Consider the following 44,999-nt stretch of genomic DNA (forward strand, 5'->3'; position numbering starts at 1 on the left):
CAACCCTCCCCCGCCCCCCCGCACCCGTACGGGGGGGGGGGGGGGGGTCTCGTATGTGATCCGCGCCCCACCCCACACGCCGGTAACAACCGAACCGGCTACTGGTCCCTGTACATCTCCGCGACGAGGAAGGCCAGGTCGAGCGACTGGCTGCGGTTGAGCCGCGGGTCGCAGGCCGTCTCGTAGCGCTGGTGCAGATCGTCGACGAAGATCTCGTCGCCGCCGCCCACGCACTCGGTGACGTCGTCGCCGGTGAGCTCCACGTGGATGCCGCCCGGGTGGGTGCCCAGGGCCTTGTGGACCTCGAAGAAGCCCTTGACCTCGTCGAGCACGTCGTCGAAACGGCGGGTCTTGTGACCGGAGGCCGCCTCGAAGGTGTTGCCGTGCATCGGGTCGGTCACCCAGGCCACGGTCGCGCCCGAGGCGGTGACCTTCTCGACCAGCTCGGGGAGCTTGTCGCGGACCTTGTCGGCGCCCATGCGGACGATGAAGGTCAGCCGGCCCGGCTCACGGTCGGGGTCCAGGCGCTCGATGTACTGCAGCGCCTCCTCGGCCGTGGTGGTCGGGCCGAGCTTGATGCCGATCGGGTTGCGGATCTTCGACGCGAACTCGATGTGCGCGTGGTCCAGCTGCCGGGTGCGCTCACCGATCCACACCATGTGCGCCGAGACGTCGTACAGCTGCCCGGTGCGCGAGTCGACCCTGGTCAGGGCGGACTCGTAGTCGAGCAGCAGCGCCTCGTGCGAGGAGTAGAACTCGACGGTCTTGAACTCCTCCGGGTCGGCCCCGCAGGCGTGCATGAAGTTCAGCGCCTGGTCGATCTCGCGCGCGAGCTGCTCGTAGCGCTGGCCGGACGGGGACGACTTCACGAAGTCCTGGTTCCAGGCGTGCACCTGGCGCAGGTCGGCGTAGCCGCCGGTGGTGAAGGCGCGCACCAGGTTGAGCGTCGAGGCGGACGCGTTGTACATCCGCTTCAGGCGCTCGGGGTCCGGGACGCGGGCGGCCTCGTTGAAGTCGAAGCCGTTGACGGAGTCACCGCGGTACGTCGGTAGGGTCACGCCGTCGCGGGTCTCGGTGCCCTTGGAGCGCGGCTTGGAGTACTGGCCGGCGATACGGCCGACCTTCACGACCGGCACCGAGGCGGCGTACGTCAGCACGGCGCCCATCTGGAGGAGGGTCTTGAGCTTGTTGCGGATGTGGTCGGCGGACACCGCGTCGAAGGCCTCGGCGCAGTCGCCACCCTGGAGAAGGAACGCCTCTCCCTTGGCGACGGCCGCCATCCGGGCGCGCAGCTGGTCGCACTCGCCCGCGAAGACGAGCGGCGGATACGACTCGAGGTCCGCGATCACTGCGCGCAGAGCCTCGGTGTCGGGGTACTCGGGCTGCTGCGCCGCGGGCAGGTCTCGCCAGGTGTTGCCAGCACTCGCGCTGGTCTTAGCGTTCACGGTCACGACCTCAACATTACGGGGTCGTGTCGGGCGTCCTGCCCCATGCCCAGCAATTGAGACACCGGGTACACGACTCGGACATGGGGTAGGGTGCCTGGCATGTTCGCGCACTCGACCCAGAACTGGTGGTGGACCGCTCATCCGGCGGCCCACTGACTGCGCGTACGCAAGACTTCGCGAAGGCCGCCCGAGGGGCGGCCTTCGGTGTTTCCCGGGGTCGTTCCTCTCCTACTGAATCCACGGATCCCACCGAATCCACGGAGAAGGAGCACGGACCCATGAACCTGCTCGGCTTGCTGGACGATCCCCGCCCGTTCGCCCTGCTGCGCCGCCGCACCCCGGGCCACGATCACGAGACCGTGGAGGTCCTGATCGGCCCGGTCACTACCTACGACCGCCTGGCCGACCTCCCCGACGAGGGCCTGGCGCTCGTCCCCTTCCGGCAGATCCGCGAGCGCGGCTTCGACGTCCGCGACGACGGCACGCCACTGACGGTGCTGACGCCCGAGGAGTCGTACGACGTCCCGCTGCCCGAGGCTCTCGCACAGCTTCCGGCGCACGACGTGGCCGTCGAGGGCGGCGGCTTCGATGTCGCCGACGAGGAGTACGGCGAGATCGTCGGGCGCGTGCTGCGCGAGGAGATCGGGCGGGGCGAGGGCGCCAACTTCGTGATCCGGCGGACGTACGAGGGCGAGATCCCGGGGTTCGGACGGGCTGACGCGCTCGCGCTGTTCCGGCGGCTGCTCGAAGGCGAGCGGGGCGCGTACTGGACCTTCGTCGTGCACACCGGGGAGCGGACGCTGGTCGGGGCGAGCCCCGAGGTGCACGTGCGGATGTCCGGCGGGACGGTCGTCATGAACCCGATCAGCGGGACGTACCGCTATCCCGACGAGGGGCCGACGCCCGAGCATCTGCTCGGCTTCCTCGCCGACGGCAAGGAGATCGAGGAGCTGTCGATGGTCGTCGACGAGGAGCTCAAGATGATGTGCACCGTCGGCGACATGGGCGGGGTGGTCGTCGGGCCCCGGCTGAAGGAGATGGCGCACCTCGCGCACACCGAGTACGAGCTGCGCGGTAAGTCCTCGCTGGATGTGCGGGAGGTCCTGAAGGAGACCATGTTCGCGGCCACCGTCACCGGCTCGCCGGTGCAGAACGCCTGCCGGGTCATCGAGCGGCACGAGGTCGGTGGCCGTGGGTACTACGCCGGTGCGCTGGCCCTGATCGGCCGGGACTCCGGCGGGGCGCAGACCCTCGACTCCCCCATCCTCATCCGCACCGCCGACATCGACGCGAACGGACGGCTGCGGGTGCCGGTCGGCGCCACGCTCGTGCGCGGCTCGGACCCGGCGAGCGAGGTCGCGGAGACGCACGCGAAGGCGGCGGGAGTGCTGGCGGCTTTGGGGGTGCGGCCGTCGCGGCCGCGTGCGGAGCACACGCGCCCCGGGCTCGCCGACGACCCACGCGTGCGTGCCGCGCTCGACGGGCGCCGGGCCTCGCTGGCGCCCTTCTGGCTGCGGATGCAGGAGCGTTCCGAGGAGCTGACCGGTCACGCCCTGGTCGTCGACGGGGAGGACACCTTCACGGCGATGCTCGCGCACGTGCTGCGGTCGAGCGGGCTCGAGGTGACGGTCCGACGGTACGACGAGCCGGGGCTGCGGGAGGCGGTGGTCGTACACGAGGGCCCGGTGGTGCTGGGGCCCGGTCCCGGCGACCCGTCCGATCTGGAAGACCCCAAGATGCGGTTCCTGCGCGACCTCACCGCCGAGGTCGTCCGCAGCCATCGGCACGGTGTGCTCGGCGTCTGCCTCGGGCACGAGCTGATCGCGGCCGAGCTGGGGCTGGAGATCGTGCGCAAGGAGGTGCCGTACCAGGGGGCGCAGACGACGATCGACCTGTTCGGACGCTCGGAGACGGTCGGTTTCTACAACAGCTTCGTGGCGCGCTGCGACGACGAGGCCCTGCAGGAGCTCACCGCGCACGGCATCGAGGTCAGCCGGGCCGACAACCGGGAGGTGCATGCGATGCGCGGGCCGGGGTTCGCCGGCGTGCAGTTCCACCCCGAGTCGATCCTGACGCTGAACGGCGCCGCCGTCGTACGGGAGCTGGTGGCTCAGCTGCGCGGGACCAGCACGTTCTCGGAGCCGGGGCCTGCCCTGTAGTCGAGGAAGTTGTGCGCTGAGGGCGCCGCCGGCCGGCGGCGCCCTCAGCGGGTCGGTCGGGTCAGCCGAAGAAGACCCCGACCTCCTCGTACAGCTTCGGATCCACCGTCTTCAGCTTGGCCGTGGCGTCCGCGATCGGGACGCGGACGATGTCCGTGCCGCGCAGGGCGACCATCTTGCCGAAGTCGCCGTCGCGGACCGCCTCGATGGCGTGCAGTCCGAAGCGGGTGGCGAGCCAGCGGTCGAAGGCGCTGGGGGTGCCGCCGCGCTGGATGTGCCCGAGGACCGTCGTACGGGCTTCCTTGCCCGTCCGCCTCTCGATCTCCTTGGCCAGCCATTCGCCGACGCCGGACAGCCGGACGTGCCCGAAGGAGTCGAGCGACTCGTCCTTGAGGACCATGTCGCCGTCCTTGGGCATGGCACCCTCGGCGACGACCACGATCGGGGCGTACGACGCCTTGAAGCGTGAGGTGATCCAGGCGCAGACCTTGTCGACGTCGAAGCGCTGTTCGGGGATGAGGATGACGTTGGCGCCGCCGGCCAGCCCGGAGTGGATGGCGATCCAGCCGGCGTGACGGCCCATCACCTCGCAGACCAGGACGCGCATATGGGACTCGGCGGTGGTGTGCAGCCGGTCGATGGCCTCCGTCGCGATGCCGACGGCGGTGTCGAAGCCGAAGGTGTAGTCGGTGGCGGACAGGTCGTTGTCGATGGTCTTCGGGACGCCGACGCAGGGCACCCCGTACTCGTCGGAGAGGCGGGTGGCGACGCCGAGGGTGTCCTCGCCGCCGATGGCGATGAGCGCCTCGACCTCCTGCTTGGCGAGGTTCTCCTTGATGCGGCGGATGCCGTCCTCCTGCTTCAGCGGGTTGGTGCGCGAGGAGCCGAGGATGGTGCCGCCGCGGGGCAGGATGCCGCGTACGGCGGGGATGTCGAGACGGATCGTGTCGTTCTCGAGCGGACCTCGCCAGCCGTCCCGGAAGCCGACGAAGTCATAGCCGTACTCCTGCACGCCCTTACGGACGACGGCCCGGATGACGGCGTTGAGACCGGGGCAGTCGCCGCCTCCGGTCAGTACTCCGACCCGCATGGAAATGTCCCTTCGCCGCGGTTGCCTGGTGAGGCCACGCTAATGGTGAGCCAGGTCACAACGGGATGGGTCGGAACGGCAATTCCGGTGAAGTGCGGGGTGTTTGGTTTACGTGCCGTCAAACAGACGGCGTAAGGATCACTCGTCGTCGAGGCCGCGCTCTATCGCGTACCTCACCAGCTCCACCCGGTTGTGCAGCTGGAGCTTGCCGAGGGTGTTCTGTACGTGGTTCTGGACCGTGCGGTGGGAGATGACCAGGCGTTCGGCGATCTGCTTGTAGCTCAGGCCCTTGGCGACGAGCCGCAGCACCTCGGTCTCGCGCTCGGTGAGCTGCGGGGCCCCCGGCTGGTCGGCGTCCTGCGTGGCGGGTGCCGGTTCCGAGGCGAGGCGGCGGTACTCGCCGAGGACCAGGCCGGCCAGGCCCGGCGTGAACACCGGGTCGCCCACGGCGGTACGGCGCACCGCGTCGAGGAGTTCCTCCGTCGAGGCCGACTTCAGCAGATAGCCGGTGGCGCCCGACTTCACGGCCTCCAGGACGTCGGCGTGCTCGCCGCTCGCGGACAGGACGAGGACGCGCAGGGCCGGGTTGTGCCCGACGAGTTCCTTGCACACCTGGACGCCGGGCTTGGCGGGCAGGTTGAGGTCGAGCACGAGGACGTCGGGGGCGGCGGCCTTGGCGCGGCGTACGGCCTGGTCGCCGTCGCCCGCCGTGGCGACCACGTCGAAGCCGGACTCGGCCAGGTCGCGGGCGACCGCGTCGCGCCACATGGGGTGGTCGTCGACCACCATGACCTTGATCGTGCCCTGCTGCCCGCTCGCGGTGTCCGTCATCGCTGCTCCGCCTTCCCCCGTGAAGCGCTGCTGTCCTTCGGTACCTTCAGTTCCACTTCGGTGCCCTGCCCCGGCACCGAGATCAGCTCGGCGCTGCCGCCGAGGTCGCGCAGCCGCCCCCGGATCGACAGAGCGACTCCGAGCCGCCCCTCGCCCTCGGCCTGCGCGAGCCGGCCCTCGGGGATGCCGGGTCCGTCGTCCCGTACGGTGACGATCACCGCGTCGGGTTCGTCCTCGACCAGGATCCACGCGCGCGCGTGCTCCCCCGCGTGCTTACGGACGTTGTCCAGGGCGGCCCCGACGGCCGCGGCCAGTTCCCGCGCGGCGGCCGGGGCCAGCGGCACGGGCGCGCCGGGCTCGGCCAGGCTCACCATGGCGCCGGCGTACGGGGCGAGCAGCGCACGGAGATCGACGGGACCGCCGGCGTCGTCCGGCTCGTCCACGGCCAGTACGACGGCCCCCTCGGCGGCGTCCTCCGACACCCGCGAGACGGGTACGAGGCCGCCCGAGACCAGCGTGCGCAGCGCCACCTCCTGCTCGCCGGCCATCCGGCCCAGCTCGGCCGCCTCCCCGCCGATGACGGCGCCGCGCCGCTGCACCATCGCGAGCACCTGGAGCACGCCGTCGTGGATGTCCCGGGCGAGGCGCTCCCGCTCACGGGTGGCCGCCTCGATCTCCAGGGCCCGGGCGAGGGTGCGCTCGGAGGCGCGGGCGACCTCGACGACGTAGCCGATGGCGATGGAGGCGATCCAGACGAGCAGCACCATGTGGATGGTGTCGCGGGTGGGCACGCCGGAGCGTTCGACCAGGTTGGCGGCGGCAACCAGGGTGGAGGCGAAGGCGGCCCAGCGCCAGCCGCCCTTGATGGCGAACGCCAGCACGGCGCCCGCGGTCCATATCGACGGCAGGGTCGGGGCGCCGGCGTCGATCCGCTCGGGTGCCTCGGCGAGCCGGGTGAGCAGGATGCCGACCAGGGCGATGGTGAGGTCCACGGCGAGGAAGCGCTTGGTGCAGCTCGCGGCGTTCGCGACCCTGGGCAGGGTGGCCAGGGTCCAGACGGCCAGTACGGCGAAGTAGGCGATGGCCACCCAGGGGTGGGCGACCTCGTCGTGGGCGCTGATGAAGAGCCCGATCGCGTACACCATGGTCAGCACCCGGTAGCCGGCGAGCGCACGCCACAACGGCTGCTCGACGGACATCTTCATGACCCGCTCACGCTTGGCCATGCCCCCACCCCCCTTGTTTTCGGATCGCCCGCCCAGACTGCCCTGCCTAGGCCCCGGACCGCTCCTCGTCCGCCTTCTTCGTCTTCGTCGCCTGTTCCTTCTTCGCCTGTTCCTTCTTCGCCTGTTCCTTCTCGGCCTTCGCCGCCTCCGCGATCTGCCGCTTGGCGGCGGTCGCGTACATGTCGACGTACTCCTGGCCGGAGAGCTTCATGATCTCGTACATGACCTCGTCGGTCAGCGCGCGGAGCACGAAACGGTCGTGCTCCATGCCCTGGTACCGGCTGAAGTCCAGGGGCTTGCCGATCCGGATGCCCGGCCGCATGAGCTTGGGCATGACCTGGCCCGGCGGCTGGATCTTCTCCGTGTCGATCATGGCGACGGGAATGACCGGCGCCCCGGAGGCGAGCGCCACGCGCGCGAGGCCGCCGGGCTTGCCCCGGTAGAGCCGGCCGTCGGGCGAGCGCGTGCCCTCCGGATAGATGCCGAACAGCTCACCGCGCTCGAGGACCTCTATGCCGCTCTTGATGGCCGCCTCGCCCGCCCCGCGCGCACCGGAGCGGTCCACGGGCAGCTGGCCGACGCCCTTGAAGAACGCGGCCGTCATCCGGCCCTTGACGCCCGGGGTGGTGAAGTACTCGGCCTTCGCGATGAAGGTCACCTTGCGGTCGAGGACCGCGGGCAGGAAGAACGAGTCGGAGAAGGAGAGGTGGTTGCTCGCGAGGATCGCGGCGCCCTCGGTGGGAACGTTCTCCAGGCCTTCCACCCAGGGCCTGAAGGCGACCTTCAACGGTCCCCCGATGGCCACCTTCATCGCGCCGTACAACAACCGAGTGCCTCCTGTGTGTGTCGATCAGACCTTAACCCGGAGCACTGTCAAAGAGTCCGACGACCCTGGTCGGTGTCAGTGCGGTCGCGTACGGTGAAGGACACCTGGCTGTATTGATATGCGTCTGCGCCGCGCGGGTTCATGTCGTTCCTCTCTTCCATGTCCGTCATGTCCGTCCTTCTCATGAACAGGAGGCCGTAAGGTGCCGGTCCTTCCTGGAGCCGAGCCGTACCGCCACGAGGGCGGGGAGGTCGGGGTTCTGCTCTGCCACGGCTTCACCGGCTCCCCCCAGTCACTGCGCCCCTGGGCGGAGTATCTCGCCGAGCGCGGGCTCACCGTCTCGCTGCCGCTGCTGCCGGGCCACGGCACCCGCTGGGAGGACATGCAGCTCACCGGCTGGCAGGACTGGTACGCCGAGGTGGACCGCGAGCTGCGCCACCTCCGCGACCGCTGCGGGCGGATCTTCGTCGCCGGCCTGTCCATGGGCGGCGCCCTCGCGCTGCGGCTCGCCGCGAAGCACGGGGACGACGTCGCGGGCGTGCTGGTCGTCAACCCCGCGAACAAGGTGCACGGGCTGTCCGCGTACACCCTTCCGGTGTCCCGGCACTTCGTCCGTACGACGCGGGGCATCGCCAGTGACATCGCGAAAGAGGGCGGCGTCGAGCTCGCGTACGACCGGGTGCCGCTGCACGCGGCCCACTCCCTGCGGAGCTTCTTCCGTCTGGTCGACGGCGAGCTGCCGCAGGTCACCCAGCCGCTGCTGCTCCTGCGCAGCGCACAGGACCACACCGTGCCGTCGGCGGACTCGGCCCGTGTACTGAGTCGGGTCTCCTCGACGGACGTAACGGAGATCGTGCTGGAACAGAGCTATCACGTGGCGACGTTGGACCATGACGCGGACCGGATCTTCGAGGAGAGCCTCGGCTTCATCGACCGGCTCGCAACCGGCGTGGGCAAAGAAGGGACGACCGCACGTGGCTGAGCACGACTCCGACCGCGAGAGGCGCGAGGACCGCGACGATCGCGAGCCGGAAGAGCAGCACGTCCCGTTCGACGAGGACGCCGCCTGGGCCGCGATCGTCGCCGGGTACGGCGAGGAGCCGAAGGATCCGCCGGGCGCGAAGCCGTTCAAGTCGATCGAGGACCTGGCGCTGCTGGAGTCCGACACGAACGACGAGGCGAGCGGCGGGACGGACGGGGAGCCGAAGGGCGACAAGGGCGGCAAGGGCGAGAAGGCCAAGCAGGCCGACGAGCCCAGGGACGACCGGGAGGACAAGCCGGTCAAGTCGCTGGGTAGCTCCGTCTCCTTCGCCCCCGGCGTCGGCCCGCGCGACTACAGCGTGCCCGAGCCTTCCGAGGACGACTTCGACGGCGACGACGAGGGCCACTTCGTCCCGCCGGAGCCGCCGCCGCTGCCCGCCGCCGACGCGACCGCGAAGTTCGCCTGGCTCGCGGTGATCGGCGGGCCGATCCTGCTGCTGCTCGCCGTGCTGCTCAGCTGGGACATGACGTGGTGGCTGGCGACGCTCGGTATCGGCGGGTTCCTCGGTGGGTTCGCCACGCTGGTGATGCGGATGAAGACGGATGACGAGGACGGCGACGATCCGGGGCGGGGTGCCGTCGTCTAGGACGTAGGGATCTTGAGGGCGGCCAGGACCGGAAGGTGGTCCGTGGCCGCCCTCAGGTCTGTCTCCGTCACGCCGGCATGACCCAGGGGGACACCGCAGCCGAGTACCTCGATGCCCTTGGTGGCGAAGATCGCGTCGATACGCTGGTGCGGGTCGGCGGGGGTCGAGGTGTACTCGCTGCCCCAGGGGGTGGTGGCCCAGCAGTCCTGGAGGCCGGCGGCCATGCGCTGGAAGCTGCGGCCGCCGGGGCGCTCGTTCAGGTCGCCGCCCGCGATCGCGTGCTGCACCCCCATGCCGGCCAGCCGGTCGAGGAGCATGCCGCTCTGCTCGTACCGCTCGTCCTTCTGGAGGCTGAGGTGGCAGCTCAGCACGCCGAGCCGGGCGCCGCCGAAACGGACGACGGCCGTCGCGAACCCGCGGCGGTGCAGGCCCGGCGTCAGCGGCAGGAGTACGTCCTCCGTGTGCTCGACGGTGGCACGGAAGTTGCACAGGATCGCGGGGCCGGCCGCCGTGGCTCCACCGGTGAGGATGACGAGGTTCGCGGCGCGGGCCAGGCGGGCGAGTTTCTTGCGCCAGCGGAAGAAGCGGGGGGCTTCCTGGATGAGGACCAGGTCGGGATCGCAGGCGCTGATGACGCGGGCGAGGGCCGCTGTGTCGTCGCGCATGGAGCGGATGTTGTAGCTCAGGACCCTGATGACCGCGGAACCGTCGGGCTCCGTGCGGGAATTGGGGAGCGGCGCCATGTGGATCAATTTACGCCCAAAAGCTCGGGGCGCGAGGTTCGTTGGCGACTGCCGACTCGTCGTGGCTTGTCGCGCAGTTCCTCGCGCCCCTGGGTAGGCACAGTGGCCGCACCTCGAAAAGCAAGACCTCACATGATGGGGTCGGGCTCCCTTGCCAGGTCCGCCGCGCCGACCAAGCCCGCCTTGTTGCCCAGCTGGGCGGCGATGACGTCGGCCACCGGGCGCCAGTTGCCGCCCACCAGCCAGCGCTTGTAGGACTTGCGGATCGGGTCGAGGACCAGTTCGCCCTCGTCGGAGAGGCCGCCGCCGACGATGAAGGCGGACGGGTCGAAGAGGGAGGCCAGGTCGGCGAGGCCGGCGCCGGCCCAGCGCGCCAGCTCGCGGTAGGAGTCGACGGCGACCGGGTCGCCCTGGCGGGCGGCCATGGAGATGTGCTTGCCCTCGATGCCCTCGGGGCTGCCGTCACCCATGCCGAGCAGGATCTCGGCGTTCTCGGGGGTGGCGTTGGCGCGCTGCTTGGCGTATCTGACGAGGGCGCGCCCGGAGGCGTACTGCTCCCAGCAGCCCTGCGAGCCGCAGCCGCACATCAGGCCGTCGGGCACCATCCGGATGTGGCCGAACTCGGCGGCCACGCCGTAGTGCCCGCGGCGCAGCTTGTTGCCGATGATGATGCCGCCGCCGAGGCCGGTGCCGAGCGTGATGCAGATGACGTTGCGGTGGCCCTTGCCCGCGCCGAACTTGTACTCGCCCCACGCGGCCGCGTTGGCGTCGTTCTCGACGACGACCGGGAGGCCCACGCGGGCCTCGACCTTCGTCTTCAGCGGCTCGTTGCGCCAGTCGATGTTGGGAGCGAAGTAGACCTCGGAACGCTGACGGTTGACGTATCCGGCGGCACCGATGCCCACGCCGACGATCTCGTGCCCGGCGCGTGCGCCCTCCACCGCGGAGGCGATGGCGTCCACGATGCCCTCGGGCGTGCCCGGGGTCGGCACCTTGTGGGTCGAGAGGATGTTGCCTTCCTCATCGACCACGCCGGCCGCGATCTTCGTGCCGCCGATGTCGACGCCGATGGTGAGTCCCATGAATCCCTCAGTTTCGGTCGAGCCCCGCTACGGCCAACGGTACCCGAGGCCCTGCCGTCAGGGTCCCGTCGTCCGACCGGTGGGCAGCCCGGCTGAGGGGCGGTCGCGGGCCTCAGTCCAGGTCGATGCGTTCGCCGGGGCCGGAGTCGTCGCCCCGGTCGCGGCGCTCGTCGAGATCCTGGTCCCCGGTCGTCCAGCGCCGTTCCTGGGCCTGGACCGCGGAGCGGTAGGCGGCGAGGAGTTCGGTGCCCGCCGCGGCCAGGTGGTCGAAGACGTCCGGGTTGCGCTCGATGACGGGCTCGACGGCGGCCTTGGCCTGCTCCACGACCTGCTTGACCACCTGCTGGGCGGCGGGTCCGGCGACCGCGCCGAGCAGCGGGGACTGGAGGGTCGACAGCTTGTCCGCGACCGCGTCGACGAGCTTGCGCAGCTCCTCGGCGGCCGAGCCCGGCGGCGGGCCGTACTCGGCGCGGCGGCGGGCCTTCTCCGCGGCGAGGTCCTCGGCGCACGCCGTCGACCAGGCGTCGGCGTCGGTCGCCCGTACCTCGTCGACAGCCTCATCCTCACCGGCGTCGGACGGGGGGAGCTCTTCGCTCATGACGGACTCCTGACTACGGTTCGTCTCTACGACGTTACCCGAACGGGCGTACCTGCTTCACCGGGTCCGCGGCCAGAGATCCGGATCCGGCGCGAACCGGATCCGCAGCTCACCGTCGCGCAGCGCGGCCCCGTCCACACCGCACCGGCGCAGTGCGGACGGCAGGGGCACGATACGCCGGAACTGTCCCGCGCTGACGACGAGTTCGTCGCCGCGCCGGATGAGGTCGAGCTCGTCGCGTGCGGCGCCGGGCAGCGGGAGGGCCCAGACGAGGACGCCGTCCTCGGCGAGCCGGTCGGTGACGGGCCACTCGACGGTGGACGACGAGCCGTTGACGACGGACACGGCGAGCGCGTCGAGATCGTCGACGCCGCGAGGGTCCCGCCCGAGGTGCGCGACGCGACGGACGTCGTACTCCTCCCCCCACTCCTCCAGAACCTTGCGCTGCTGGGCGACGGGCCCGGCGAGCCAGCTGTCCGCCGGCGCCGCCGCCTCCGGCAGGACCCGGTTGGCGACCAGCAGGTCGGGCCGCAGGCCACGCAGGGCGAGGGCGAGGGTGGCATCCCGCACGGCGTCGGCACCGCCGGGACCGGGCTCGGCGACCAGCCGTACGACGGTGTCGCGGTCGGCGACGACGGCCTCGACGGCGGCGAGCTCGACGTCCCAGCGGGCCGCGGTCTCGTACAGCCACTCCGCCGGCATCGGAACGCCGGCCAGCCGCCCCAGGACCGGCCGCAACGCCCGGGCCGCCTGCCGCTCGGACGGGAGCAGCCGGCGCAGGTAGCGGCGCAGTTCCTCGGGGAGCGCCAGCAGGGCGAGGGCGTGCGCGGTGGCGGGCAGGTCGACGACGAGAAGGTCGTGCGCCTCGGCGAGCGCGGCGTCCCGCAGCGCACGGAGCAGCGCGAGCTCCTCGGCGCCGGGGAGGGGGGTGACCTCTTCGGGGTCGAGCCGGGAGGCGCCGAGGAGGTCGAGGGCGGCGGTGGCCCGCTCCTGGAAGGCGGCGAGATCGTCCCGGAACCCGGTGGCGGCGTCGGGGCGCCAGGCGGTGAGGTTGGGGGCGACCTCGGTCGGGGCCGCTCCGGTGGCCACGCCGAGTGCCGCGCCCAGGGTGTCGGTGCGGTCGGCGCTGAGGACCAGGGTTCTGGTGCCGTCGGTCGCCGCCGCCAGCGCGGTGGCGGCGGCGACGGTTGTACGGCCGCTGCCGCCCGGGCCTGTGATCAGGATGGTGCGCATGGGGGTGAACCGTAACGGACGTCGGGGTTCAGCCCTGTTGTGAGGTGCCCGGCGTGGGTGCTGACCATGGGGCGTCGCGCAACCCGGCGCCCACGGGGTGCCGCTTCTTTGGGTCGGGAGCCGCCCCAGCGGCACGACTGCCCGCAGGCTGCGTGGATCGGGCCGGTCACGGGTTGACGTGGGCGCCCGACGAGCGCCGGTCCGCATATCTCAGCCCTTCCGGGGGTGCCCCCTCTGGGAGAGTTTGAGGACGAGGCCCGTCCGCCGCGGGCCTACTTGCCCGACTCCACCCGCTTCTTCAGCCCCGCCAGCGCCCGGTCGATGATGACCTTCTCGGCCTTGCGCTTGATCATGCCGAGCATCGGGATCTTGACGTCGACGGTCAGCTGGTACGTGACCTCGGTCGAGCCCGCCCCCGCCGGCTTCAAGATGTACGAGCCGTCGAGCGACCGCAGCATCTGGGACTTCACCAGAGTCCAGGACACCTCGTACTCACCGGTCCAGGTGTACCCCAGCACCTGGTCGTCCTTGATCGCGCCGGCGTCCATGACGAGGCGGACCTGCTCGGCGCGGCCCTGGCCGTCGGTCTTGAGGACCTCCGCCTCCTTCACCTCGCCGGTCCAGTCCGGGTAGCGGGCGAAGTCGGCGATCACCCCCATGACATCGGCCGGTGCCGCCTCGATCGTGATGCTCGAGCTGGTGTGTTCCGCCATCGCCGTGGCTCCTCCAGATGCGGGCCGGTATGAAGTCGTGGTGCGCATGCGTGTGCAGCGTGAAGGCTACCGCGCGCCCGACCAGCCGACTTCACCCCCACCTGCGCCGGTGCTCACCACTGCCGCTCACCATTCCAGCGCCCAAGGCTTCCCCGACCCGGCGAAGTGCCCCACGTTCACGCACTCCGTCGCGCCGATCCGCATGCGGCGGACCAGCGGCTGGTGGACATGTCCGAAGAGTGAGTAACGGGGACGCGTGCGGCGAATCGCCTCCAGCAGCGCCTTGCTCCCCCGCTCGAAACGCCGCGCCACCGTGTCGTACACCAACTCCGGGACCTCCGGCGGAATGTGCGTGCACAGCACGTCCACCTCCCCCACGGCCTCGATCTTCGCGGCGTACTCCTCGTCGCTGATCTCGTAGGGGGTCCGCATCGGCGTCCGCAGTCCCCCGCCCACGAAGCCGAAGACCCACCCCCCGATCTCCACCCGCTCCCCGTCCAGCACCGTCGTGCCCGGCCCGGCGTACTCCGGCCACAGGGGCGGCATGTCGACGTTGCCGTAGGTGGCGTACGTCGGCGTGGGGAACGCCGCGAACATCTCGGCGTACTGCTTGCGCACCGCCTTCTCGATCACCGCACCCCGGTCCGAGCCGATCCCGGCCCACAGCCGCGTTCCGAACTCCCGGGCCTCCTCGAAGCGCCGGGCGGTGCGCAGTTCCACGATGCGGTCGGCGGCGGCCACGCCGAAGAGGTCGGGGAAGATGCCACGCGAGTGGTCGGCGTAGTCCAGGAACAGCACCAGGTCGCCGAGGCAGATCAGGGCATCGGCACCCTCGCCGGCCCTGGCCAGGTCACGGGCATTGCCGTGCACATCGCTGACCACATGTACGCGTGTCCTGCGGTTTCCCGTCGGTGTGGGTGCCATGACGATCAAGGGTAGGCCTGTGCGGCATACGTGAACAGTGGCGGCCCGACCCACGGTTACTGGCCAGTCGTCAGATCGCTCGACTACTGTGCGCGCAGAAACACCAATCCGTGTGACGCAGCGAACATCTCGCCGGGACCCCCTGTCGAAGAAGCCATACCGGCGGGTAACGTCCGGTCGGTCCAGTCGTGCTCAGGATTTCAACATGTGAATTCCCGAGCACTTGCCCGAGCCTTGGACCGCACCGTCGCATCACACAACGTCGTGGCGCCGGCGCCCTATGAGGAGCAGCAGTCTTGCGCGAGTTCAGCCTTCCGGCTTTGTACGAGGTCCCTGCGGACGGCAATCTGACCGACATCGTCCGCAGAAACGCCGCGCAGCATCCGGATGTCGCCGTGATCGCCCGCAAGGTGGGCGGTGCCTGGCAGGACGTGACGGCCACCGCCTTCCTCGCCGAGGTGCGCGCGGCTGCGAAGGGGTTCATCGCCGCCGGGGTCCGGCCGGGCGACCGGGTCGGCCCGATGTCCCGCACTCGCTACGAGTGGACCCTGCTCGACTTCGCGATCTGGTCGGCGGGCGCGGTCACCGTGCCGGTGTACGAGACCAGCTCGCCGGAGCAGATCCAGTGGATCCTCTCCGACTCGGGCGCCACCGCCTGCGTCGTCGAGCTGGACAACCACACGGCCGCCGTGGAGTCGGTGCGCGACCGGCTGCCCGCGCTCAAGCACGTCTGGCAGATCGAGGCCGGCGGCGTCGAGGAGCTGGGCCGCCTGGGGCAGGACATCAGCGACGCGACGGTCGAGGAGCGCAGCTCGCTGGCGAAGGCCGACGACCCGGCGACCATCGTGTACACGTCCGGGACGACCGGCCGGCCCAAGGGCTGTGTCCTCACCCACCGCAGCTTCTTCGCCGAGTGCGGGAACATCGTGGAGCGCCTGCGGCCCCTGTTCCGCACCGGTGAGTGCTCGGTCCTGCTCTTCCTCCCCCTCGCGCACGTCTTCGGGCGGCTCGTGCAGGTCGCGCCCATGATGGCGCCGATCAAGCTGGGCAACGTCCCGGACATCAAGAACCTCACCGACGAGCTGGCCTCGTTCCGTCCGACGCTGATCCTGGGCGTCCCGCGCGTCTTCGAGAAGGTCTACAACTCGGCGCGCGCCAAGGCCCAGGCCGACGGCAAGGGCAAGATCTTCGACAAGGCGGCGGACACGGCCATCGCCTACAGCAAGGCGCTGGACACCCCGTCCGGCCCGGCCGTCGGCCTGAAGATCAAGCACAAGGTCTTCGACAAGCTCGTCTACAGCAAGCTGCGCGCGGTCCTCGGCGGCCGTGGCGAGTACGCCATCTCCGGCGGCGCCCCGCTGGGCGAGCGGCTCGGACACTTCTTCCGAGGCATCGGCTTCACGGTCCTGGAGGGCTACGGCCTGACCGAGTCCTGCGCCGCGACCGCGTTCAACCCCTGGGACCGGCAGAAGATCGGCACGGTCGGTCAGCCGCTGCCGGGTTCCGTGGTGCGGATCGCGGACGACGGGGAGGTGCTGCTGCACGGCGAGCACCTGTTCCGGGAGTACTGGAACAACCCGGGCGCGACCGAGGAGGCGCTGGCCGACGGCTGGTTCCACACCGGTGACATCGGCACCCTCGACGAGGACGGCTACCTCAGGATCACCGGCCGCAAGAAGGAGATCATCGTCACCGCGGGCGGCAAGAACGTCGCCCCGGCCGTGATAGAGGACCGTATCCGGGCGCACGCGCTGGTCGCGGAATGCATGGTGGTCGGTGACGGGCGGCCGTTCGTGGGCGCGCTGGTCACCATCGACGAGGAGTTCCTGGGCCGCTGGGCCGCCGAGCACGGCAAGCCGGAGGGCTCCACCGCGGCGTCGCTGCACGAGGACTCGGACCTGCTGGCCGCGATCCAGTCGGCGGTCGACGACGGCAACGCCGCGGTGTCGAAGGCGGAATCGGTGCGGAAGTTCCGCATTCTCTCCTCCCAGTTCACGGAGGACTCGGGCCATCTGACGCCGTCGCTGAAGCTCAAGCGCAACGTCGTGGCGAAGGACTTCGCGGACGAGATCGAGGCGATCTACCAGAAGTAGTCACCCCGCACAGGTGCTCATGGCGCGGTGTCCTCCACGAGGACCCGCGCCATCGTGCGTTCGGCGAGCGCGGTGATGGTGACGAACGGGTTCACCCCGATCGACCCCGGCACGAGCGAGCCGTCGGTGACGTACAGCCGCGAATACCCCTTCACCCGGCCGTAGTTGTCGGTCGCCTTGCCGAGCACGCAGCCGCCCAGCGGGTGGTACGTGAAGTCGTCGGCGAAGACCTTGCTGGAGGAGCCGAACAGGTCGTACCGGTAGATCGTGGAGTTCGCCGCGTTGATCCGGTCGAACAGCTTCTTGGCCATGCTCACCGACACCGCGCTCTGGGCGGCACTCCACCCGAGTTTCACGGCCCCCGTACCGCTGTCGTACGAGAACGACGCCCGCGACGGATTCTTGGTGATCGCCAGATACAGGCTGACCCAGTGCTCCAGTCCCGTCGGTAAAGGCGCGATCTCGGCGAAGACGGGGTTGGCGGCGTTGGCCCAGTCGTCGATGCCCATGACCGGCATGGTCGACTGGTTCTCCCCGACCGTGTCCCACAGGTGGTTGGCCCGGCCGAGCATCACGTTGCCGTTGGTTCCCCACCCGGTGCCGACGCTCGCGTCCAGGGCGGGCAGGGTGCCCGACTCCCGGGCGCGGACGAGGAGTTCGGTGGTCCCGATGCTGCCGCCGCCGAGGAAGAGGTACGTACAGCCGTACTCCTTGGTCTCGACGACCGTGCCGGTGTTGTCGATCCGGTCGACGGTCAGGACGTACGTCCCGTCGGCGGCCCTGCTGATCGACCGCACCCTCTCCAGGGTGTGGATGGTGACGTTCCCGGTGCCGAGCGCGGCGGCCAGGTACGTCTTGTCGAGGGTGCGCTTGCCGTGGTTGTTGCCGTAGATGACCTCGCCTGCGAGTGCGGACTTGGTCGCCGTGCCGGCCGCCTCGCGCTGCATGTGGCCGAAGTCGTAGACGCTGGGCACGAAGGTGGTCTTCAGGCCGGTGTTGGTCGCGTGTTTGCGGGAGATCCTGGTGAAGCGGTACCACTCCGTGGACTCGAACCACGCGGGGTCGATGGTGTTGACGCCGAGCATGGAGCGGGCGCGTGGGAAGTACGTGCCGTACATCTCCACGGTGTCCACGGTCGGGAACTGCTCGGCGAAGTAGGACTGGAGCGGGGTGACCGCCATGCCGCCGTTGACGAGGGAACCGCCGCCGACGCCTCGGCCGACGTACACGGACATGTGGTCGTAGTGCAGGCGCTCCAGTACTCCCGGGTAAGGGCTGATGTCCTTGTTGACCACGTCCAGCCACAGGAAGGTGGCGAGCGGGGCCTCGGTGCGGGTGCGGAACCACATGGAGCGCTGGTCGGGGGCGCTGGTGGTGCAGAAGACCTTGCCGTCGGGGCCGGGGGTGTTCCAGAGGCGGCCCATTTCGAGGACGAGGGTGCGGATGCCGGCCTGTCCTAGGCGGAGGGCGGCTACGGCGGCGCCGTATCCGGAGCCGACCACGATCGCCGGGGCGGATTCGACTGCGTCGGGCTGGGCGGCTTGGGCGGACTGGAGGGCGATGCGGGTGAAGCCGAGGGTGGCCGCGGTTTGGAGGGCGGCCATTCCGAGGATTTGACGTCTTGTCAGCTGACGCTGCATCAGGTTTGATGTCATGTGCGCAGCATGTGCGGATTATTGGGTTCCGCCTAGTGGGGTGCCGCGTATTCGTTGTGGGCGGGTGCGGGTTGGGTGTGGCTTGTCGCGCCCACGCGGCGGAGCCGCATATCGATACAGCCCCGCGCCCCTAAAAGAAGGGCGTTGCTCTACAGCAGCGTTTGCAGGTTCTCCGCGAGCAGGTCCCAGCGCCACCTCTCCTCGACCCACTCCCTGCCCCGCTCGCCCATCCGCCGGCGCAGTTCGGCGTCTGCCAGGAGTGTGGCGATGCGGTCGGCGGCCTCCTCGGGGGAGCCGCCCCTGACGACCCAGCCGGTCTCGCCATCGAGTACGGCATCCGGTGCGCCGCCCGAGTCCCCGGCGACCACCGGCAGTCCCGTCGCCGACGCCTCCAGGTAGACGATCCCGAGGCCCTCCACATCGAGCCCCCGCCGCCTCGTCCGGCACGGCATCGCGAAGACGTCGCCGGCGCCGTAGTGGGCGGGCAGCTCGGACCAGGGCACGGGTCCGGTGAACCTGACCGAGTCGGCGACGCCTGTCTCGCGCGCCATCCGCCGCAGGTCCTTCTCGTACGGGCCGCCCCCGACGATCAGCAGCACCGCGTCCGGCTCGGCGGCCAGGATGCGGGGCATGGCCTGGATCAGGGTGTCCTGCCCCTTGCGCCGGACCAGACGGGAGACGCAGACGACCACCGGCCGGTCCGTCAGGCCCAGCCGGGCCCGGATCTCGTCGCCGCCCGACCCGGGGTGGAAGGTCTTCTCGTCGACCCCGGGTGGCAGCTGCACCATCCGCGAGGCCGCCTGCGGCGTCAGGGCGACGGCGATCCTCGAGCGCGTGTACTCGCCGAGGTAGGTGATCGTGTCCGTCGACTCCCCGATCCGGCGCAGCAGCTGCCGGGCCGCGGGCAGCTGGGCCCAGCCCGCCTCGTGGCCGTGGGTCGTGGCGACCAGCCGTTCGGCGCCCGCCCTGCGCAGGGCCGGTGCCATCAGGCCGAGCGGCGCCGCCGCGCCGAACCACACCGAGGTGCAGCCGTGCTCGCGCAGCAGGCCGACCGCCCGCCGGGTCGCCGCGGGCGTCGGCAGCAGCATCGTCGTACGGTCCCGTACGACCGTGAAGGGCTGCTCCGCGTCGAAGGCGGCCGTGGCCTCGGCGCCCTCGCGACCGCGCTTCCAGGTGGAGGCGTAGACGACCAGCCGCTCCGGGTCGAGCCGCAGCGCCATGTTGTGCAGGAATGCCTGGATGCCGCCGGGGCGGGGCGGGAAGTCGTTGGTCACGATGAGCGTCTTGTGCATTGCCGCAGACCTTACCGAAGCCGCTGTTCACAGCCGGGCCACGGCCACGTGTGTGGCCCGCACACAGCTGGACAGGACATCATGTTCCCGCACGGCGGGAGCGAACGGCAGGGGATCTGGTGGAGACGACGGGCACGCGGCGGTCCCTGGCGTGGCTTGCGGGGATCTGGGCCCTGACCAGGCTGCTCCTCCTGCTCTTCGTGTTCAAGGTGTACGTCTTTCCCGGGCCGGACGTCACCAGTGACGTGTCGGTGATCTACCAGGGCTGGTACGAGGTGCTGCGCACCGGAACGTTCCCGCTCGACGACGTCACCTGGCAGTACCCGCCCGCCGCCGCGCTCGCGATCCTCTCCCCCGCGCTGGTGTTCTGGCTGGACTACCCGTCGGCGTTCTTCGTCCTCGCCTTCTCCGCCGACCTGGCCGTGCTGCTGCTCCTGCTGTACGCCGGTGTGCGCCCGGGCCGGACGCTGCGCGGGGCCTGGGTGTGGGTGGTGGGCGTACCGCTGCTCGGACCCACCGTGTACGCGCGCTACGACGTGATGGTCACCGCCGTCGCCGTGGCCGCGCTGCTCGCGGGCGCCCGGCATCCGAAGGTGATGGGCGCGCTGACGGCCTTCGGGGCGATGCTGAAGGTGTGGCCGGTGCTGCTGCTGGTCGCGGCCCGCAGACGCGCCGCCTGGGGCTGGGCCGCGCTGACCGCCGGCGCCCTCTCCGCGCTGTTCGCCCTCGCCATGCCCGGCGCCTTCGCCTTCCTGACCTTCCAGCGGGACCGCGGCACCGAGGTGGAGTCGCTGGGGGCGCTGGTCTTCCATGTGGCCCGGCACTTCGGCTGGGACGGCGAGGTGCTGCTCAACTACGGCTCGGTGGAGTTCCTCGGCCCGTACGTCGACGTCGTCAGCATGGCCGCCCTGGCCCTGAGCGGGCTCGCCTTCGGCTGGCTGCTGCTGTGGCGGCTGAGGGCGAAACGGTTCCTGTCGCACACCCTCGCGGACGCGGCCTTCGTGGCGGTGCTGATGTTCGTGACGACCAGCCGGGTGATCAGCCCGCAGTACCTGGTGTGGCTGGTGGGCCTCGCGGCCGTGTGCCTGTGCTTCCGCGGCAGCCGGATGAGGCTGCCGGTCGGGCTGGTCCTGGCGGCATCCTTCGTGACGGTCCTGGAATTCCCCGTCTGGTTCTCGCACGTCGTCGCCAGCGACGCCCTCGGCAACACCCTCCTGTTCCTCCGCAACGGTCTGCTGGTCCTCGCCACGCTCCTCGCCGCCCGCGAGCTCTGGCGCTCGACGGTGACCCGCCCCGCCCCGCTCCCCGTACCGGCTCAGGCGACCCGCACCAAGGAAACGTCACTGCCCTCCTGACGCCGGGCCCGCCGGAACAGCACCAGGACCGCGCCGCACTGCACCGCCATGGCCAGCGCCAGGGCCAGGCACACACCGGGCAGCCCGAGGCCGGACAGCCCGTACGCGAGCGCCAGCTGTACGGCCGTACCGAGCACGGTCACCCGCAGCAGCGCCGGCGCTCCCCCGCTCCCCTCGAAGACCCCGCCGAGCGCGATGAAGCAGGCCATCAGCAGGAGGTAGGGGCCGATGCAGCGCAGGAAGAGCACCCCGGCGTGGGCGACGTCCGGGCCGGCGCCGAAGGCGGCCATGATCCAGGGCGCGGTCACGCCCAGCAGGACGGCCGCCGCCAGCGCGAAGGCCCCCGCGAGCAGCACCGCCTGCCGCCCGATCAGGCGCCGCTCGTCCTGCCCGGCGCCGAGCAGGTGCGCGGTGTGGATGGAGGCGGCCTGGCGCACGGCGTAGAAGCCCATGGTGGCGACGTACATGACCTTGTAAGCGATCGAGTACGCCGCCACCGCCGTCACCCCGAGCCGCGCCACGAGCGCGACCAGCACCAGCGCGCCCGCCTGCCGCACGGTGAAGTCGGCCGACATCGGCAGCCCGGTCCGCAGCGTCCGCCGCGCCGCACCGGAGAGCGACTGCGCGGGCCGCGCCTCGGCGGCTGTCCGCAGCAGCCGGTTCCGGCGCAGGGCGATCAGCCCCACCCCGAGGGCCACGCTCCGGCACAGCACGGTCGAGGCGGCGGCGCCCTGGACGCCGTAGGCCTGGATGAGGAACGGGTCGCACACCAGGATCAGCCCGTTCGCGAGCAGCGCGAGCCGCATCGGAGTCCTGGCGTCGCCGGCCCCTTTGAGGATGCCGTCGACCAGCGTCTGCGCGAAGAACACCGCCGTCCCCGGCAGCGAGATCGCGAAGTAGCCCACCGCGAGCGGCTGAGCCGAACCCCCGTCGAGCACCAGCCGCGCCAGCGGTTCCCGCAGCAGGAACCCGCCCACGACGACCACCGGCGTGAGCAGCGCCCACACCGCCCATCCCCCGCGGACGGCGGCCCGCACAGCGCCCGCGTCCCCCGCGCCCCTGGCATGCGCGACCAGCACGGTCGTACCGGAGCCGAAGACCAGCGCCACGCCGAGCAGGACGTTCTCGGCGTTGGTCGCGACCGCCACGGCGGCCACGGCCGGGCCGCCGAGCCGGGACACCCAGACGGTGTTGATGATCCCGGCGGCGACGGAGGCGAGGAGCGAGAAGTAGACGGGGTGGGCGAGCGAGATGAGCTGCTTGCGGTGCGCGTTCACGATCCGGCCCTCCTCGACACCTTCGACCGTACCTCGATTAGAGGTAGCTCGATAAGAGGTACCATGGCCTCATCACGTCCGCAAGGAGGACCATGCTGGAGCTGTCGATCCTGGGCTTCCTGGCCGAAGGGCCCCTGCACGGCTACGAGTTGAAGGCGCGCATCACAGCGCTGAGCGGCCATGTCCGCCCCGTCAGCGACGGCGCGCTCTATCCGGCGATCACCCGCCTGATCAAGGCGGGCAAGCTCGACGAACATGCGGAACCGGGCGCGAGCGCCGCCCCGCGCCGGATCCTCTCCCTCACCGGCAAGGGCCGCGAGGACCTGCTGGAACGCCTGCGCCATCCGAAGCCGGTCGAGATCACGGACCAGGTGCGCTTCAACACGGTCCTGTCCTTCCTGCGGCACCTGCCGGACCGCCGGGAACAGGCCGAAGTGCTGCGCCGCCGACTGGAGTTCCTGACCGCGCCCACGAGCTTCTTCTACAAGGGCGGGAAGCCTGTACGGGCGGAGGAAGCCGACGACCTGTTCCGGCAGGGCATGCTGCGGGTGGCCCGGGCGACCGGCGAGGCGGAACGGGCGTGGCTGACGGAGGCCATCGCCACGCTGGATCAGCCGAGCTGAGCCCGCAGGTACTCCCGCCACCGCGCGGTGAAGTCCGCCTGCGACGTCCCGAGTACGTCCTTCAGCGCGCCCTCGACCGCCCCCTCCCGCCGCTCGTGCGCGCCCACGGCGCGGTAGAACTCGCCGAGCCTGACCTCCCCCCAGTGGTCGGCGATCATCCGGCAGGCCATCCACCCGCTCTCATAGGCCCGCGCCAGCTTGTTCGCGTCGCCGGTGAAGCCGAAGTCCGCGTCGGCCGGGAGCTCCCGCGGCCCGGACCCCTCGGACACGGCACGCCACAGCTCGGGGGCGGCCTGGGACGGGGAGCGGCCGCTGCCGAGGTAGCCGACCCAGTCGGCGTAGCCCTCGGAGAGCCACAGCGGGGTGGCGGCGGTGGTGTCGGCGCGGGTGGCGACATGGGTGGTCTCGTGGGTGAGGACGACCTGCTTGCCCACCTTCCCCAGGACGCCGTACGCGTCGGGGTTGACGATGATCCGGTCGGCGGGCGCGTTCGCCGGGGCGCCGGTCTCGCCGGTGGTGACGGCGGCGATCCCGCGATAGGAGGAGGCGGGCGAGCCGAGCAGCCCGGCCATGTCGTTCAGGGACTCCGGTACGAGGACCACGACGTGCCGGGCCCAGTCCGTGCCCCACGCCTGCGACACGGCCGGCACCGCGTCATCCGCCAGCTCCGCGTACGACCGCAGCACCGCCTCGGACTGCCCGACGCCGAGGACGAGACTGTCGTCGCCCCGTACGACGCTCACCTTGCCCTGGTCCCACAGCTGCTCGGCGGATCCGCCGGCGGGCCGCTCGGCTTCGACGTACCACTCGCCCCGCGCATCCAGGCCGAGGCTCAGTGTGCGGCCGGCGCTGACCGGGGCCCGGTCGTAGCCCTCGACGCGATAGCGGAGTTCGGCCTCGGCGGTGGCGGTGTCGCCGGTGCGGTGCAGGCCGGTCAGACGGTAGGACCACCCGGCGAGGGGCACCGCGCGCAGGTTGTCGAACCCGGCCGACGCGCCCGTCCTGCGATACGCCGCCTCGTCGCGGTCGAGCAGCGCTGCCGCCCGCCGGTCGAGGACGCGCTGCACCTCGGCCTTGGCGCTGTCGGTGTCGGACCGCCCGCCGCAGCCCACCAGACAGACGAGCAGCAGACAGAGCGCGAGGACCACCCGCGCTCCCGAAGCCCGCCTTCGACCAGCCATTTCCCGATCGTACGGCGGCGAGGGCGCGGCGGTCAGACCCGTGTCACACCCACGTCAGACCCGGGTGACCGTCGCCCCCGGCATCATGCCCACCGGGTCGTAGCGCACGGGTGCGCCGGGGTAGGGCGCGTGGATCACCTGACCGTTGCCCACGTACATCCCGACATGGCTGGCGTCGCCGCGATAGGTGACCACGTCGCCGGGCTGGGCCTCGGAGAGCGGGACCTGCTGTCCGGCGTACCGCTGCCCCTGCGAGGTACGCGGCAGGGAGACGCCGGCCTGGGCGTACGACCACTGGATCAGGCCCGAACAGTCGAAGCCGGAGGGGCCGTTGGCGCCCCAGATGTACGGCTTGCCCAACGCGGAGTGGGCAGCGGCGACGGCGGCTGCCGCGCGGCCCGACGGTGCGGCGAGGCTCCCGAAGTCGGGCATGACGTCACGGCCGGAGCGGGAGGCGCGGTCGTAGGCGGCGCGGTCGGCCTGGGTGAGGGAGTTCAGGAGCCTGCGCGCCTGGGCGAGTTTGCGCTCGACGGTCCGCTTGTGGGAGGCGACGACCTTGCGGCTCTTCTCCAGTTCGACGAGTTTGCCGGCCGCCTCGGCACGCTCCTGGGCGAGTGCGCGCATCGCGTCCTGGAGGTCCTCGAGCTCACCGGCCTGGTGGGCGCTGATCCGGGCGATCCGGGCGGCCCTGTCGAGGTAGTCGGCCGGGTCGTCGGAGAGCAGCAGCGCGAGGGAGGGGTCGATGCCGCCGGACCGGTACTGGGCGCCGGCCAGCGAACCGAGGGCGTCCCGCATGGAGTTGATGCTCTCCTGCTGCCGGGCGATCCGGTCCTGGGCGTCGCCCACCTGCTTGCGGAGCTTGTCGGCGCGCTCGTCGGCCTTGTTGTAGGCCTCGGTTGCCTTCTCGGCCTCTTCGTAGAGGCGGTCCACCTTGGCTCGGGTGTCGTCGTGCGGCGTGGCCGTGGCCGGTACGACCCCGAGGGCCGTGGCGGCGGCTGACATGACGCAGAGCGCTGCACCGGCGCCCCGGTCGAACCCGGACGGTGCAAGGCGGCGATGGGACCCCACGGGAAGCCGCTCTCCTTCCGCTGGCGGACAAGGACTCGTCCCCCTGCAGCGGGGGAAACGCGGCAGACAGTAGCTCCGTGCGGGCGTGACGACCAACGACCGCCGTGGGCACACAAAGTGACGCCCCGCCTCTGACGCAGGTCATGGGCGGGGCGTGGGGTCAGTCGGCGGTGCCGCAATTCGCTCGTTCGGGCGGCACGTGGTGTTGATCTTGCAGGCGTTGGGGCCGGGATCAGCTCGGGATCAGATCCGGACGCCGAACTGGAACGGCATGTTGTTGATCGACTCGTAGCGGACGACCGTGCCGGTGCGCGGGGCGTGGATGATCTGGCCGTTGCCCGCGTAGAGGCCGACGTGGTGCAGGTCGTTGTAGAAGATGACGAGGTCGCCGACCTTGAGTTCGCTCATCGACAGGCGCACACCGGCGTTGGCCTGGGCCTGCGAGGTGCGCGGGATGGAGACGCCGGCCTGGGCGTAGGCCCAGGAGGTCAGGCCCGAGCAGTCGTAGGAGGCGGTGCCGGTGGCGCCGTAGACGTACGGCTTGCCGAGCTGGCTCTGGGCGGCCTGGAAGGCGGCCATGGCCCGGCCGGAGGCGGAGCCGACGTTGCCGAGGTCCACGCGGTCGGCGGCGGACCGGCTGGCGCGGGCGTCCGCGGCGGCGAGGGCGGCCTTCTCCGCGGCGGTCAGGGTGTTGAGCAGCTTCTGCGCCTCGGCGAGCTTGGCCTGGACCTGCTTCTTCTTCTTGCCCAGCTCGGTGCGGGTGGAGGCGAGGTCCTTGAGCTTCTCGGCGGCCTCGGCGCGCTCCTGCGCGAGTTCGCGCTGCTTCTCCTGGATCTTCTTCAGCGACTCGACCTGCTGGGCGCTGAGCTGGTCGGCGGTGGACGCCTTGTCCAGGTAGTCGTCCGGGTTCGACGACAGGAACAGCTGGAGGGAGGAGTCGATGCTGCCCGTGCGGTACTGGGCGGCGGCGGCCAGGCCCATCGCGTCGCGCAGCTCGTTCAGGTCTTCCTGACCGCGGGCGACGTTGTCCTGGATGGTGGAGATCTCCTTCTGGAGCTTCTCCTGCTTCTCCTTGGCGCCGTTGTACTTCTCGGTGGCCTGCTCGGCCTCCTCGTAGAGCTTGTCGACCTTGGCCTTGACCTCGTCCTTGCTCGGCTTCTCGCTGGGTGCCGCGTTGGCGGCCTGCGAACTGATGGCCACGGCAGCAGCGGCAGCGGTGGTCAGCACGGTCACACGTGCTCGGCTCGGCTGCTTGGGTCGACGGTGGGACGCCACGGAGGTGAACTCCTTCTTCTGAGTGATCACCCGCTCGGAGGTTCGACGCCAGACCCTAGTGACCCAGTTGTGATCAGATCAAATCCTCACACGAAAATTCTCGTCACACCTGTCATTCTTTACACACAACTCACATGGGGTGACGCGAGCTTGACACTGGGTTGCGTGTCTGCTCCGCCAATTCGGGCATTGCGCCTGTACGTTGGCGTTTTCAGGACAGCCGCTTGAGAAGCACCGCAGAAGCCACCGGCCGCGCCCCGGCCCGGGCCACCCCGTCGGCGACCTCACGGTCGGTGGAGGCGACGATGACCGGGCGGCCCGGCGGCTCGGCACGCACCAGCTGGCGGATCAGCTCGTCGGCGGTCACACCCGGCTTGGAGAACAGCACCCGCACGCCGCGCGGCGGCGCCAGCAGCACCGGCGCGGCCAGCTCGGCCCCGTCGAAGACACAGGTCACCTCGGCGCCGGTCTGCGCGGCGAGCTGCGAGAGCTGGCCGAGCAGGCGCAAGCGCTGCTTCTCCAGCGGCATCTGGGGATAGCCGGTCTTGGTGACGTTGTAGCCGTCGACCACCAGATGGGCCTGCGGCAGGGCGAGGAGTTGGTCGAGGATCGCCGGGTCGTTTTCGGACAACGCCCTTGCGGCGATGTCCTTCGGGGTCATTCGTCCTGGTTCGACCGCGTCCACGGTCTCGGCGGGCCGCACGGAGACCGGCGGCAACGCCAGCTCCCGGCGCAGCCCTTGAGCGGAGTCCAAGAGGGTGTCCAGGAGCAGCCGTACGCGCATGTCCTCGACGCTGCGCCCCTCGCGTGCCGCTCTGCGCGTGGCCTCCAGGGCGGCCTCGGCCTCCCCGAGCCGCGCCTTGAGCCGCCGGGTCTCGCTCTCGGCCGCGGATACCTGGGCGTGGCCCTCGGCGCGTACGGCCTCGATCTCGCCCTGGATCTTGCGCAGGGCGGCCTCGCCGCGCTTGACGTCACTGAGGGCCGACCGAAGCTTGCGGTGAAGCGATTCGGCTTCCTTCTTCGCCGCGTCCAGCTCGGTACGCAGCCGCTCGGTCTCGGCCCGGGTGTGTTCATGGGCGTGCGCGAGCTCCTCGCGCAGCCGCTCCAGCTCGGCGCGGCTCTCCTCGTCGGCGCGCTCGGCGTCGGCCCGCTGGGCCTCCTCGCCGGCCGCGGTGACCAGCTTGACCCAGCCGGTGGGCCGCAGAACATAGGCCGCGGCCGCCACGTCGAGCGGGTCCGCGGCCGGAGGCGCCGAGCCTGAGTCGAGGGCGCCGGAGAGTTCCGGCTGGGCTTCTCTGAACTTCTCCCCGATGCGCTGCCGGAACAGCGGATCGGTCTCCAGCGCCGCCGCCATGGCATTGCCGGCGAACTTGGCCCGCCGGTTCGGCGCGAACCGGGCGTACTGCCGCAGCTGTGCGGGCAGTTCGCCGACGGTCAGCCCGCCGAACCCGTCGGACACGATCTGTACGACCTTGCGCCGAACTCCGTCGGGCAGCGGACGGTCGAGCACCTCGGCGGCGCCGTCGCCCGGCCCCCCGCCTTGTGTCTCCACCATCCGTCACACCCCAATGCCTGTGCGGGGCCGGCTCCCGTCAGGAGTCGGCGCCCGGCCTGTCCACGAGTTCCACCTTGTCCACGGCGTTGCACCAGCGGCAGCGCACCGACTCGATGGTCTCATTGAGCACCTCGCGCTCCTCGACCTTCGGCTCACCGGCCAGATCGAGGTGGACGTACTCCACGACCTTGGACGAGCGCGTCACGTCGAAGCGCGTGAGGTTGCCGCAGAGGGTGCAGCGCCACCGCGTCGTGTCGGTCGGCAGGGGAACCGTCATCGTGACTGTGCTCTTTCCTTCTAGGCCTTCTATTGTCAGCCACACGCCCCCGAGCTCCCCGGTGCGTGTGGCTCGTAACCCTACGGCCTGGCGGGTACTCGCCGCTCGGCCGTCCACGGCGGCGAGGCGGTCTGTGCGCGTGCGTCCCGTTACGCCATGCTCTGTATCCATGATCAGCGACTGGAGCGTGGCGCGTTTCGGAGCTCGGTTCGGCAGGATGGGCCGATCGGCCTTCCGGTCGTCGGCGCCGGTGACGTACGGGCTGATCGCCCTGTGCTGTCTGCTGTTCCTGATGGGCCCGGCTGCGGGACTGAATCCGGCCTACGGCACCGGCGACGGGCTGCTCGCCGCGCAGCGGGCCTACTTCCACCGCTGGGGTGTGGTGCCCGCCGAGCTGTTCGAGGGCTCGCCCCGCGCCGCCCTGACCCCGGCCACGGCCCTCTTCGTGCACGGCAGCTGGGTGCATCTGCTCGGCAACATGCTCTTCCTCTACGTCTTCGGGGTGATGACCGAGGAGCGGATGGGCCGCGTCCAGTTCACGCTGTTCTACCTCGGCTGCGGCTACCTCGCCCTGCTGGGCTACGCGGCCGCCAACGACGACTCCACCCAGTCCCTGGTCGGCGCGTCCGGGGCGATCTCGGCCGTCCTCGGCGCGTTCCTTTTCGTCTTCCCCGGCGCGCGGGTGACAAGCCTGCTGCCGTTCCTGCTCTTCCTGCCGCTGCGCTTCCCGGCGTGGGTCGTGCTGCCCTTCTGGGTGGCCCTGCAGTGGGTGGCGGCGGGGCGGGCGGACCAGGGGCCGGGGGTGGCCTATCTGGCGCACCTGGTGGGCTTCGGGCTGGGCTTCGGCTACGCGTGGGCCCGCTTCAGACCTGCGACTAGAGTGAAGGCCGCCCCAGCTCCGGCCTCCGAGGGAGAGAACCAGCCGTGATCACCGCGATCGTCCTCATCAAGACCAGCGTGGACCGGATTCCCGAGATCGCGGAGCGGATCGCTTCGCTGGAGAGCGTCACCGAGGTCTTCTCGGTCACCGGGACGTACGACCTGATCGCCATGGTGCGGGTCAAGCAGCACGAGGATCTCGCCGAGGTCATCCCGGCCCGGATCAGCAAGATCCCCGGCGTGGAGGCGACGGACACGCATGTGGCGTTCCGTACGTACTCGCAGCACGACATCGAGGCCGCGTTCGCCATCGGCCTGGACAGCTGACGCCCGCGGTCCAGGATGAAGAGTTCTTCATCCTGGGCTCATCATCGCCGCCGGGTGTCGGGGGCAGGATCGGCCGCATGGTCTTCTCGCACCGGATCGCGGCCCTGGCCGCCGTAGTGGCGATTCCGCTCGGGATCGCCGCGACCAGCTTCGCCCTCACCGACGACCCGGAGTCCCCCGAGGTCCCGGCCAAGGTGGAGCTGGACAGCGGCTCCCCCACCCCGACGCCCACCCGGCCCACACCGACGCCGAGCGACGAGGTCGTCTCCCGGCCTCCGGTGACCGACAGCCCCGCGAGTGACGACGATGACGACGCCCCCGGCCGGGAAACCTCGGACGACGACCGGGGCGAGCTCGGGGACGACGGCTGACCCGGTGCGCCGGCGGATCTCCGCGCGGGTCCGCATCCTGCTCTGGCTGCTGTTCGTCATGGCCGTAGGGCTCGTGTCGGTGGCGACGACCACGCGCTCGATCCTGTTGCGGGACGTCGACCACCGGGTGAACGGGCTGCTCGCCCAGGAGGCGGGTGAGTTCGCCAACTTCGAGGAGCGGGGCGTCGACCCGGAGACCGGCCGTCCGTTCACCGATCCGTCGCGGCTGCTGGTCGAGTTCCTGGTACGGCAGTACGCCGATCCGGACGAGGAGCTGATCGGCCTGGTGGGCCGCCCGGGAACGTCCCCGGCGCAGTTCCGCCAGCCGCGTGACATCCCCGTCGCCGTTCCCCTGCACAAGGACGCCGACGCCCGCCGCCGTATCTTCGACTCGCCCGACTCCACGGGAACGCTGCACCGGGCGTCGGGCGAGATCCGCTGGGCGAAGGTGGCCGTCGCCCGGGCGGGCGGCGAGACGGAGGCCGCGTTCGTCGTCGCCTTCCACCCGGGGCGTGAACAGGCCGCGGTGAACGCGGAGTTCCGTATCCTGCTCGCCATCTCCGGGGTCGCCCTGCTGATGACGACCGGCATCGGCTGGGCGGTCGCGGGGCGGATCCTCAAGCCCGTGCGGCTGGTGCGCACCGCGGCGGCACAGCTCACCGAGCAGGACCTCACCCGCCGTATCCCGGTGCACGGGCGCGACGACATCGCCGCGCTCGCCGAGACGTTCAACGCGATGCTCGACCGGCTGGAGCGAGCCTTCGCCGCCCAGCGGGAGTTCGTCGACGACGCCGGCCACGAGCTGCGCACGCCGATCACCATCGTGCGCGGGCATCTGGAGCTCATGGGCGACGACCCGATGGAGCGCGAGGAGACGATACGGCTGGTCACCGACGAGCTGGACCGGATGAGCCGCATCGTGGAGGACCTGCTGCTGCTCGCCAAGGCCGAGCGCCCCGACTTCGTCACCCCGGAGCCGGTGCAGCTCGCCGAACTCACCGCCGACGTCTACGTCAAGGCCCGCACCCTGGGCGAGCGGGACTGGCAGCTCGCCGAAGTGGCCGATGTCGAGGCCGAGTTGGACCCGCAGCGGATCACACAGGCGATGGTCCAGCTCGCCCAGAACGCCGTGCAGCACACCGCGCCGCGGCAGACCGTCCGGATCGGCTCCCGCGTCGACGGCCAGGGCGTCGAGCTGTACGTCGCCGACTCCGGGCCCGGCGTCCAGCCGCAGGACGCCGAGGTCATCTTCGAACGCTTCCGGCGCGGCACCGCCCGCCGCGGCACCCAGGGCTCGGGAGCCGGGCTCGGCCTGTCGATCGTCCGGGCGATCGCGGAGGCGCACGGCGGCCGGGTGCGGCTGCGTGACACGGAGGGCGGCGGCGCCACCTTCGTCCTGCTACTGGGAGAGGCACAGACGTGAACCGCATTCTCATCGTCGAGGACGAGGACAGGATCGCCTCCTTCGTCGAGAAGGGCCTGCGCTCCAACGGCTTCACCACGACCGTCGTCGGCGACGGTGACGCGGCCCACGAATACGCGTTGACCGGCAATTTCGATCTGGTGGTCCTGGACATCGGCCTGCCCGGCCGGGACGGCTTCACGGTGCTGCGCGAACTGCGCGAGGCCCGGGTGACGGTCCCGGTGATCGTGCTGACCGCCCGGGACTCCGTACGCGACACGGTGGCCGGTCTGGAGGGCGGCGCCGACGACTGGATGACCAAGCCGTTCCGCTTCGAGGAACTGCTCGCCCGGGTACGGCTGCGCCTGCGTACGGCGGCCCGGGCGCCCGAGGTGACGGTCCTGCGGTCCGGCTCGCTGACGCTGGACCTGCGTACGCGGCGGGCGCGGGCCGGGGAGCGGACCGTGGATCTGACGGCACGTGAGTTCGTGCTGCTGGAGCTGTTCCTGCGGCATCCGGGGCAGGTACTGTCCCGCGAGCAGATCCTGTCGCACGTGTGGGGCTACGACTTCGACCCGGGCTCCAACATCGTGGACGTGTATGTGCGGGCGCTGCGCAAGAAGCTGGGGGCCGAGCGGTTCGAGACGGTGCGCGGCGTGGGGTACCGCCTCTCCGCGTGAAGTCTCCTGTCCGTGTGAAGTCTCCTTCATGTACGGCTCATCGAGGGCTCACGGCTGAGGTGAACCCTCGATGACGTGACCCTGAGCCTCCGTCTGAGCGCCGCCCTGTGCGTGACCCTCTCCCTGTGCGCGCTGCTCGCCGTCCCCGGCAACTTCCCCGGACTCGGCGCCGACGCCCGCCTCACCCTCGCCGTGTTCGCCCTGGCGACGTGCGCCTGGATCGCCACGCCGGTCGACGACACGTACATCGCGCTGGGCGCGGGGCTCGCCCTGACGGTGACCGGGGTGATCACCAGCGACACGCTCTTCGGCACCCTGGGCGACTCGACGGTGTGGCTGCTGATCTGCGCCTTCGTGCTGGCGGCCGCGGTGACCCGGACGGGGCTCGCGGGCCGGGCGGCGGCGTTCCTGGTGGGCGGGGCGCGCACCGTACGGCAGCTCGTGCACCTGACCACGGCCGCCCTGGTCGTCACGGCGTTCGCGGTGCCGGCCACCTCGGGCCGGGCCGCCCTCGCGCTGCCGGTGTTCCTGGCCCTGGCCAAGGCGCTCGCCGACCGCAGGCGACTGGTCGTGATGCTGGCGCTGCTGTTCCCGACCGTGATCCTGCTGTCGGCGGTAGCGACCCTGATCGGAGCCGGCGCCCATCTGATCACCGTGTCGGTGCTGTGGCAGGAGACGGGTGACCGGATCGGCTTCACGGAATGGCTGCTGCTGGGCCTGCCGCTGGCCGTGGCCTCCTCCCACCTGGCCGCCGAGGCCGTACTCCTGACCACCACCCGGCGCACGGACCGCAAGGGCGCCGTGCACATCACCCCCGAGCAGATCCAGGAGCACAGCGACCACCCGGTCACCGGCCCCTGGTCGCAGGCCGAGAAGCGGTGTGCGCTGCTGCTCGGCACGGTCGTGCTGCTGTGGTGCAGCGAGCCGCTGCACCGGGTGCCGCCCGCGGTCGTCGCGCTGATCGGCGCGGTGGTGGCGGCCTCTCCGGCCCTCGGCACCGTGCATCTGAAGGACGCGCTGAAGACGGTGCCGTGGTCGCTGCTGCTGTTCATGGCGGCGACGATGGCGATGGGCGTCGCGCTCGCCGACTCGGGAGCGGCGAAGTGGCTGGTGGACGGGCTGCCCGGTGGAGTCAGCCCGGTGGTGTTCCTGATCGTCGTGATCGCGATCAGTACGGCGGCCCACCTGGTCCTGCAGTCCCGCTCGGCCCGTTCGTCGGTGCTGGTGCCGCTCGTGGTCGCGGCGGCGGTGGGGGCCGGCGTCAATCCGGTGGCCGCCGCGCTCGCGTCCACCGCCGCGGCCGGCTTCTGCCACACGCTCCCGGCATCCGCGAAGCCGGTCACGCTCTTCTCCGACATCCCCGGAACGCCCACCTACACCCCGCGTGACCTGCTGCGCCTGTCCGCCGTCCTGGCCCCGCTGACGGCTGCCCTCGTCCTGCTGTTCGTCGTCGCGGTGTGGCCGCTGCTCGGCGTGCCCGTGACCCGCTAGGCGCTCCGCTGTGAGTGCCGCGTTATGTCGTCGATTGTCTGCGGCGCCATTGTGGCTGGTCGCGCAGTTCCCCGCGCCCCTTGGGGCGTTGCCGCAGTGCGGCGACTTCATCCGACCTGTCTAGGAGAGCTAATGCTGACCCGAGTCGTCGTAGCCCCCAGTGGCTTCAAGGAGTCCCTGTCCGCCCAGGCAGCCGCCGACGCCATCGCCGACGGTGTCCGCCGGGTCCTGCCGGACGCCGAACTGGACCTGATCCCCCTGGTGGACGGCGGTGAGGGCACGGCCGCCACGCTGGCCGCCGCCACCAGTGGCCGGCTCGTCGCGCTGCCCGCGACCGGCCCCGTCGGCGAACCGATCGGCACGCACTTCGCGTTGCTCGGCTCCCGGGACACGGCGGTCGTGGAGATGGCGGCGGTCGCGGGGCTCTCCCTCGTCCCCCGCGCCCTGCGCGACCCGGGCGCGACGACGACGTACGGCGTCGGCGAGCTGATCCGGGCCGCGCTCGACACCGGCGTGCGGCGCGTCCTGATCGGCTGTGGCGACTCGGGGACGTCCGACGGGGGCGCGGGCGCGCTGCAGGCGCTCGGGGCCCGTCTCCTGGACGCCGACGGCTTCGAACTCCCCCGTGGCGGACGTGAGTTGACGCGGCTCGCCCGGATCGACCCGTCCGGCCTGGACCCGCGGCTGCGGGACGTCGAGCTGCTCGTCGCCTGCAACCCGTACAACGTGCTGTGCGGCGAGCGCGGCGTGGCCCGTGTCTTCGGCCCGCAGAAGGGGGCGACGCCCGCCCAGGTCGAGCATCTGTCGGCGGGGCTGGAGAACTGGGCGTACGTCCTCACCCGTGACCTGGGGGCCGTGGGCACCGACCTGCACCACGGCCCCGGCACCGGTGCGTCCGGCGGTCTGGGCGCGGGCCTGGCCGCGCTGGGCGCCCGTCTCCTCCCCCGCTTCGAGGTGCTGCTGGACCACCTCGACCTGGACGCCCGCCTCGCCTCCGCCGACCTGGTCGTCACCGCCGAGGGCGCCATGGACCGCCAGACGCCCCGCGGGAAGGTCCCGGCCGAGGTGGCCCGCCGGGCCAAGCTGTCCGGCCGCCCGGTGCTCGCGCTGGCGGGCACGCTCGGCGAGGGTGCGCACGACGTGCCCGGCGTGGATGCCTTCAGCGGGATCCTGCCGGCGCCGATGGCCTTGGCGGAGGCCCTCGTCCGGGCCTCCGAACTCCTCACGGACGCGACCGAACGCGCCCTGCGGATGATCCTGTTGGGCTCCCGGCTACCGGCTCACGCAGAGGTGTCCGGCACGCAACGGCCGTCCTCCGTGCGGTAGTTCCACCGGGCACCGTCCGTCACGAGCTCCCGCACGGCGTTCACGAACCGCTCGACGTGCTCGTCCGGCGTACCGGCCCCGAAGCTCACGCGGATGGCGTTGAGGGACTTCTCGCCGGGAGCCGCCTCCGGGGCACCGCACTCGCCCTGCGTCTGCGGGTCGCTGCCCAGCAGCGTCCGGACCAGCGGGTGGGCGCAGAACAGTCCGTCACGCACCCCGATGCCGTACTCGGCGGAGAGGGCGGCCGCGAAGTGGGAGCTGTTCCAGCCCTCGACGACGAAGGAGATGACGCCGACGCGCGGGGCGTCGTCGCCGAAGAGGGAGAGGATGCGGACCTCGGGCACCTGGGCGAGACCCGCGCGCACCTTCTCGATCAGGTACTGCTCACGGGCGACCAGCGTGTCGAAGCCCGCCTCCGTCAGGGCCTTGCAGGCGGAGGCGATGGAGTAGGCGCCGATGACGTTCGGGGAGCCGGCCTCGTGCCGGGCGGCGCTCTCGTGCCACTCGACGTCCACTCCCCCGTCCTCACGCCGGCTGACCTTGCGGCTGGCGCCGCCGCCCGCGAGGTACGGCTCGGCGTCGCGCAGCCAGTCGGCGCGGCCGGCGAGGACGCCGGAGCCGAAGGGGGCGTACAGCTTGTGGCCGGAGAAGGCGACCCAGTCGACGTCGAGGTCCTGGACGCTCACGGGGTGGTGCGGGGCCAGCTGGGCGGCGTCGAGCACGATACGGGCGCCGTGGGCGTGCGCGGCCGCCGCCAGTTCCCGTACGGGCCACAGCTCACCGGTGACGTTCGAGGCGCCGGTGACGCAGACCAGGGCCGGGCCGTAGCCCCCTTCAATCGACACAGTGCGGTCGGCGAGGGCGCGCTCCAGGGTCTCGACGGCCTCGCGGGGGGTGCGGGGCGCGTTGAGGTAGGTGACGCGGGCGTCGCGCCAGGGCAGCAGGGAGGCGTGGTGCTCGGTCTCGAAGACGAAGACCTGGCAGTCGGCCGGGAGGGCGGCGGCGAGGAGGTTGAGGGAGTCGGTCGTGGACCGGGTGAAGACGACCTGGTCGCCGTCCCGGCAGTCGAGGAACTCGGCGACCGTCCGGCGGGCGTTCTCGAACAGGTCGGTGGAGAGCTGGGAGAGGTAGCCGGCACCGCGGTGGACGCTGCCGTAGTACGGGGCGTAGGCGGCGACGTCGTCCCAGACGCGCTGGAGGGCCGGGGCGCTGGCGGCGTAGTCGAGCGCGGCGTAGGTGACCTCACCGCCGGTGACGAGCGGGACGGTGACATCACTGCCCAGAACGGGCAGCGGGGTGCAAATGGTCTGGTCGACGGCAGCGGTGAAGACAGACATGGCGAACTCCCGTGAGGGGCATGCGAGTTGAGGGCATGCGGAGAAGAGGAAAAGGGTGCGCGGAGGCGGGGCTCGGCGGCCCTATCGCATTCGCTTGCTCACGGAAGACTCCCTCGAACGACCAGGACCCCTGGTTTCGAGAGGGGCCCGCGCTTGCCGTAGACCTCGCTGCCTACGGCCTGGTCTTCACCCGGGGCACCCCGCCACGGACGGAGGGTTGCCGGACAGTCGGCCGGGGCCTCATGACTGTCACTCATGACCTGGTCCAACATCCTGCCATACGATCTTCGATACGCAAGGGCGCAGTCCGGATCCTGGACTGCGCCCTGCGTCACATGGTGCCGGCTCAGGCGTTGCTGGCCGCCACCCACCGCTCCAGCGTCCGCTTGGCCGCGCCCGAGTCGATCGACTCCGCCGCCTTGGCCATACCGAGCCTGATCTGCTCCGCGAGCGGAGCATCCGTCTGCTCCAACGCCACCAGCGCCGCCGCCGAGTTGAGCAGTACGGCGTCCCGCACCGGCCCTGTCTCCCCGTCCAGCAGGCGCCGGGCGACCTCAGCGTTGTACGACGCGTCGGCGCCCCGCAGCGCCTCCACGGGCACCAGGGCGAGGCCGACGTCACGCGGGTCGAAGGCCTCCTCGGTCACCTTGCCGTCGCGCACGATCCACACCCGCGAGGTGGCCGTCGTCGTCAGCTCGTCGAGACCGTCGTCGCCACGGAACACCAGCGCCGACGAGCCGCGCTCGGCCAGTACGCCGGCGATGAGCCCCGCCATCCGGGTGTCGAAGCAGCCGACGGCCGAGGCGGTGACCCGGGCCGGGTTGGTCAGCGGGCCGAGGAGGTTGAACGAGGTCGGAATCCCCAGGTCCCGTCGGACGCCACCGACGAACCGCATCGAGGGGTGGAACTTGGCGGCGAAGCAGAAGGTGATCCCTGCCTCGTCCACCACCCGCGCCACGCCCTCCGGCGACAGGTCCAGGTTGATGCCGAGCTTCTCCAGCACGTCGGACGAGCCGCTCGCCGAGGACGACGCCCGGTTGCCGTGCTTGACGACCTTCGCCCCGGCGCCCGCGATCACGATGGCGGACATCGTCGAGATGTTGACCGTCTTGGCACGGTCACCACCTGTGCCGACGATGTCGACGGCCGGGCCGGGGATGTCCAGCGGCTGCGCGTGGGCGTACATCGCCTCGACGAGACCGTTGATCTCCTCGACCGTCTCGCCCTTGGCCCGCAGAGCCACCATGAAGCCCGCGATCTGCGCGTCCGAGGCCTCACCGCTCATGAAGCGGTCCATCGCCCATGCCGTGTCGCCGGCGCTCAGGTCCTGTCCGCCGAGCAGCGCGCTCAGTACCTCGGGCCAGGAACGGCCCGCCGCGATGTCGCCTCCAGCGGGGGTCACAGCGCTCATAAGCCGCTCCTGGGTCAGTTGTGGCGTCCCGCACTACGGGACACGAGTCTCAACGGGTCCACCCTATCCAGCCCCGGGGCATGGAGAAGCGTCCAGTCCGAACAGCGGACGACTCCTCGTCTCCACGCACGGCGAAGGGCCCCGTCCGCGATCGGACGGGGCCCTTCAACCGTGGCGTGGCTGGCGCAGCGATCAGTGGTGGCCGTGGCCGCTCGTGATCTCCTTGTACTCCTCGACGGTCGGCTTCGGAATCTGGCCGTCCTCGTCGAAGTAGGACTTGCTGAGCTTGGCGCGCAGCTTCTCGGAGCCCTTCACCTTGCGCTCGACGCCGTTCTCGTCGACCGTCGGGCCGATCTCCAGCGGCTTGTACTGCTCGTGCGCGGTGAGGGTGTACAGCGCGTCCTGGCTGAGCGGCTCGTGCACCTCGATGAACTCACCGTGCGGCAGGCGCTTGATGATGCCCGACTCGCGGCCGTGCAGCACCTTGTCCTTGTCCCGGCGCTGCAGGCCGAGGCAGATCCGCTTGGTGATGATGAAGGCGAGCACCGGTCCGGCAAAGAAGCCGATCCGGACGAACCAGGTGACCGCGTTGATCGACAGGTGGAAGTGGGTGGCCCACAGGTCGTTGCCACCGCCGACCAGGCCGATCATGTACACCGTGACCCAGGCGACGCCGAACGCGGTACGCGTCGGGGCGTTGCGCGGACGGTCCAGGATGTGGTGCTCGCGCTTGTCGCCGGTGACCCAGGACTCGATGAACGGGTAGACCGCGATGGCCATCAGCACCAGGCCGAAGAGCACCAGCGGGATGAACACACCCAGGACGAGCGTGTGACCCCAGAGGTTGATCTCCCAGCCCGGCATGTAGCGGACCAGACCCTCGGCGAAGCCCATGTACCAGTCGGGCTGGGCGCCCGTGGACACCTGGTCCGGCCGGTAGGGGCCCATGGCCCAGATCGGGTTGATCTGCGCGACCGCCGCGATGACCGCGATGACACCGAAGACCAGGAAGAAGAAGCCTCCGGCCTTGGCCATGTAGACCGGCAGCAGCGGCATGCCGACGACGTTCTTGTTGGTCTTTCCGGGGCCCGCGAACTGCGTGTGCTTGTGGTAGAAGACCAGGATCAGGTGGCCGACCACGAGGCCGAGCATGATGCCCGGCAGCAGCAGGATGTGGATCGAGTAGAACCGGGCCACGAAGTCGACGCCCGGGAACTCGCCGCCGAAGAGGAAGAACGAGATGTACGTGCCGACGATCGGCATGGACAGGATCGCGCCCTCGGTGAAGCGGACACCGGTGCCGGAGAGCAGGTCGTCCGGGAGCGAGTAGCCGGTGAAACCGGTGAACATGCCCAGGACGAACAGCAGGAAGCCGAACAGCCAGTTGATCTCACGCGGCTTACGGAACGCGCCCGTGAAGAACACGCGCATCATGTGCACGAACATGCCGGCGAGGAAGATCAGCGCCGCCCAGTGGTGGATCTGCCGGATGAGCAGACCACCGCGCACGTCGAAGGAGATGTGCAGCGTCGAGCTGAACGCCTCCGACATGAGCTGTCCCTGCAGCGGGACGTAACTGCCGTGGTACTCCACCTCGTTCATCGACGGGTGGAAGAACAGCGTCAGGTACACACCCGTGAGGATGATGATGATGAAGCTGTAGAGGCAGACCTCACCCAACATGAACGACCAGTGGTCGGGGAAGATCTTGCGCATGTTGGCCTTGGCCAAGGAGTAGATCCCGAGCCGGCCGTCCGCCCAGTCGGCGACGCGCTCGCCGGCCGGTGCCTTCCCGCGAGAGCGGGACTCTGTCGTCTCTGTGGTGCTCATCCGCGCTCCCAGAATGCAGGACCGACGGGCTCATCGAAGTCGCCGAGCGCCTCGAGGTAGCCCTCGTCGTTCACGCCGATGCGCAGCTGCGGCAGGGCGTGACCGGCCGGGCCGAAGATCACTCGGGCACCGTCGGAGAGGTCGAAGGTGGACTGGTGGCAGGGGCAGAGCACGTGGTGCGTCTGCTGCTCGTACAGGGAGATCGGGCAACCGACGTGGGTGCAGATCTTCGAGTACGCGACGATGCCCTCGTGCGACCACTCGAGCTCGCGCTTGTCCTTGATGTCGTCGGGCTGGAGCCGGACGATCATCAGGGCGGCCTTGGCGATCTCGTTCTGGAAGTCGTGGTCGTGCTCCTCCAGGCCCTCCGGCTTGGCGAAGGTGAGGGAGCCGACCGCGACGTCCGAGGGACGCAGCGGCTCGTTGGTGTTCATGTTGACGAGCAGCTTGCCCTTGGACCACAGGGTGTGACGCAGCTTGGTGCCGGGCAGCGGGCCGAGGTCACGCAGCAGGACGACACCGGAGAGCGGCACCAGGGTGAGCGCGCCGAGCATCGTGTTGCGGATCAGCTTGCGGCGGCCGATCGCGGACTCCTTGGCGCCCTGCCGGAAGTCGGCCATGACCTTGGCCTTGACCTCGGGCTCCGCCGCGATCGCGTGCCGGTCGTCGGCGACCTCCACGTCGGACATCAGGGTGCGGGCCCAGTGGACCGCGCCCGCGCCGATGCAGAACAGCGCCGTACCGAGGGTCAGACCCAGCGCGAAGTTCAGCGCGTTGAGGTGCCCGATCGGGAAGACGAAGACCGACTTGTCGTGCGGGATCGCGACGTACGAGGCGATGAAGCCGACGGTGGCCAGCATCGACACCGTGAACAGCAGGGCGACCGTGCGCTCGGACCGCCTGGCGGCCCGCTCGTCGATGTCCTGGATCCGGTGCTCGTGGGGCGGCAGGCCGGGGTCGGCGAAGGGGTTCTTCTCGTCCGCTACCGCGACGTGGGCGTCCTGCTCAGCGGGCAGGTTCTCTTCTGGAATCTCTTGGCTACTCATGACTTCTTGGCCTTTGCGGTCCGAGCGGCGACCCAGACGGCGACCGCGATCAATCCACCGAGACCGAAGATCCAGGCGAAGAGGCCCTCACTGACCGGGCCGAGGCCGCCCAGCTCCAGACCACCCGGGTTGACCGTCTCGTCGCTGTTGACCGCGTGCAGGTACGCGATGATGTCCTTCTTGTTCTGCTCCGACAGCGTGGTGTCGGGGAACGACGGCATGTTCTGCGGGCCGGTCTGCATGGCCTCGTAGATGTGCTTCGGGTCGACGTCCTCGAGGCTCGGGGCGTACTTGCCCTTCGTCAGCGCGCCGCCCTTGCCGGTGAAGTTGTGGCACTGGGCGCAGTTGTTGCGGAAGAGCTCGCCGCCCTTGGCGATGTCCGCTCCCTCGGGGCCGTACTGCTCCTCGGTCGGGACGGACGGGCCGGCGCCCAGCGAGGCGATGAACGCCGCGAGCTGGTCGATCTCGGCCTGCGAGTAGATGTTCTTCTTCTTCGGGACCTGGGCGCCCTGGGAGGTGGCAGCCGGCATACGCCCCGTCGAGACCTGGAAGTCGACGGCTGCGGCGCCGACGCCCACCAGGCTCGGACCGTCGGAGGTGCCCTGACCGCCGGTTCCGTGGCAGCTGGCGCAGCCGACGGCGTAGAGCTTCTTGCCCTCCTCGATGGTGAGGGACTGGGCGGATTCCTCTGCCTGCGCCTTGTCCGCGGGCGCGAACACGGCGTACAGCCCCCCCGTGCACGCCAGCGCGAGGAGTAGGACGACGACCGCCGCCAGCGGATGGCGTCGTCGTGCGGAGAGCTTTTTCACGGATTACCCCGGTGTCAGGATCTTCTGCGTCGATGCTTGCGGTGTGTGCGTTTGTGGAACGCGCGCGGGATTGGCCCGGCTACTTGATCATGTAGATCGTGGCGAAGAGGCCGATCCAGACGACATCGACGAAGTGCCAGTAGTAGGACACGACGATCGCGGCGGTCGCCTGCTCGTGCGTGAACCTCTTCGCCGCGTAGGTGCGGCCGAGGACCAGCAGGAAGGCGATCAGACCGCCCGTCACGTGCAGGCCGTGGAAGCCGGTGGTCAGGTAGAAGACCGAGCCGTACGGGTCGGACGAGAGCGAGAGGCCCTCGTGCTTGACCAGCTCGGTGTACTCGTACACCTGACCGCCGATGAAGATCGCACCCATGATGAAGGTGAGGATGAACCAGCCCCGGAGCTTCTTGACGTCACCGCGCTCGGCGGCGAAGACGCCCAGCTGGCAGGTGAGAGAGGAGAGCACCAGGATCGTGGTGTTCGTAGCCGAGAACGGGAAGTTCAGGGCCTCCGCCTTCTCGTGCCAGAAGTCCGGACCGGTCACCGATCGCAGGGTGAAGTACATCGCGAAGAGGGCCGCGAAGAACATCAGCTCGGAACTCAACCAGATGATGGTTCCGACGCTGGTGAGGTTCGGTCGATTGACCGACGGGTGCGCGTGACCCTTGTCTACTGTCGTTGCTGTCGCCACGACCGACATTATGTCGGTCGCTTATCCCGCCCTCACTCCGGGGGGTGCCGTTCGGAGTGTCTTCCCCGTTCATACCGGTGTTGACGTGGTGTTCAAGGGAGTAGCATCCGGCCCAACGGGCCTGTCCTTAAGACGCTGACGTCACGGAGGAACAATGCAGCCGACCGCCACGGTGCTGGTCTACAGCGACGACTCCAACACCCGCGAGCAGGTACGGCTCGCCACCGGGCGACGGCCCGCTCCGGACGTGCCTGTAGTGGAGTTCGTGGAATGTGCGACTCCGGCGGCGGTGCTGCGCGAGCTGGACAAGGGCGGCATCGACGTCTGTGTGCTGGACGGGGAGGCCGTGCCCATGGGGGGCATGGGGGTCTGCCGGCAGATCAAGGACGAGGTGTTCAACGCGCCGCCGGTGCTGCTGCTGATCGGGCGGCCGCAGGATGCGTGGCTGGCCACGTGGAGTCGGGCCGAGGCGGCGGTGACGTTGCCTGTGGAGCCGGTGGAGTTCGCAGCCGCTCTGGCTTCTTTGCTGCGGACGAAGAGGCTTCTGAGCGCCTGAGAGCTCGAGGCTTGAGGTTTGCGGGCGACTGCGGGTCCGGTTGTGGCTGGTCGCGCAGTTCCCCGCGCCCCTGAAGGGGCGCTGCCCCTGGGGGCGTTCACACGCTCTGGGGCCTCAGTCTTGCCCGTTCCGCCGGGCTCGGGCCGTCCGGGGTGCCGCCCACCAACGCGCTGCCGCCCCGCCACTTCTTCCAGTCCAGGTTCCAGTCGCCGAAGCCGTTGCCGAACGGTTCCATCGTGTTGCCGTACGAGTTGATGACCTTGACGATGTCGCCCTCGCGGACGTTGTCGAAGAACCACTCGGCGTTGGCGGTGCTCATGCCGGTGCAGCCGTGGCTGACGTTGGCGTAGCCCTGGGAGCCGACCGACCAGGGGGCGGCGTGGACGTACTCGCCGCTCCAGGTCACGCGGGTGGCGTAGTAGACCGGTAGGTCGTACGAGTCCGCGGAGCCCTCGGCTATGCCGATGCTGGTGCCGCGCATACGTACGAAGTACTCCTTGCCCAGGATGACCTTGACGCCGTTGCGGGTCTCGAAGCCGGGCTTGCCGGTGGTGACCGGTATCGACCTGACCTCCTCGCCGTTGCGGTAGAGCGTCAGCTGGTGGGACGCGGCGTCCGTGACGGCGATGACCTGGTCGCCGATGGTGATGGTCAGGGGTTTGACCTTGCCGCCCCAGAGGCGGTCGCTGACCTTGATGCCTTCGAGGTTGCTGCGGGCGCGGATCGTGGCGTTGGTGGGCCAGTACTCCTTGGGGCGGTAGTGGAGTTCCTTGTCGTCCACCCAGTGCCAGGTGCCCTCCACGGCGGGCGTGGAGTCGACCTTGAGGGCCCGCTCGACTATCTGCCGCTGCTTCTTGTCCTTGACGGGCTGGTTCAGTTCGGCCGTGACGGGCTGGCCCACGCCGTAGGTGCCCGCCTTGGGGCCGAACTCCACCGTCAGGTGCTTCTTGGTGGTCGGCTTGCTGGTGTCGAAGGTTAGGACCTTGCGGCCGGGGGCGCCGTCCTCGTCCTCGGTGCTCACCCGCACCGTGTAGCGGGCGTTGGCGGCCAGCGGGGAGGTGCTGTGCCAGCGGGTGCCGTCGGCGGAGAGTTCGCCCGCGACGTAGCGTCCTGCGGCGTCCCTGGCGGTGACGTCCGTGATGCGGCCGTCGGAGTCCTCCGCGGTTATCTCCAGGGGCTTGTCGGGGTCGGCCTTCTTGCCGTCGCCCGTGGGGCCGTTGAAGGCGATCTGGTCCGCGGCGTCGTACGGCTCGGCGGACAGCGGGTTGCCGTCGCTGCTGCAGCTGACGGCGCTCGCGCCGAGTGCTGTCAGCAGGAGCGTGCAGCCTATGACGGTGCTCGTGCGCGGTGGTCTGTTGCTCATGGCTTCACGCTAGGAAGCCGCGTCAGCCGTGGCGCGCCGGATAGCGCGTACGGGTGATGCCCGTTGCTGCAAAAGCGGGAACCCGGACCTCCTGACGGAGTGTCCGGGCTCCCGATGAGCTCAGCTCGTGTTACTGGGTGCGGTTCTCACCGCGGTAGTACTCGAAGACCCAGCCCCAGATGCCGATCAGGATCAGCGGCGCCGAGAAGTACATCAGCCACCAGCCGATCGCGATCGACAGGAAGGCGAACGCGCCGCCGATCGCGAGGGAGAGCGGCTGCCAGCTGTGCGGGCTGAAGAACCCGACCTCGCCGGCGTCGTCCGCGACGTCCGCCTCCTTGTTGTCCTGGGCGCCCGTGTCGACCCGCCGGGCCGTGAAGCCCAGGTAGAAGCCGATCATGATGGACAGACCGAAGGCCAGGAAGAGGGCCGTCGTGCCGGCCGGCTCCTTCGACCACACGCCATAGACAACCGCCATGGCGAGGATGAAGACGCTCAGCCAGATGAACATCTTGCCCTGAACCTTCACTTGCCGGCCTCCTTGCCACCAGCCAGAGCCTTCTCACCGTGAGGCGCGTTCTCGAGCTGGTCGAGGGCGGCGATCTCAGGGTGATGCAGGTCGAACGCCGGGGATTCGGAACGGATCCGCGGCAGAGTGAGGAAGTTGTGGCGCGGCGGCGGGCAGGACGTCGCCCACTCCAGCGAGCGGCCGTAGCCCCACGGGTCGTCGACGCCGACCGGCTTGCCGTACTTGGCCGTCTTCCACACGTTGTAGAAGAAGGGCAGCAGCGACGCGCCGAGCACGAACGAGCTGATCGTCGAGATGGTGTTCAGGGCGGTGAAGCCGTCGGCCGCGAGGTAGTCGGCGTAACGGCGCGGCATGCCCTCGGCGCCCAGCCAGTGCTGGACGAGGAAGGTGCCGTGGAAGCCGATGAACAGCGTCCAGAAGGTCATCTTGCCGAGGCGCTCGTCGAGCATCTTGCCGGTCATCTTCGGCCACCAGAAGTGGAAGCCGGAGAACATCGCGAAGACGACGGTGCCGAAGACGACGTAGTGGAAGTGCGCCACCACGAAGTACGAGTCGGAGACGTGGAAGTCCATCGGCGGCGAGGCCAGGATGACACCGGTCAGACCACCGAAGGTGAAGGTGATCAGGAAGCCGGTCGCCCAGAGCATCGGTGTCTCGAAGGACAACGAGCCCTTCCACATCGTTCCGATCCAGTTGAAGAACTTCACGCCGGTCGGTACGGCGATGAGGAACGTCATGAAGGAGAAGAACGGCAGGAGTACGCCGCCGGTGACGTACATGTGGTGCGCCCACACCGTCA

The 44,999-nt window shown here is 70.3% G+C and carries 43 protein-coding genes and 1 riboswitch; of the genes, 15 read left to right on the forward strand and 28 right to left on the reverse strand.

All coding sequences use genetic code 11. The annotated features are described in order from the left end of the window. Positions 1–98: 98 nt before the first annotated feature. Positions 99–1,451, reverse strand: coding sequence for a class II 3-deoxy-7-phosphoheptulonate synthase (locus EHO50_RS08315; RefSeq protein ID WP_128429216.1), 1,353 nt, complete (start codon positions 1,449–1,451; stop codon positions 99–101). A 96-nt stretch (positions 1,452–1,547) separates the two neighbouring features. On the opposite strand from EHO50_RS08315, the gene EHO50_RS45965 reads away from it, so the two are divergent. Together EHO50_RS45965 and EHO50_RS08325 are read left to right on the forward strand one after the other, a co-directional pair. After that, positions 1,548–1,604, forward strand: a complete 57-nt coding sequence (locus EHO50_RS45965) for a trp operon leader peptide (protein ID WP_071528813.1) — start codon at positions 1,548–1,550, stop codon at positions 1,602–1,604. A 122-nt stretch (positions 1,605–1,726) separates the two neighbouring features. Beyond that, positions 1,727–3,607 (forward strand): anthranilate synthase family protein, encoded by a 1,881-nt coding sequence (locus tag EHO50_RS08325; RefSeq protein ID WP_128429217.1) that lies wholly within the window; start codon positions 1,727–1,729, stop codon positions 3,605–3,607. Between the two features lie 61 nt (positions 3,608–3,668). Here the strand turns inward: EHO50_RS08325 and EHO50_RS08330 are convergent, their stop codons facing one another. The 4 genes from EHO50_RS08330 to EHO50_RS08345 form a co-directional block, all read right to left on the reverse strand. After that, positions 3,669–4,697 carry a 6-phosphofructokinase gene (locus EHO50_RS08330; protein WP_128429218.1) on the reverse strand — a complete coding sequence of 343 codons (1,029 nt, stop codon included), beginning with the start codon at positions 4,695–4,697 and terminating at the stop codon, positions 3,669–3,671. A gap of 138 nt (positions 4,698–4,835) precedes the next feature. After that, positions 4,836–5,528 carry a response regulator gene (locus tag EHO50_RS08335; RefSeq protein ID WP_128429219.1) on the reverse strand — a complete coding sequence of 231 codons (693 nt, stop codon included), beginning with the start codon at positions 5,526–5,528 and terminating at the stop codon, positions 4,836–4,838. Then, positions 5,525–6,754, reverse strand: coding sequence for a MacS family sensor histidine kinase (gene macS / locus EHO50_RS08340; RefSeq protein ID WP_128429220.1), 1,230 nt, complete (start codon positions 6,752–6,754; stop codon positions 5,525–5,527). The genes EHO50_RS08335 and macS overlap by 4 nt, the downstream gene beginning before the upstream one ends. 46 nt (positions 6,755–6,800) lie before the next feature. Beyond that, positions 6,801–7,565 carry a lysophospholipid acyltransferase family protein gene (locus tag EHO50_RS08345; RefSeq protein ID WP_128429276.1) on the reverse strand — a complete coding sequence of 255 codons (765 nt, stop codon included), beginning with the start codon at positions 7,563–7,565 and terminating at the stop codon, positions 6,801–6,803. 217 nt (positions 7,566–7,782) lie between these two features. Here EHO50_RS08345 and EHO50_RS08350 point away from each other — a divergent pair, with 217 nt between their 5' ends. Further along, complete coding sequence (locus tag EHO50_RS08350) at positions 7,783–8,562, forward strand: alpha/beta hydrolase (protein WP_128429221.1); 780 nt, start codon at positions 7,783–7,785, stop codon at positions 8,560–8,562. Then, entirely contained in the window at positions 8,555–9,208 is a 654-nt protein-coding gene (locus EHO50_RS08355) for a hypothetical protein (protein WP_128429222.1), read from the forward strand. The genes EHO50_RS08350 and EHO50_RS08355 overlap by 8 nt, the downstream gene beginning before the upstream one ends. Here the strand turns inward: EHO50_RS08355 and EHO50_RS08360 are convergent. The 6 genes from EHO50_RS08360 to EHO50_RS08385 form a co-directional block, all read right to left on the reverse strand. Further along, positions 9,205–9,951 carry an endonuclease/exonuclease/phosphatase family protein gene (locus tag EHO50_RS08360; RefSeq protein ID WP_181449578.1) on the reverse strand — a complete coding sequence of 249 codons (747 nt, stop codon included), beginning with the start codon at positions 9,949–9,951 and terminating at the stop codon, positions 9,205–9,207. The two genes, EHO50_RS08355 and EHO50_RS08360, sit on opposite strands and share 4 nt — an antisense overlap. A 128-nt stretch (positions 9,952–10,079) precedes the next feature. Next, positions 10,080–11,033 (reverse strand): ROK family glucokinase, encoded by a 954-nt coding sequence (locus EHO50_RS08365; RefSeq protein WP_128429224.1) that lies wholly within the window; start codon positions 11,031–11,033, stop codon positions 10,080–10,082. 112 nt (positions 11,034–11,145) lie between these two features. Continuing rightward, positions 11,146–11,631 (reverse strand): DUF5304 domain-containing protein, encoded by a 486-nt coding sequence (locus tag EHO50_RS08370; RefSeq protein ID WP_128429225.1) that lies wholly within the window; start codon positions 11,629–11,631, stop codon positions 11,146–11,148. A 57-nt stretch (positions 11,632–11,688) separates the two neighbouring features. Continuing rightward, complete coding sequence (locus tag EHO50_RS08375) at positions 11,689–12,864, reverse strand: ArsA family ATPase (protein ID WP_128429226.1); 1,176 nt, start codon at positions 12,862–12,864, stop codon at positions 11,689–11,691. A gap of 272 nt (positions 12,865–13,136) precedes the next feature. Continuing rightward, complete coding sequence (locus tag EHO50_RS08380) at positions 13,137–13,577, reverse strand: SRPBCC family protein (RefSeq protein WP_128429227.1); 441 nt, start codon at positions 13,575–13,577, stop codon at positions 13,137–13,139. A 126-nt stretch (positions 13,578–13,703) separates the two neighbouring features. Beyond that, entirely contained in the window at positions 13,704–14,501 is a 798-nt protein-coding gene (locus tag EHO50_RS08385; protein WP_128429228.1) for a metallophosphoesterase family protein, read from the reverse strand. A 296-nt stretch (positions 14,502–14,797) separates the two neighbouring features. Between EHO50_RS08385 and EHO50_RS08390 the strand changes: the two genes are divergently transcribed. After that, on the forward strand, positions 14,798–16,594 hold the full coding sequence (locus EHO50_RS08390; protein WP_128429229.1) for an AMP-dependent synthetase/ligase: 1,797 nt from the start codon (positions 14,798–14,800) through the stop codon (positions 16,592–16,594). A 17-nt stretch (positions 16,595–16,611) separates the two neighbouring features. Here EHO50_RS08390 and EHO50_RS08395 read toward each other — a convergent pair whose 3' ends face one another. Both EHO50_RS08395 and EHO50_RS08400 read right to left on the reverse strand, forming a co-directional pair. Further along, positions 16,612–18,234 carry a GMC oxidoreductase gene (locus EHO50_RS08395; RefSeq protein ID WP_484422064.1) on the reverse strand — a complete coding sequence of 541 codons (1,623 nt, stop codon included), beginning with the start codon at positions 18,232–18,234 and terminating at the stop codon, positions 16,612–16,614. 164 nt (positions 18,235–18,398) lie between these two features. Next, entirely contained in the window at positions 18,399–19,541 is a 1,143-nt protein-coding gene (locus EHO50_RS08400; RefSeq protein WP_128429231.1) for a glycosyltransferase family 4 protein, read from the reverse strand. 119 nt (positions 19,542–19,660) lie between these two features. Between EHO50_RS08400 and EHO50_RS08405 the strand changes: the two genes are divergently transcribed. Continuing rightward, positions 19,661–20,896 (forward strand): glycosyltransferase family 87 protein, encoded by a 1,236-nt coding sequence (locus EHO50_RS08405; protein WP_128429232.1) that lies wholly within the window; start codon positions 19,661–19,663, stop codon positions 20,894–20,896. Here EHO50_RS08405 and EHO50_RS08410 read toward each other — a convergent pair. Then, positions 20,857–22,173 (reverse strand): MATE family efflux transporter, encoded by a 1,317-nt coding sequence (locus EHO50_RS08410; RefSeq protein WP_128429233.1) that lies wholly within the window; start codon positions 22,171–22,173, stop codon positions 20,857–20,859. The two genes, EHO50_RS08405 and EHO50_RS08410, sit on opposite strands and share 40 nt — an antisense overlap. A gap of 92 nt (positions 22,174–22,265) precedes the next feature. Between EHO50_RS08410 and EHO50_RS08415 the strand changes: the two genes are divergently transcribed. Next, on the forward strand, positions 22,266–22,796 hold the full coding sequence (locus EHO50_RS08415) for a PadR family transcriptional regulator (RefSeq protein ID WP_128429234.1): 531 nt from the start codon (positions 22,266–22,268) through the stop codon (positions 22,794–22,796). Here the strand turns inward: EHO50_RS08415 and EHO50_RS08420 are convergent. The 5 genes from EHO50_RS08420 to EHO50_RS08440 all read right to left on the reverse strand — a co-directional run bounded on the left by EHO50_RS08420 (position 22,784) and on the right by EHO50_RS08440 (position 28,152). Next, positions 22,784–23,977 carry a hypothetical protein gene (locus EHO50_RS08420; RefSeq protein WP_128429235.1) on the reverse strand — a complete coding sequence of 398 codons (1,194 nt, stop codon included), beginning with the start codon at positions 23,975–23,977 and terminating at the stop codon, positions 22,784–22,786. The two genes, EHO50_RS08415 and EHO50_RS08420, sit on opposite strands and share 13 nt — an antisense overlap. Positions 23,978–24,031: 54 nt before the next feature. Continuing rightward, complete coding sequence (locus EHO50_RS08425; RefSeq protein ID WP_128429236.1) at positions 24,032–25,045, reverse strand: C40 family peptidase; 1,014 nt, start codon at positions 25,043–25,045, stop codon at positions 24,032–24,034. 243 nt (positions 25,046–25,288) lie between these two features. Beyond that, positions 25,289–26,320, reverse strand: coding sequence for a C40 family peptidase (locus tag EHO50_RS08430; protein ID WP_128429277.1), 1,032 nt, complete (start codon positions 26,318–26,320; stop codon positions 25,289–25,291). A gap of 211 nt (positions 26,321–26,531) precedes the next feature. Beyond that, complete coding sequence (locus EHO50_RS08435; protein ID WP_128429237.1) at positions 26,532–27,875, reverse strand: NYN domain-containing protein; 1,344 nt, start codon at positions 27,873–27,875, stop codon at positions 26,532–26,534. A gap of 37 nt (positions 27,876–27,912) precedes the next feature. Further along, positions 27,913–28,152 (reverse strand): hypothetical protein, encoded by a 240-nt coding sequence (locus tag EHO50_RS08440; protein WP_128429238.1) that lies wholly within the window; start codon positions 28,150–28,152, stop codon positions 27,913–27,915. Between the two features lie 169 nt (positions 28,153–28,321). On the opposite strand from EHO50_RS08440, the gene EHO50_RS08445 reads away from it, so the two are divergent. The 7 genes from EHO50_RS08445 to EHO50_RS08475 all read left to right on the forward strand — a co-directional run bounded on the left by EHO50_RS08445 (position 28,322) and on the right by EHO50_RS08475 (position 34,628). Continuing rightward, a complete protein-coding gene (locus EHO50_RS08445) occupies positions 28,322–29,080 on the forward strand; it encodes a rhomboid family intramembrane serine protease (RefSeq protein ID WP_128429239.1) in 759 nt (252 codons plus the stop codon). Continuing rightward, a complete protein-coding gene (locus EHO50_RS08450) occupies positions 29,077–29,358 on the forward strand; it encodes an Lrp/AsnC family transcriptional regulator (RefSeq protein WP_128429240.1) in 282 nt (93 codons plus the stop codon). The genes EHO50_RS08445 and EHO50_RS08450 overlap by 4 nt, the downstream gene beginning before the upstream one ends. A 77-nt stretch (positions 29,359–29,435) precedes the next feature. Beyond that, positions 29,436–29,729: a small secreted hydrophilic protein gene (locus EHO50_RS08455; RefSeq protein ID WP_128429241.1), complete on the forward strand. Its 294-nt coding sequence runs from the start codon at positions 29,436–29,438 to the stop codon at positions 29,727–29,729. Continuing rightward, positions 29,665–31,152, forward strand: coding sequence for a sensor histidine kinase (locus EHO50_RS08460; RefSeq protein ID WP_164904788.1), 1,488 nt, complete (start codon positions 29,665–29,667; stop codon positions 31,150–31,152). Before EHO50_RS08455 ends, EHO50_RS08460 begins: the two co-directional genes overlap by 65 nt. Beyond that, a complete protein-coding gene (locus tag EHO50_RS08465; RefSeq protein ID WP_128429242.1) occupies positions 31,149–31,811 on the forward strand; it encodes a response regulator transcription factor in 663 nt (220 codons plus the stop codon). Before EHO50_RS08460 ends, EHO50_RS08465 begins: the two co-directional genes overlap by 4 nt. Before the next feature lie 75 nt (positions 31,812–31,886). Next, positions 31,887–33,302 carry an SLC13 family permease gene (locus EHO50_RS08470; protein WP_164904789.1) on the forward strand — a complete coding sequence of 472 codons (1,416 nt, stop codon included), beginning with the start codon at positions 31,887–31,889 and terminating at the stop codon, positions 33,300–33,302. Between the two features lie 132 nt (positions 33,303–33,434). After that, entirely contained in the window at positions 33,435–34,628 is a 1,194-nt protein-coding gene (locus tag EHO50_RS08475; RefSeq protein WP_128429243.1) for a glycerate kinase, read from the forward strand. Here EHO50_RS08475 and EHO50_RS08480 read toward each other — a convergent pair. The 6 genes from EHO50_RS08480 to ctaE all read right to left on the reverse strand — a co-directional run bounded on the left by EHO50_RS08480 (position 34,583) and on the right by ctaE (position 41,761). Beyond that, a complete protein-coding gene (locus tag EHO50_RS08480) occupies positions 34,583–35,965 on the reverse strand; it encodes an aminotransferase class V-fold PLP-dependent enzyme (RefSeq protein ID WP_128429244.1) in 1,383 nt (460 codons plus the stop codon). The genes EHO50_RS08475 and EHO50_RS08480 overlap by 46 nt on opposite strands. Before the next feature lie 144 nt (positions 35,966–36,109). After that, a riboswitch (SAM riboswitch) is annotated at positions 36,110–36,226 on the reverse strand. 85 nt (positions 36,227–36,311) lie between these two features. Further along, a complete protein-coding gene (gene trpD / locus EHO50_RS08485) occupies positions 36,312–37,376 on the reverse strand; it encodes an anthranilate phosphoribosyltransferase (protein ID WP_128429245.1) in 1,065 nt (354 codons plus the stop codon). Positions 37,377–37,568: 192 nt separating this feature from the next. Further along, positions 37,569–39,206, reverse strand: a complete 1,638-nt coding sequence (gene qcrB / locus EHO50_RS08490; RefSeq protein ID WP_128429246.1) for a cytochrome bc1 complex cytochrome b subunit — start codon at positions 39,204–39,206, stop codon at positions 37,569–37,571. Continuing rightward, entirely contained in the window at positions 39,203–40,252 is a 1,050-nt protein-coding gene (qcrA, locus tag EHO50_RS08495; protein ID WP_128429247.1) for a cytochrome bc1 complex Rieske iron-sulfur subunit, read from the reverse strand. Before qcrA ends, qcrB begins: the two co-directional genes overlap by 4 nt. Further along, positions 40,249–41,061: a cytochrome bc1 complex diheme cytochrome c subunit gene (qcrC, locus tag EHO50_RS08500; protein ID WP_128429248.1), complete on the reverse strand. Its 813-nt coding sequence runs from the start codon at positions 41,059–41,061 to the stop codon at positions 40,249–40,251. Before qcrC ends, qcrA begins: the two co-directional genes overlap by 4 nt. Before the next feature lie 79 nt (positions 41,062–41,140). Continuing rightward, positions 41,141–41,761, reverse strand: a complete 621-nt coding sequence (ctaE, locus tag EHO50_RS08505; protein WP_128429249.1) for an aa3-type cytochrome oxidase subunit III — start codon at positions 41,759–41,761, stop codon at positions 41,141–41,143. A gap of 145 nt (positions 41,762–41,906) precedes the next feature. Between ctaE and EHO50_RS08510 the strand changes: the two genes are divergently transcribed. Further along, positions 41,907–42,308, forward strand: a complete 402-nt coding sequence (locus EHO50_RS08510) for a response regulator (RefSeq protein ID WP_128429250.1) — start codon at positions 41,907–41,909, stop codon at positions 42,306–42,308. Positions 42,309–42,405: 97 nt separating this feature from the next. Here EHO50_RS08510 and EHO50_RS08515 read toward each other — a convergent pair whose 3' ends face one another. The 3 genes from EHO50_RS08515 to EHO50_RS08525 form a co-directional block, all read right to left on the reverse strand. Continuing rightward, the gene (locus EHO50_RS08515; RefSeq protein ID WP_128429251.1) at positions 42,406–43,671 is read right to left on the reverse strand and encodes a L,D-transpeptidase; all 1,266 of its coding nucleotides are present in this window, start codon (positions 43,669–43,671) and stop codon (positions 42,406–42,408) included. 130 nt (positions 43,672–43,801) lie between these two features. Continuing rightward, a complete protein-coding gene (locus EHO50_RS08520; RefSeq protein ID WP_128429252.1) occupies positions 43,802–44,200 on the reverse strand; it encodes a cytochrome c oxidase subunit 4 in 399 nt (132 codons plus the stop codon). Further along, positions 44,197–44,999 (reverse strand): cytochrome c oxidase subunit I (locus tag EHO50_RS08525; protein WP_181449579.1); only part of this gene is annotated, 803 nt, incomplete at its 5' end. The genes EHO50_RS08520 and EHO50_RS08525, both read right to left, overlap by 4 nt.

The sequence above is a fragment of the Streptomyces cyaneus genome (assembly GCF_004028635.1).
Classification (GTDB): Bacteria; Actinomycetota; Actinomycetes; order Streptomycetales; family Streptomycetaceae; genus Streptomyces; species Streptomyces cyaneus.

Coding starts and splice junctions, on each gene's coding strand:
- EHO50_RS08325 (WP_128429217.1), top strand. CDS start 1,727: ATGAACCTGCTCGGCTTGCTGGACGATCCCCGCCCGTTCGCCCTGCTG.
- EHO50_RS08330 (WP_128429218.1), bottom strand. CDS start 4,697: ATGCGGGTCGGAGTACTGACCGGAGGCGGCGACTGCCCCGGTCTCAAC.
- EHO50_RS08335 (WP_128429219.1), bottom strand. CDS start 5,528: ATGACGGACACCGCGAGCGGGCAGCAGGGCACGATCAAGGTCATGGTG.
- macS (WP_128429220.1), bottom strand. CDS start 6,754: ATGGCCAAGCGTGAGCGGGTCATGAAGATGTCCGTCGAGCAGCCGTTG.
- EHO50_RS08345 (WP_128429276.1), bottom strand. CDS start 7,565: ATGAAGGTGGCCATCGGGGGACCGTTGAAGGTCGCCTTCAGGCCCTGG.
- EHO50_RS08360 (WP_181449578.1), bottom strand. CDS start 9,951: ATGGCGCCGCTCCCCAATTCCCGCACGGAGCCCGACGGTTCCGCGGTC.
- EHO50_RS08365 (WP_128429224.1), bottom strand. CDS start 11,033: ATGGGACTCACCATCGGCGTCGACATCGGCGGCACGAAGATCGCGGCC.
- EHO50_RS08370 (WP_128429225.1), bottom strand. CDS start 11,631: ATGAGCGAAGAGCTCCCCCCGTCCGACGCCGGTGAGGATGAGGCTGTC.
- EHO50_RS08375 (WP_128429226.1), bottom strand. CDS start 12,864: ATGCGCACCATCCTGATCACAGGCCCGGGCGGCAGCGGCCGTACAACC.
- EHO50_RS08380 (WP_128429227.1), bottom strand. CDS start 13,577: ATGGCGGAACACACCAGCTCGAGCATCACGATCGAGGCGGCACCGGCC.
- EHO50_RS08385 (WP_128429228.1), bottom strand. CDS start 14,501: ATGGCACCCACACCGACGGGAAACCGCAGGACACGCGTACATGTGGTC.
- EHO50_RS08395 (WP_484422064.1), bottom strand. CDS start 18,234: ATGCAGCGTCAGCTGACAAGACGTCAAATCCTCGGAATGGCCGCCCTC.
- EHO50_RS08400 (WP_128429231.1), bottom strand. CDS start 19,541: ATGCACAAGACGCTCATCGTGACCAACGACTTCCCGCCCCGCCCCGGC.
- EHO50_RS08415 (WP_128429234.1), top strand. CDS start 22,266: ATGCTGGAGCTGTCGATCCTGGGCTTCCTGGCCGAAGGGCCCCTGCAC.
- EHO50_RS08420 (WP_128429235.1), bottom strand. CDS start 23,977: ATGGCTGGTCGAAGGCGGGCTTCGGGAGCGCGGGTGGTCCTCGCGCTC.
- EHO50_RS08435 (WP_128429237.1), bottom strand. CDS start 27,875: ATGGTGGAGACACAAGGCGGGGGGCCGGGCGACGGCGCCGCCGAGGTG.
- EHO50_RS08440 (WP_128429238.1), bottom strand. CDS start 28,152: ATGACGGTTCCCCTGCCGACCGACACGACGCGGTGGCGCTGCACCCTC.
- EHO50_RS08445 (WP_128429239.1), top strand. CDS start 28,322: ATGATCAGCGACTGGAGCGTGGCGCGTTTCGGAGCTCGGTTCGGCAGG.
- EHO50_RS08455 (WP_128429241.1), top strand. CDS start 29,436: ATGGTCTTCTCGCACCGGATCGCGGCCCTGGCCGCCGTAGTGGCGATT.
- EHO50_RS08460 (WP_164904788.1), top strand. CDS start 29,665: ATGACGACGCCCCCGGCCGGGAAACCTCGGACGACGACCGGGGCGAGC.
- EHO50_RS08475 (WP_128429243.1), top strand. CDS start 33,435: ATGCTGACCCGAGTCGTCGTAGCCCCCAGTGGCTTCAAGGAGTCCCTG.
- EHO50_RS08480 (WP_128429244.1), bottom strand. CDS start 35,965: ATGTCTGTCTTCACCGCTGCCGTCGACCAGACCATTTGCACCCCGCTG.
- trpD (WP_128429245.1), bottom strand. CDS start 37,376: ATGAGCGCTGTGACCCCCGCTGGAGGCGACATCGCGGCGGGCCGTTCC.
- qcrB (WP_128429246.1), bottom strand. CDS start 39,206: ATGAGCACCACAGAGACGACAGAGTCCCGCTCTCGCGGGAAGGCACCG.
- qcrA (WP_128429247.1), bottom strand. CDS start 40,252: ATGAGTAGCCAAGAGATTCCAGAAGAGAACCTGCCCGCTGAGCAGGAC.
- ctaE (WP_128429249.1), bottom strand. CDS start 41,761: ATGTCGGTCGTGGCGACAGCAACGACAGTAGACAAGGGTCACGCGCAC.
- EHO50_RS08510 (WP_128429250.1), top strand. CDS start 41,907: ATGCAGCCGACCGCCACGGTGCTGGTCTACAGCGACGACTCCAACACC.
- EHO50_RS08515 (WP_128429251.1), bottom strand. CDS start 43,671: ATGAGCAACAGACCACCGCGCACGAGCACCGTCATAGGCTGCACGCTC.